A 57671-nucleotide genomic window follows, 5' to 3' on the forward strand; every position below is an offset into this window, starting at 1 on the left:
AGATCGAACATCCCTACGTTCGCCAAGCGATCGACGCCGCGTTGACCGGAGGCAAGCCCGCCGTCGCGGAGACCGTACCGATCGGCTGCCGAATCCGCTTCCAACGCGTCCGCCGCAAACGCTAACGCGCTGGAGTCGAGGCTTTAGCCGACGATGCGCATCAATCGCCCACGGTCAACACAACCTTGCCGGCCAGCGAGCCGTCGCCGGCGAGCGTTCCCGCTTCTTGAAGGCGATGCGATTGGGCAGCTTGCGACAGCGGCAATCGCTGCGAGATCTGACTCTTCAATTGCCCCGAGGCGAGCCATTGGTTGATGTCCTCGGCCGCCAGCTTCATCTCGTCCGCCGACGCCTTGAACATCACAAATCCATGCACCGTGCACTCTTTGACGTAAAAAGGGCCCACGGGAAACTCGGGACGCGCGTCGCGACCGGCCATCAAAACCATCCGGCCTCGCGGCGCAAGGGCTTCGACGGCGAAGTCGAAATCGGGTTCGCGGATCGTTTCCCAGAAGACGTCGACGCCATCGGGAGCCAGTTCGGCCAAACGCTCTTGCAAATTTTCGGTCTTGTAGTTGATGGCAAAGTCGGCTCCTAGCTCGCGGCAACGCTCGACCTTCTCATCGCTGCCGCCGGTCGTGATCACATTTGCACCAGCCGCTTTGGCCATCTGCACGACCATCGATCCAACGCCGCCGGTCCCGCCGCGAACAAAGATCGTCTCATCGGCTAACAGTCGCGCGCGGCCAAACAAACCCAGGTGGGCAGTGATCCCAACCAACGCACAGGCCGCGGCATCTTCGGCAGCGACGCCGTCGGGAGTTTCGTACAGCCAATCCTGATCGATCGCGCACAACTCAGCAAACGTCCCCTGCCGGCCCAGCAAACCTTGACTGCTGCCCCAAACGCGATCGCCGATCCGGAATCCGGTGACACCTTCGCCAACCGCCGCGATCGTACCGGCGATGTCGCATCCGATGATAAAGGGATCGGGCAGGTCCATCGCGATCATCCCGCTGCGGACATAGGTATCGATCGGGTTAACCGACACCGCTTCGGTGCGAACCAAAACCTGGCCTTGGCCGGGCTGCGGATCGGGAAGGTCGCCGTATTGGATAACGTCTGCGTCGCCCGTCGTCTTAATAAAAGCTGCTTTCATCGGTATCGCCTAAAGGTTTCTGTTTATTAAATGAAGTTTGATTTGATTGTCTGCTCGCGAGATGAAGACTCGCCCATTCCACAATCGATGGGATCGATTCGTTTCGCCGCAGCGAAGCCGACCGTCTTTCGAAATATTTAAAACTCGCCAAAGTCAAAATCGTTCAGCTCATCGAGCGCTTCGGACTCCGATTCCGAGAGCGGTTGGTTTAACACTTCGCTTGCCAGGTCCTGATCGACGCCCCAGTGCTGGCCCAGGTTTTCGGCGATCGATTGTTTTTCTTGCGGGCTGAATTCACCGAACGCACGCCGCAGGAAGACCAACGCCCGACGGAACTGTTCGTCGTCCAACGACTCCACATAATCGGCCAATTGCTGCCACAGCGGTTGCCGAGCCAGCAGCGCGTATCGATTCCGTCGCGAGAGGCCTTCGAACCAACCGGCGCCGAGATCAGCCGGCGCGCCGGGGGACAGTCGCCGCGAGACCTCGCGAGCCAACCGCGCGTTGTCGATCTGATCGCGCTCCAACAGCATTGCACATGCGTACCCGCTGAGCAACGGATTGCGATCGTCGCTATCGCTTAAACCATGCAACTCAGCGATCCACAGCGGTTCGTCGACCAGATCGTGAAATTCGAGCGCGACGCGGTTGAGGGCGTCGATCGACGCAATCAGATCGCGAGCGGCGTCGTTATCGCAATTGGCGACCGACATCAGCGCCAACGCTCCTTGCACAAACAACGTTTCGATCAATGGACGCAGCGGCGCCGCGTCGAACTGGCGGACGTCGCCATACTTTACCAGACTGGCCAATTCAGCCGCCGCGCCGGCGACGGCGGTGAAGTCGCTCGATTCGGCCGCCAACGCCTGCAACCGCCCGCGAGCCTGATCCATCGCCTCCATCATGCCGCAGCGACACGCGATCGCCACCGCCGAAGCGGCTTGCGCGACCGTTGTTGCTTCGTCCAACAGCGTCTTGAATTTGAAACCGGCTGCCAATTCGATCGTCTCGCCCAACAGCACCGATTCGACAAGCGTGATCTCCGATTCGGGAGTCCACTGCAAATCCCACTTCTCGCTCCACGTCGACGCCTGCTGCCGCGAGGCAACGGGGGACGCAAAGTTGATCCCCAGCAGATGCAGCCGATGCAGGAAGCTGGATCGATGCAGGTCCAAGAAGGCTGCCGCAGCGGTCTTCGCGCGGCGGTTCTCTCGCAGATCGATCGACAACACCTGCCGAACCGCCGTCCGGTATTTGACTAACTTCAGTGCGGTCAACTGCTGGTTAAAGTCGGCTTGGATCGATGTCTGTGAAACGCCTTCGGGAAGGCTGCCGATCGCCGTCCCGACATCGACTTGAGCCAGCGATTCGGCGACGCTCGACCGTTGGCCGTGCCCGATCAGCGTGACCGCTGCGTCGCGGAGATCGTTGAGCGTCGGTGCCATCCCCGCTTTTAATGCCGATAGCGAATTGGCCAACCGGACCGCTTCGATCACCTCAGCCGTCGAGCGGTGCGTTCCGGCATCGCGTTGGTACCGGACGACCATCGACAGGTAGCGGGCGGGCAGATGGGATAATTCCCGCGCCGACAACGCCTCCCACAACAACTCGAAGTACGCGGGAGCTTCGTTCCCCGCGCCGTAGCCCGATTGGCTCGACAGTCGGAAGTAAGAATAGGGCATCAGCGTCAGATTGCTCTCCAGCCGCGGCAGCTGTTCCAATTCCTGATCGCTCATCGGCGGAAACTCTGCCGACAACACCGGTGCGTGATAGGCACCGACGATCGCAACGATCTTGTCGGGCGCGACGCCACGATCGATCGCGGCTTGGATCTGCCGCCGCATGAACGCTTCGCGAACCAGATTCTCCGCCGCATCGGCCGCGGTGTCCGATTCGATCTCACGCAGATTGCGTCCGAACTCCATCGATGTCTTGCGATACGAATCGAGACATGTGTTGTGCTCGAAGTTCCGCTCCCAATAACTCTCGTAATGCTCTTCGCCCGCCAATGCTGCTAACTGTTGATACAACGAGCCACGCGAAACGATCGGTTCGATCGCCGGTTCGCCGACCGCCGGATCGTCGTCTGCGTCGGTTGCTGCCGGATCGGGCGAGGCGGCATCGGGCTGAGCATCTTTTTTCGAAGCGATGATCGCTTCGGCGATCCGTCGATGTTCGCGATCTTGCAACCCGAGGAAGATATCGCTGGGCAAGTCGATGAACTCGCAATCGGCTTTATTTTCCTTGGCCCACAGGATCGCCTGATACTCGGGGCTGTAGCGGGCCAGCGGGTAGACAAACGTTCGCACGGGGACCGAGTTGGAGAAGGCGAGGATCCCAATCGGCGGAACCGTTCCCTTGCGAACGACGTCGTCCAACAGACCCTCCGCGTCGCAGGGGCCTTCGATCAGCACGACCTGCGGCTGCACTTGATCGAGGAATTGCCGCAGCTGCCACGCCCCCATCGGCGACAGATGCCGCACGCCAAAAACGTGGCAAAGGGAAGCCGTATCGATCGCAGACATTTTGTCTGGTGCCTTCGAAAGGGGGATGAAAACGCGGTCCTGCCCGCCGCGATTGTTATACCACGGGCGGCCAACATTGGCACATTCACAGCGACCGAACGTCGTCGCGACCACTGCGGCCGGCGCGTGGCCGGGCTGCCGTCATAGTCAATTAAATTGTGCGATGTTAAAATGCCTCGCCCATCGAGTTCGCGATTCACCCAACGCACCGGCCCCACGTCCGCCAGGAAACATGATGCAAACCACTGTTAAGTCACCCGTAAATGATTCCACCGGCAACCTGTTGGACTTCGCCGACGGATTTGTGCGACGTCACATCGGCCCGTCGGACACTCACATCCAACAGATGCTGGAACTGCTGGGCTTCGATTCGCTGGATCAGTTCTCCGACGCGTTGGTTCCCGAGGACATTCGGTTGAGCCAACCTCTGGACATTCCGTCGGCTCGCGGCGAGCACGAGTTCTTGGGTGCGTTGCGGGTGATCGCCGAAAAGAACAAGGTCTACCGTTCGTGCATCGGTATGGGTTACACGGGGACCGTTACGCCGCCGGTGATCCTACGGAACGTGCTCGAGAATCCGGGTTGGTACACGCAGTACACTCCCTACCAAGCGGAGATCGCTCAGGGACGGCTCGAAGCGCTGCTGAACTTTCAAACGATGATCGCCGACTTAACCGGCTTGCCTTTGGCGGGAGCAAGCTTGTTGGACGAAGCGACCGCGGCAGCCGAAGCGATGTGCATGTGCGTGGCGATTGCTCGCGACAAGAAACGCGGCTTCTGGGCGTCGGACGACTGCCATCCGCAGACGCTGGAACTGCTGCAAACGCGAGCCGACGGATTGGGGATCGACCTGAAGGTCGGCCCGATCGAAGAGATCGACTTCAACCACGGCCAAGGAGGACTCGGCGGGTTGTTGGTTCAATATCCAACCACCGATGGTCGGATCGAAGACTATGCCGCGTTGACAGCGCGAGCGGCCGAAAACGGTTGCTTGGTCGTCGCGTCGGCCGATCTATTGGCCCTGACCGTGCTGACGCCACCGGGTGAATGGGGAGCGGATATCTGCGTCGGCAGCGCCCAGCGATTTGGCGTTCCGATGGGCTTGGGCGGACCACACGCCGCCTTCATTTCGACCCACGAAGCCCATGTCCGCAAGCTTCCCGGGCGGATCATCGGCGTCTCGAAGGATCGCCAAGGCAACCGCGCGTTGCGGATGGCGATCCAAACGCGAGAACAACACATCCGCCGCGACAAGGCGACCAGCAACATCTGCACGGCGCAAGCGCTGCTGGCGATCATCAGTTCGTTTTACGGAGTCTATCACGGGCCGCGCGGCTTAAAACAGATCGCCGACCGAACGCATGCCTTCACGTGTGCGTTGCTGAAGGGACTCGAGCGACTGGGGCACTCGCGAACCAGCGACACACCCTTTTTCGACACGATCCGGATCCGGTTGGGCAAAGGGCGTGCGAGCGCGACGCGTCAGGTTGTCGATGCAGCGCTGGAACGTCAGATCAATCTTCGCGAATACGCCGACGGCACGTTGGGCGTGACGTTGGACGAAACCGCCGACGCGGCGTTGGTCGCCGATCTGTTGGCCGCTTTCAACTTTGGCCACTACACCGGGTTCGATATCGACGATCTGCTGGCCGAAGCGGAAGCCGACGGCATGCTGTCGCATGGTGCACTGGTGCGGACCAGCGAATACATGACGCACCCGATCTTCAACGAACACCACAGCGAAACGCAAATGCTGCGTTACATCTACAAACTGATGCAACGCGATCTCTCGTTGGCACACAGCATGATCCCGCTCGGTTCGTGCACGATGAAGTTGAACGCGACAAGCGAGATGCTGCCGGTGACCTGGGCCGAATTTGGGCAACTGCATCCGTTTGCTCCCGACACGCAGTGGCGCGGCTACACACAGATGTTCCGCGAACTGGAAAGCTGGTTGTGCGAAGTGACCGGATTTTCGGCGGTCAGCCTGCAACCCAACGCCGGTGCTCAAGGCGAATACGCCGGGCTGTTGGTGATCCGGGCGTACCACGAACACAACGCCGTCGGCGAGAACAAGCGGAACGTCTGCCTGATCCCCACCTCGGCTCACGGCACCAACCCGGCGTCGGCGGTGATGGCGGGAATGCATGTTGTGCCGGTCGCTTGCGACGCCAACGGCAACATCGACATGAACGACCTGAAAGCGAAAGCTGCCGATCATGCCGAGACGCTGTCGGCACTGATGGTCACCTACCCATCGACGCACGGCGTTTTCGAATCGACGATCCGCGAAGTTTGCGACGTGATCCACCGTCACGGCGGACAGGTCTATATGGACGGTGCCAACATGAACGCACAAGTCGGACTGACCAGCCCGGCAACGTGTGGCGCCGATGTCTGCCACTTGAACCTGCACAAGACGTTCTGCATCCCGCACGGCGGTGGCGGCCCCGGAATGGGACCGATCGGCGTGGCAGAGCAATTGGTGCCGTTCCTGCCCGGCCACAGTGTCGCTCGTCCCGACACGGCGGGTGAGTTTGCGATCGGTGCCGTCTCGGCGGCTCCTTACGGCAGCCCCAGCATCCTGACGATCAGCTACGTCTACATCGCGTTGATGGGTGCCGAGGGACTGAAGCGAGCGACGCAGGTCGCGCTGCTAAACGCCAACTACATGGCCCGTCGACTTTCCGATAAATTCGACATCCTGTACACCGACAAAAACGGAAACGTCGCCCACGAGTTCATCGTCGATTGTCGCGAGTTCGACAAATCGGTGCACATCAGCATCGACGATATCGCCAAGCGTCTGATGGACTACGGATTCCATAGCCCGACGATGTCATTTCCCGTTCCGGGAACGTTGATGATCGAACCGACCGAAAGCGAACCGAAGGCGGAACTGGATCGGTTCTGCGAGGCGATGCTGGCGATCCGCGAAGAGATCGCAGCCATCGAGCGGGGCGAGAGCGATGCGGAGAACAATCCGCTGAAGAACGCACCGCACACGATGCAGATGATCGGCGGCGACCAATGGCCACATCCGTACGGTCGCGAACAAGCGGCGTGGCCCAAGGCGTGGCTGCGGGATGCGAAATTCTGGCCGACCGTGGGGCGAATCGATCACGCCTATGGCGACCGCAACCTGATCTGCTCCTGCCCGCCGATGGAAGAGTACCAATAGCGGTTGCGGTCCCCCTCCCCATCGGCTGTAGCGTGCGGTTGTGCAGCAAAAAGTTGGATTGTGAGGGGGACAAGTCATTCTGAATGACAATTTCTTGATTATCCTTGACAAACCCCAGCCGATTTTATTGGTCGGTGGGGGTTCTTGTGTGCAAGAATTACTAGCCACAGCGACCGCACGACGCGGTTGGTTGCGGCAAGCCGCTAACTTCGGTTAGGCGACTGACTTGCGCACCCACGCTCACCTCAAGGATCTCTGTCGGCCTTGCGTTGCGATCCGGCAAGGAGTTTTCATTATTATGGCTACCGTTGAACAATCGCCGCCGCCGGTCAAAGTCCGTCCGCCGCGAACTCTGCCGCTTAATCTGACTCCGTTCGAAGACTACATGATCTGGGACGATCGGCCCGAATATCCGATGACCTTCGTGGTTCAGATGGAATTCGCTGGAACGATCGACCGCGAGGCGATCGAAGCGGCATTGCCCGAAGCTCTGGAACGCCATCCGCTGCTGCAAGCCATCGTGCAACCAGCCAAAGGAAATCGCGACTGCTGGGTCAACGCGCCGCAGCCGGAGATCGCGATCGACTGGGCCGACCTGGCCAAACCGATCGATCTGCCAGCCGGGGAAGCGATCGATTTGCGGCAAGACGTGGGACTGCGGATCTGGATTCGCAGCGACGAGAACCAAGCGACCATCACGACTCAGTTCCATCACGCCACATGCGATGGCATCGGCGCGTATCAGTTCCTCGGCGACTGGCTGTGGTTCTATGCGTCGCACGTCGGCCAACCGATCGACGAACCGCTACCGCCACTGGATGTCAAAGCGCTGCGTCAGCGGAACCGGAACAGTTTTGATGTCGAAAACTATCGCCTGCCCGATGGCAAACTGGACACCGCCGAAACGAAAGCTCTCGGCTGGCAATGCATAACCGGCGTGCAAGCTCTCGCTAAACCGCGGGCGATGCAGCCGGAAGAGAATCCCCGTGCCCTATTCCCCGGATTGTGTGGGTTTGAGTTCGACAAAAAGGTCTACAAAGATCTCCGCCACGTTGCCGAGCGACGCGGGCAATCGACTAACGAATTGTTGATCGAACGATTGTTGGTCACGCTGCGCCAGTGGAACCAGATGCAAGGGGATCGAGGCCGCCGCGATCTGTGCATCATGATGCCGATGGATCTGCGCGAGATCGAGAGCCGGATGGCGACGGCTGCGAATCTAGTTACCTACGCTCTGATCCGACGCAAACAATCCGAGTGCACCGAATCCGAAGCGTTGATCGATTCGATTCGCCAAGAGATGGTGATGCTAAAGCGGAACCGGCTACGGACGCCGTTCATGAGCATGATCGCCCACATGCAGCGTTATCCGACCTGGCTGAAACGCTGGCTCAGTTCGCGGCGGTGCATGGCGACGGCGATCCTATCGAACACCGGCGACCCGACCAAACGCTTTAGCGTCGCGTTCCCACGCGTCAAAGGACTGCTGCAAGCGGGCAACCTGTCGATGACCGACATCGTTGGGGTGCCGCCGATGCGATCGGGCACGCGGCTGACGATTTCGATCTTCACCTACCGCCGCGTGCTGAAGATCTGCATGCGTTGCGATTCGCACCTCTATTCGACGGCGCAAACCGAAGCCTTGTCGAACGAATATCGAGCGTCGATCCAACGACTGCTGGACGCACCGGTGGAAGCTTAGCCGCCGCCAAACATCCCACGCGTCGGCAATTGCGATTTAGTTGCTAAAATGCAGCGGTAGCAATTCTCCGCCACGCGACCGCTTGAGCTCCATCGGGTGCCAAGCGATCTTTCCAATACGGGATGTAAGGATATGGATTCGATGCCCTCGCCGACAACGGCTACGGTTTCGCTGACCCCAGGCCGATTTGTAGGCAAAAGTTTTCGACACCATTGGCGTATCAGCGCCGCGGTCGCGCTAGGCGTTGCCGCTGCCACCGCTGTGGTCACGGGAGCTCTATTGGTCGGCGATTCGATGCGGGGCAGCTTGCGTGAACTGACGATCGAACGCCTCGGTTCGATCGACTATGTCCTCTATCCGGGCCAATTTTTCCGAGCCGCCGCCGTCGATCCGCTCCGCAGCGACAGCGACCAACCGTTGGTCGACCGCGCGGTCCCGGCGATCTTATTTTCGCAAGCTGTCGTGGAGACCGATCGGGCAGCCAGCGACGTCGTTCGCCGCGCCGGATCGATCCAAGTGATCGCAGCCGATGCGGAGTTCTGGGATCTCGATGTCGAAGGAGTCCGCCCCGACGTGATCCCTGCGGGGGACCAAGTGGTTCTGAACGCATCGGCCGCGGCGGAGTTGCAAGTCGACGTCGGCGATCTGGTGACGGTTCGACTGCCTGTGGAACAGGCGGTGCCGGCGGACAGTCCGCTGGGACGCCGCGAGAGTGAAAGCGAAGGCTTGCCGCGATTGGAAGTCGTCTCGATCGTTCCCGATCGCGGGCTGGGACGCTTCAGCCTGCAGCCCAGCCAACAGCAACCGCTGGCGGCGTTCCTGCCGTTGGAATTGGTGCAAGATTCGTTGGATCGCGAGGGAGAAGCAAACGTGGTCTTCATCGATGCCGCCGGGACGCAGGCGTTGCAACTGGAGTCGGCTCGCGCGCAAGCCGACCAGATCGCCGCGGCGATGGCGTTGGAACTGAGCGACTATGGATTGAAGATCGAAGAGATTCGGCAGATCTTCACCGACGCCGAGGGCAACGAAAAAGAGGTCTTCGATTATTACAGCCTGACCAGCGACCGATTGCTGCTGCCGACCGCGATCGCCGAAAGTGTCCGCGAGGAGTTGCCGGGAGCGACCGAGCCGGTGATGACTTACCTGGCCAACGCGATTGACCGGATCGACGATGCCGACCAGACCGCCGCATCGGTTCCCTATTCGATCATCACGGCGATCGATTCGAGCGACGCGATGCCGCTGGAATTTGGCGACTACGATCCCAACGATCTCAGTTTGCCGGTGCCCGTCGTGATCAACGACTGGACCGCGGAACAACTGAAGGCCGCGGTGGGAGACAAGATTCGGATCTTCTACTTCGACCCCGAGACCTCGTCGGGCAAAGAGGTCGAGCAATCGTTCGACGCGGTCGTCAGCGGGATCGTGCCGATCACCGAGCCGCAGACGAAATACCGCCGGGGACGGCCACCGAAGTTCGACGAAGCCCCCACGGTCTATAACGATCCCGGGCTGACACCGACCGTGCCGGGAGTGACCGATCAAGATTCGATCGACGATTGGGACCTGCCGTTCAAACTGGAACGGCCGCGATCGAAGGAGGACGATCTGTACTGGGACTACTATCGCTTGACCCCCAAGGCCTTCATTCCGCTCACCGCCGGGCAGCGATTGTTTGGCAGCCGGTTCGGCGATCTGACCAGTCTGAAGATTCGCAAGTCGGCGGTTGCCGACGTCGATGCGTTGCAAACTCTGGTCACCGAAGTCGCCGACAAGGATCGCAACCAGATCGGTTTCGCCGTGATGCCGACGCGGGCGCTGCAGTTGGCGGCGTCCAAGGGAACGACGCCATTCGACGCACTGTTCGTATCGCTCAGCTTCTTCGTGATCGTCGCGGCGTTGATGTTGGTCGCGCTGCTGTTTCGGTTGGGGATGGAACAACGGGCCAGCGAATACGGAACGCTGATGGCCGTTGGGCTGTCGGGCCGCCTGGTCGCCGGAATGGCGCTGCGCGAAGGAATCCTCGTCTCATTGATCGGTTCGGTGCTGGGGGTTGTCGGCGGGATCGGTTACGCGTGGCTGGTACTGTACGCGCTGCGGAACTGGTGGGTCGGGGCGGTGACCGTTCCGTTTCTGCGATTCCATTGGTCGCCGGTCAGCCTGATCGTTGGGATCGTGGCGGGGACGGCGATGGCGGCGGTCACGATTTGGTGGACCAGCCGACGGCTGCGCTCCAGCAAGGTATCAAGCTTGGTCGGCGGACATATCGACGAACTGCGGACCGAAAGCGGCCAGCGGCGGCGAAGTTGGGCGGGCCCCGTGGCGATCGGATGTTTTGTCGTGGCGATTCTGACCAGCCTCAGCGCCGTCTGGCTGGGCGGACAAGCTCAAGCCGGCGCCTTCGTCGGTGGCGGGATGTTGCTGTTGGCAGCGATCGTGCTGGCGGTTTTCCATCGATTGACAAACACCAAGCCGCGACATGTGGTAAACCACAGCTACAGCCTGTTCCGGATGGCGATGCAAAGCGCTCGACGCAATCCGTTGCGCAGCACGCTGTCGATCGGCCTGTTGGCGGTCGCTTGTTTCTTGATCGTATCGATGAGTGCGTTTCAGTTGTCGCCGACCGACGAAGGGGTCGGCGGGTTCGATCTGATCGGACAGACTGCGATGCCGTTGTATCGCGATCTCAGCGACCCGACGATCCGAGCGGATCAGATGGGGCGCGATGCCGAAGCGATCTCCGACGCCAAGATCTTTGGTTTCCGGTTGAAGCCGGGACAGGATGCCAGTTGCAACAATCTATACCAAGCATCGCAGCCTCAAGTGTTGGGGGTGCCTGACAACTTTACAAGTCGCTTCAGCGACCCCAAAGTGATGCCAAGATTCGGATTGGTGGGAACCGACAGCGACAATCCTTGGGAGCTACTGGAAACGAAAGCCAGCGGCACCGCGGAGGATCCAATCCCGATGATTCTGGACCAAAATACAGCGATGTGGGCGCTGCAGATGTATGGCGGTGTGGGGGAGGTGAAATCGTTCGAATACGTCGTCGGAAAGCCGCAATATTTTCAAGTTGTCGGCCTGATCACCGGCTCGGTTTTGCAGGGCTCGCTAATGATCGGCGAAGCGAATTTTGAGGACGCGTTTCCGGAGATCTCAGGGTATCAATATTACCTGATGAAGGCCGAGGGAATCGACGCCGATCGGCTGGCTGAAATCTTGGAAAACCGGCTGAGCGATTCGGGGATGGACGTCGTTCGCAGCCGCGATGTGTTGGCTCGCCTGTTGGCTGTGCAGAACACGTATCTTCGCACTTTCCAAGGGCTCGGCGCATTGGGACTGTTGCTGGGAACGTTCGGTTTAGCAACGGTGCAGTTGCGCAGCGTGCTGGAACGGCGTGGGGAACTGGCCGTGATGCGGGCGACAGGCTTCAGCCGGCAGCGACTGGCCGGGATGGTCGTCTTGGAGAACAGCGCGCTGTTGATCGCCGGGATTGGATGCGGTCTGTTGGCCAGTTTCGCAGCGGTGATTCCGTACATGCTGATCGGGCAGGCGAAGCTAGGAATTGTGGAGCCGATCGCGATGCTGGGGATCGTATTTGCAGTCGGCCTACTGGCCGCTTCGATTGCTGTCAGACAAGTGCTACGGATGCCGTTGTTGGAGTCGTTACGTGGCGCTTCGTAAGCCAGCTCAGGCCTGCTACGATTGCCCCTTCTAAACCGCGATCGATGCCACTCCCCAGCAACACAGCTCCAGGGGGGGCTTGCCAGCCCTACTACAATGGCTACGACGATCACCACAAACAATGGCGGTTCGATTTGCTTACTGCAGAGCGCGCGATAATCAGCGCTTCGGCATTAAGCAAACCTGAAATTTCTGCAACACTAGACGCAGTGCTTGGGCCGAAGAAAAGTTTTATAGTTCGCCCCCCGCTAAGTCGCCTCCCGCAAGGCCCCATGGTGCAACAAGAATCAAGCTCCACAAGACCGATCGTCGATTGCCTGTGCATGCCGCTCGAGCTCGCAGACCGGCTGCGAATAGAACTACAGCATCAGAACTGGGAAATGGTCAGCCACCAATCGCCCGAGACGTTGCTGTCGCAGCCATCGGAACAGCGGTACGGATGCGCGGTGATCTACAACTGGTCCGACGGTCGCGAATCGCTGGAATTGATCCATCGTCTGCGGGCATTAAAAGTTCCCACTCAGATCGTGTTGGTCGTCGTCGAAGCTGTCGCGACGATCATCGCTCGCGCAGCTCACGGCGGAGCGACCGATGTGCTGCAAGCCAATCAACCCGCGGCGGAGCTGCGAGATGCGATCGCCAACGCGATTGAAATCGATCGCGTCGAACGGCCGCGAGCGATCGAATCGCTGCAGCAGCGGGAGCGATTGGAATCGCTGTCCGAAGGCGAACGCGATGTGTTGCGATTGGTGCTGGAAGGCCTGCCGAACAAAGTCATCGCCGCCCGTTTGGACGTCAGCCAACGGACTGTCGAAGCCCGCCGCCACAAGCTGTTCTTAAAGACCGGCACGACATCGATCGCCGAACTAGTGCGGATGGTCGTCCAGCTGGGCGGCTGATCCGGGCTAGGACTGCAGCAGCTCGAACAACCGCCGATCGGCTAAAGAATCGATGCTCAAGAAGGCTTGATCGTAGCGATGCCCCGCAGTGTGTTCACCCGGAACGGCGACGGCACACGCCCCGGACCGAGCCGCCGAGATGCAGCCATTTTCACTATCCTCCAAGACCAGCATATTTTCCGGCTGGATCTGAAAGCGGTCGGCCGCAGCGAGATACATCTCCGGATGCGGCTTGCCCTGCGAGACGTCGTCGCCGGTCAGCAGGAACTGCAACCGCGGGATCAGGTCGAACGACGAAAGCATCTGCTGGGCGAAGCGGCGCTTGCTACTGGTCGCCACGGCAAATGGGATCGACTGCGTCTCTAAATGATCCAGCAGTTCGAACAGCCCCGGCAGCGCGACCAATCCATCGGCTAACAGAGCGGCGTACAGGTCGTCGCTCTCCTGCATCAGATCGGCTGGCAGGTCGGTCAACTGGAACTCGGCGATCAGCACACCGATCGCTTCGGGAGCGGGACGGCCCATCATTTTCTGCTGGATTTGCATGTTGAATTCAAATCCACGACGGCCCAGCAGTTCGGTACCGACTTGGTAGTACAATGGTTCGGTATCAAACATCAGCCCATCCATATCCAACGCGACAGCTTGGATCGGATGCGGCCAACTGGAACCGGCAGAAGTGGATCGATTTGACATGTCTTTGGGGTCTCGCAAAGGAGTTCGTTTAGCTCAGGAATCTCTATCGGGTGAATATATTGCCGAGGATGCGCCGCATTGGAAAGCCGAACCGTTCATCCCGATCACTGCCGCGGAACTCAAAAGCGTGCTGCTGGCACATCCGCGTGCGGCGGCTCAAGCCGATCATCTGCATCGCGTTTTCGAATCGCTGACATCGATCCTGAACCACGATTACCGCAATCTACACCAGCAGCTCGAAACGCACTATTCGGTTCTCGATCCCGATCGCGATCTGAAACTGTTGACCGAACCGACCGACGACCAGTGTGACGCATCGCTGCGGCACATGCGAGGTTACTTGCACGATCTCTTGCGAGCCGCCAACTTCACGCAACTGGATCAGCAACAAATCCGCGGGGCGATCCAAACCTCCAGCGACTGGGGCGTGCGGTTGCAGATCAATTTCGACATCTTCGAATCGATCGACGTCTATGCGCGAGGCGACATCGTCGGGATGCGGACGCGGCGGCTGTGGAAATCGTATTGGAAGATGTCCGAAATGGAGGTGCCGATCTACCAGCGGTTGGTCGCGGTTTTCAAACTCAAACCCGACGCCAAACTGGTCGGCGCCCATGCCGGTGGCCAATACCATCGCGATCGCTTGCATCTGTCGATGTTCAAGAACATCCCTCAAGCCGATGTCGACATGCTGCTGCCCGGTTCGAGCATCCGATTCAGCTGGTTGGATCGCACCAAGATCTTCGCGCCAACGTTGGGCGGGATCGGAGTCACGGTGTTTAAGATCCTCCGCGGTGCGGTGGTGATCGCGGCGACCGGATTGGCGGCGGTGATGGGAGTGGCGGTGCTGGCGATTGGCATCATCGGATACGCCGTCCGCAGCATCGTCTCCTACTTTCACACCAAAGACAAATACCTGTTGAACATGACTCGCAGCCTCTATTACCAGAAGCTCGACAGCAACGCCGGGGTCATCTATCGCCTGCTGCAGGAAGCTCGCCAACAGGATCTGCTGGAATCGATCGTCGTCTATTTCATCCTCGCGACCAGCGACGAACCGATGTCCGAAGCGGCGATGTGCAAACGGGTCGAACTACTGTTAAAGGATCTATTGGCGATCGAGATCCGCTTCGATCCCTATTCGGCGATGAAGCGATTGCACCGACTGGGGATCGTTCTCGATGGCGGTGGCGACACGGTCAGCGTGCTGAGCCCGGAGACCTCGGTCCGCCAGCTGGACCATTACTGGGACAACCTGATGAGCATCGATCGCGCCACGCCCAGCGAATCGGGGCAATAGCCGCGGCGGTGCTAGCAAACCGGTCCTCGATTTCGCCGCCGCGTTACAGTTTGCCTAGTCAAATGCCAGCAAATTGAAGCCGTGCGGGTGTGGAGACATGTGCTGCCGGGGCACCGCTGTGGCGGTTCCGCTTGGCCACTTTTTCGTGGTCGGTCGCAGAGCGTATGCCGATGGGATGGACAAGCAACGGACCGATGTTGGCGGAACCGGTTGTTGTCAAACCGCCCGAAGTGCGATTTTCATTTGCGATGATCGATTGGCCGACACATGATGTTGGCCCAACCCGACGAGACTTTTCGCGTGCCATCCAGTCCCAACTTAACGCATCCGAAACCATGGCAATTGGGCCGTCGTTTTGCGCTGACGACGGAGATGGTCGGCAAACGATTTATCGAAGTGCTGAAGGTCGTCGTGAACCTGTTGGCGCTTGTTTGGGCGGTGGCGTTTATCGCCGCAAGCCCGCGGTCGTGGACGCCATTGACGCGGATGGTCTTTGCTCGCCAGTTGCTGTTCACTGCGGTCGACGGGCTGTTGGTTGCGATTCGCATCTCCGCGGCGGTCGGCGTGTTGGTGATCGTACAATCCGCGATGTGGTTGGACGCGGTGGGGGCAACAACCGACGGCATCTCGCCGGTGTTGTGGAAGGCGGTGATCCATGAGATCGCGCCACTGATCGCCAGCCTGGTTGTGGTCGGTCGCAGCGGAATCGCGATCTCGACCGAACTGGCGACGATGCTGGTCAGCGGCGAATTGGAAGTGCTTGAATCGCAGGGCGTCGATCCGATGACAACCATGATCATGCCGCGCGTGTTAAGCATGACGCTGAGTGTTTTCTGCTTGGCAATCGTGGTCGCGACGACGATGCTGGTGATGGGTTATATGGTCGGTTGGTTGATGGGAGTGATCCACACTCCATGGTCGATGTTTCTGGAGTCGTTGCTGCGTGAATCGAATCTCCTGGACTTTGCATTTTTTGTCCCCAAAACAATTATCGCAGGTGCTTTTGCCGGCGCCATTTGCTGTGCCGATGGGCTGACCGTTCGCGGCACGATGTCCGATGTATCGCGAGTCGCCAGCCGCAGCGGGATCCATGCGATGACGGCGGTGTTTGGCATCTCTGCGATCTTGTCGATACTAATTTACAACCGCATCTTGGTCTTCCAAATCCTCTAGCTTGTGTCGATGAGCAGTCTCGAAAAAAACGATCCCGCTCCGGCGGAAGCTGATCCTCGCCGCGAGATCTTGGTCTTGGAGGATCTTTCGTTTCGCGATCTGACACGCCAATCGGTGACGCTCCGCGACGCCAATTTAAAAATTTTTGAAAACGACCTCGTCACCTTAACCTTACCGCCATCGATGGAATCGCGAGCTTTCACGTCGATGCTGTTAGGCCTGCGGATGCCACAACAGGGCCGCGTATTGTTTGATGGAAACGAATGGACCGGCGAAGATTATGCGTTACACGATCGAATGCGAAGCCAAATCGGACGTGTCTTCGACGGAAAGGCGTGGGTTGAGAACATGAACATCTATGAAAACGTCGTCTTGCCGCACCAGCACCACAACCACCGAACGGTCAAAGAACTCGATCGCGAGATCCAATATTGGTCGCGACGCTTTGAGATCGAATCGATGAAGGACCAACGTCCCGCCTTTGTCGGCAAGACGTTCCTACGAATCTGCGAATGGATCCGCGCACTGATCGGATCGCCGCGTCTGTTGTTGTTGGAACATCCGATGCGTTCGGTTCCCAGGGCGAGGTTCCCAGCTCTGTTGCAAGCTGTCGTATCGGCGACCGAAGCTGGCGCCGCTGCGCTGTGGATCGCGCCGAGCAGCGATCTGCAACGCGACAAATTCCCAACATCGGCACGCCACTATCAAATCCACGATTTCCATCTGACCCCGGTAGGATAAGGACAACACCATGAACGATCCCTATCGGTTGCGCTACACGAACCAAGTGGTTGGCACCTTTCTATTGGTGATCCTGCTATTTTCGTTAGTCGTGTCGTTTTTGATGATTCGAACCAAAGACTACTTCGCAGAGAAAGATCACTTCTGGATCGACGTGCCACAACACGCGGTCGATGGATTGCAAAAGGGATCCGAAGTGGTGATCTTGGGCGAACGCGCCGGCGAGGTCGAAGGCATCCGGTACATCGACCAGACCAGCAACGTGCGAGTTAGCCTGGCGATTCGCCGCGAGTACAGCAAAAGGGTGTTCACATCGTCGACCGTCGCACTCGAACGACGCTACGGTGGTGTCGGTGCGCCGCTATTGGTAATCCGCCGCGGCATGCCAGCCGATGGTGTGCTGAAACAGTTGCCGCCGGACAGCGAGATCGTCAACTTCGAAGGCGAAGAAGATCGTATGGATCAATTGACAAGAGAAGTCCAATCGGTGAGCGATTCGATCAAACAGATTGAATTAAAAATGGTTCCGACGATGGACACGATCGGCAAAGCGGCGAAGACCATCGATACGGGAACCGAGGAGGACGCGCGGCCGGCGTTCCGTAGCATAGGTGAAGCGTCAGCGGCCTTCCAAAAGACCAACGAAAAATTGCGTCCCGAAGCGTCGCAAACAATGCTGGAAATTCGGCAAGCGACACAAAATTTGGATCAACGGATCACGCAACTCACCGAGAAGATCGAACTGCTGGTCGAGGCCGACATGCGGGATACGCTGCGAGGCGTCCGCGACACCAGCGACGATGTAAGCGATGCCGCCGGAAGCGTAAAAACGACGGCCACCGACGTCAACGCTGACGTCGCAAATACGCTGGTCGAAATCCGCGAAGCGGCTGACGAAATGACCCGCTTGGCCAACGAAGCTCGCGATGTGGTCCGCGTTGTTCGCAAGGAGAGCGAAGAACTGCCCGGGACAGTCGAACAGTTTAATGCGACGGTCGGCAATGCGGATGACATGGTGGGCGAGATTCGCAGCCATTGGCTGCTCCGCCGCTACACCGATCAATCGCCAACCACTCGGCAGCTCTCGCCGTCGGGAATTCGAGCGGGAGGTGCACCGTGATTGCAGCGCAACCGCAAACATCCAGACGGCCTAACGCCGCCGTCGTCGGAATCCTGATCTGTGGACTCGGTTTCCTGATCGGATGCCGCAGTGGCGGTGCGCCGCAGCGGAAGATCGATCCTCAATTGAAGAACCATGCCGAAGCGGCGACCGAAGCTTTTGCCGAGGGGCAGTTGGAAGATGCGGTCAAACAGTACCGCAAAGTGATCCGCCGCGCCTGGGCGATGGACGATCCGCTAGAATCGGGCAACAACGCGTACAACATGGCCGCGGCGATGACCAGCATGTCGCGTGTGGCGGAAGCTCGCGATTGGTTGGTCGATGCCCGCGTGGAACTGTACCGAGCGGGCAAACCCGATGGCAACACCTGGCTGTTGGAGGCCAAGCTCGCGCAAAACCAATGCCGGTTCGACGAAGCCGCTCGCTTGATCCAACGCGCCTCCTGTTCCGAACCTCCCTGCGAAGGCGATTCGGGCGATTGCTTGTGTGGACCACACGATCCGTGCGAAGGAAGCTGTGCTGCAAAAATCCCTTGCGTCGGCGAGAAGCTGGAACAGCGGAAACAACTGGCCGATTGCCAGCAGACGTTTCAAATCCAGATCCACCTAGCCCAAGCTCGCTGGTACGCCGAACAATACGACCTGCCCAATGCGCGATGCCATTATCAGACCGCCTGCGAACTGGCTGCGGAGATCTGCGACTTTGAACTGCAGGCGGAACTGCAAAGCGTTGCGGCGATGATCCATCTGGCCTGCGGGCAATTCTTGCAAGCGGGTTGGCATCTCGATCTCGAGGCGAAAAACCTACGACTGGCTGGCAATTATCGCGAGATCCCGCGAGCCTTGGAATTGGCATCGGCCGCTTATGCGCAAGCCGCTCGGCCAGCGTTGGCCGCCGATCGATTGTGCCGTGTCGCTCGGATCTGGTACGGCCGTGGAAACATCAACCGATCGTGGAAGTATGTAAAAGACGCAATCCCGATGGCGGAGATGTCCGGCTCGGCAAGCACCCAGATCCGACTGGCTCTGCTCGTACATGAATTGCGGCAGGAGATCGATGACAAATCAGACAACGACGCTGCACCCCGCAGCGATTTGGATCCCACGCCCGAACTGGCAGCACACGATTCGTCACAGGCAACCGATTCCGCCGACGCGGCGGTCCACCCCGCCGATCCAATTCAGGAAGCGGAATTGCTGATGCTGGAAGGTCCCAAAAAACAAGCCTCCGCGGTGATCGAGCGGCTGGCCAACCAACGCCTACTTCACAGCGACATCTAGAACGGGATCAAGCCGCCAAGCGTTGCAGGATCGCAGCCTGTAACTGCTCGTAAAATTCCGGCTCCCGCAACCGACTCCGCTCCGTTTCGGGCAACCGCCGCATCGCCTCACCCCTGGCTACCAACGGCGGCAGCTTAATGGTCCAATATCCCGGCCGCGACTTGGCGCATAGCGATCGGCAGTCGTTTCGGTTTTCGCGAGCTCGCCCCCATCGCGCGGCGACAATCCCGCGTATCGGACCTTCGTCTGTAGGTCGGCGGTCCGACAACATGGTGTTTACGCTAGGCCTTCGGCACACCTTCCTTGGTTGGTCACGCGAGCCGGCATTGGTACAATTTCTCGTAGTTCAGGCATCACTCGCTTCGTCCGGGGCGGTGTCGCCGCCCCTTCCGTAAGGTGTCAGAGATCAAAACACTGTTGAGACCGTTCATTTCCTTGCTGCTTATTTGCGTTGGCGTTGGACTGGCCCACAATACATGGGGCCTCGCGTCCAAGCTCATCCTCTGGGCAACGCGGAATCCGGCCACTATTGCCTTCACTACGTTCGCCCGCGAACGCTTTCCTGAGAACCTATTCCGTTTTGAGCAGGACTGCTTGGCCCACCTTCCGCTCGCGCCATATTTTTTCGTCGCCGGGGTGATCGCCGGAATCTCACTGGTAATGCGATTCAACGTCTTGGGTATATTCGTCACGCTGTCCTACGCAACTTGGTTTAGCGCACAGATCTTTCAGATGGCATCCGCATTTGATCTTCACTGGTCCGACTTTCTTCCGCATCTCGTCTGGAGTCTGGCTCTCACGCCAATCTATTTATTTGCGGCGCTGTTAGGGCGTGCTGCCCGCATTCGCGTTCGGCCGCACTGGAGAATTCGCGACTTTTTAATTTCGACTGCGATCCTTGCGGCCTTGATGGCATCCATCGTCGCACGTATCGAACTCGCGATTTCCGTCGCAGTTTTGGCGTTTGCTTGCTTCGTCACTTGGGTTACCTGGACAGCCTTTCCGTCTGAACCTGAATCTAATCCGTTAACGCAGCCTACTGGCACCTAACATGGTGTTTGCGTTAGGCCTTCGGCACACCTTCTTTGGTTGGTCACGTGGGCTGGCATTGGTACAATTTCTGGTAGTTCAGGCATCTCTCGCTTCGCTTAGGGCGGTGGCGTAAAACCCTTCCGTTGTCGGACAAATGCAGAAGACACTCGATCGCGTAGCAAAACACCTCGCCGATGCAGGCATCGCTCTAAACGTCGAGCTTAATCCACCCGCCACCACTGGTGACGTCGATACGGCCCAGAGTAATTGTCAATTGTTGTGTTTTGAGAAATTGAATTAGGCCGCGATCTCATCCTGCATGATTCCGTCTATGAAGGAACGCACTTCGATGACGGGAGTGATCTTCTCGTGGCAGTTCAGGCGTCTCCATTTCTTGGATGCTGATTGGGCGAGCTTGAACATCATCGCCAAGCTTGCTCGCCGGGTTCCACTTCCTTTGGTCTTTCGATGGCGAAGCCGGATCGTCGCGAACGTGGACTCGATCGGGTTGGTCGTTCGGAGGTGACTCCAGTGCTCCGCCGGGAAGTCGTAGAATGCCAGCAGCACGTCACGGTCCTTCTTTAAGCACGCGCATGCAGGAGCGTATTTCGCACGGTATTTTTCAAGGAAGTGATCGAACGCTTTGTTCGCGTCGTCCTCGTTTCCGCTTGCCAGATTTCGTGCAGGTCACCCTTCGTTTTGGGCTGAACGCTTCTGGGCATCTCGTTCAAAACGTTGGCCGTCTTATGGACCCAGCAGCGCTGTTCGCGGGTCTCGGGAAACACTTTCCGAATCGCCGCCCAGAAGCCTAACGCACCGTCACCGATGGCGATCTTCGGAGCCATCTTCAGGCCTCGTTGCTTGAGATCGATGAGCAGTTCACTCCAGCTTTGTTCGCTTTCACGGTAGCCATCGAGGACGGCGATCAGTTCCTTTTTCCCATCGGGCGTTGCTCCCATTAGCACCAGCAAGCACTGCTTTTTGTTGGCATCGTCTTCCAGGCGGACCTTCGCGTGAATGCCATCAGCCCAGACGTAAACGTATTGCTTGTCGGATAAATCACGCTTGCTCCAATCGTCGTACTCGCTACACCACTGTTCCTTTAGCCGACAGACGACGTTGGGACCCAGCCCTGCGGCACGCGCACCCACAAGCGACTGAAGGGCTTCCGCGAAATCACCGGTCGAGATCCCTTTGAGGTACAGCCAAGGAATCAATTCTTCGATGGCCTTGGTCTTTCGCAGGTAGCTTGGCAACACGCTGGGCGAAAACGTGCCCCGTCGGTTGCGATCGGGGGCACTGTCACGAACTCGCCCCTGGGTGATGGGAATGGAACCCGCACCGGTGAGGATGTCCCGCTCCGGCAGGCTGCCGTTCTTGACGACGAGTCGTCTGCGTCGCTCGTCGGTTCGACTGGAATGCATGCCGATGAACGCTTCGACTTCAGCGTCGATCGCAGATTGCAGCATTCGCCTGGCTCCTTCGCGGACAATTTCGTCGAGTGGACTTCGCTGGTCGAACTGAGCCCGAAACGAAACCACTTAGGGATCGATCTGGTTGTCCACTGGCCCGTCGGTTCGATCTGTTTTAGTCTGATTCATGGCGTATTCCTTTGCCCACATCGGGCCGTTGGAGGGTGATAGTTCCAACAGGATGCGCCACCTTTTTCATTCACTCAAGAACACAACTTTCGACAATACCTCTACGGCCCAATCGCGGATCGGGCTTGCTCTCCCACCCGCGTACGTTGATTTCGTCACGCAATTCGCCAATGGTTTGTCTCTCTCATGGACAACCGATGACGGCCCTTTCGGTTCGTTTGAGCTTGAGCCTGTTGCTAACTCTGTTGGTGGCGTTTTGGAGATGCGTGATTGGCGATTCTACGATGATGACGCGGCTCGCGATTACGGCTTCCCATATACAGACGATCCCGACTTGGCACTTGTCACCAACAAGTTAATGCACAACTGGATTCCGCTCCACGCCGAAGGCAACGGCGACAACTTGTCACTCGATCTGAATCCCGAGGGCTTCGGCAACGTCGTGTTCGACCATCACAGTTGGCTCGACGGCGGTACCGGTGCCAACGGCTTCCTAATGGCAAGCGATTTCACGAGCTTCTTTGAGGCGTGGGCAACGGTTTGCTTCGCGCAACCGAAGAGCCTTTGGTGGAAATCCGTAATAACCGATGACGGTGTTGATTGGGCGTCTGACCAATTTGACGATCGTTTCCGATTGACGCCGTAAGTGTCCGACAACATGTTTTTTACGTTAGGCCTTCGGCACACCTTCTTTGGTTGGGCACGCGGGACTGGTGTTAGTACAATCTTTCGCAATTCAAACTCCACCGCTTCGTTAACGGCGGTGCGGCAGACACGTTCCACTGGGCACCCGAAATCTCATCGATGCTTACAGTTTCTGAAAAAGTCGCGTGGATGATGGATACTCTGCGCGTTCTTTCGTCCCTCTCGGAACTTCCGGATGACGAGGTTGATTACCAAGTCTACGAGAATCTCGATGCAGATGTCCGCGCCGCATTGTGCGTGGACAATCTCCGCGAAATCGCACAGGCAGAACTACTTTCTCCGAAGGTTGTCGCTGAGATCGAATTCATTCGCGACGCAACAGTTTTATTGATCGACCGTCGTATTCCTGGCGCTGACTTGACCGAACACGATGAATGGCGGCACGTGATTTCGCGGGCCAAAACCGCTTTGGATTCAATCTCAAAGTAGTTAATGCCTGAGCGCCGCCCAACAATGTGCGGCCGATGAGTTGCGTCATCCATGCCGCATACGCCTTCCGGCTTCATTCCACGCGGGTTCTCACTGTATAATCTTCTGGATGGCCAACGTCTTTCGCATCGCCCGGGGCGGCGTCGGTCACACACCCCGTCAGGCAACCTACCGAAACCTAATGTCCGAGCTTCCACGAGATCGCATCATTGGTTCACGCTTGATCGAGATTGGCCACTCTGCGTTTAGCGAGCCCGAGTTTGTCCAGCAAGGCATCGGCCCTGCGACGTTTCGTTCGCACTACTTGCGACTCGACACCGGTATCGTTCTCGACCTATTTGTAGCCGAGTTGACGATTTCAGATGTGGACACTTTCCCGATGCCCGGCGAAACATCTGGACTTCGTCCGTCCGCCGTGCTTGGGCGCCGCATCTCTGCAATCTGGTCTGATGACACGTCTTCGCCGCTAGTGGCATTCGACGACGGCACGTATCTCCGCGATGCCAACGACGGTTTCTACGGTAACCCGCTCCACGCCGGTCATATCGCTGACGATTACACTCCGCAGGAACGCGCCGAGTTTATCGACTATTGGGCACTGGAATCGTAGTCCACCGGTCGCCTAACATAGTTTTACGCTAGGCCTTCGGCACACCTTCTTTGGTTGGTCACAGGGGCTGGCATTGGTACAATTCCTGGTAGTTCCGACATCGCTCGCTTCGTTCAGAGAGGTGTCGCAACCCACTTCCGTTGTCTGACCTACCGGAATTGCTGATGACCGACCTTGACGGCGACGCAATCATCGCAAAGTACTGCAACGCACTTGGCGGGCGTGCCCGCTACGACGCCGACCTGTCGGCGACCGTGCTTGCCGATCTCTCCTGCGCGATCGTGATGGTCAACGCATTTTGGTCTGGCCCGTCCATGCAAACGCTCGTCCGTATCGCAAATGTGATCGCGGACGTAGATGTTGACTGCCGCATCGAACTGATTGTCTGTGATACTGACCATATTCCTGACTTGTCGCTTGAACCATGGGGTCTCAACACACTCGGTGGCTACGGCGAGATCGCGTGGGTTCACAATGGCCAGATCGTTGCACGTCGTGACCCAGGTCGCGACCCGGATTTGACCACGACCACTTGCAGCCTTCTCGCTAGCTGCGAGGCGTAAACTCGCTTTACCGGTCGTACAACATGTTTTTTACGCTAGGCACTGTTTAACAAACTGATCTGGTCAAACAGAAACGCATTCGGCAACCTCCCGGAGTACCTACCAAAGTGCTCCAAGGAGGAAGCCAAATGCCACGCCATCGTCTCACAGATCGGGAGTTCAATGCAATCCGTCATCTGCTGCCCAAGCAGCGCCCCGGTAAGCCGGGACGACGGTGGAGCAACCATCGCACGGTAATAGATGGGATACTCTGGATCACGAAGACTGGAAGCCCCTGGCGAGATCTACCTGAGCAACTGGGGAAATGGCAAACGGTCTACGCCAGATTTCGACGATGGACCAAGGAAGGGCTCTGGGCCAGAATTTATCAAACACTACTGAAGCGACTGGACGCACTGGAGAAGATTGACCGGTCGCTTTGGTGCGTTGACGGTAGCGTCATTCGGGCTCACCGCAGCGCTTCGGGTATGATTCCGCAGAGCGAAAAGAACGATGAATTAGTGGCTCTGGGACGTTCTCGAGGCGGATACTCGACGAAAATTCATGTGCTATGCGATGGCGAGGGAACGTTGCTCGGAATCACGGCGACTGGCGGTCAACGCCACGAGTCGACGGAACTTGAGAATCTCATCGCAAGCTGTGAACTAAGTCTTCATCGCTACGACAGTCGTCCTGAAGTGATCGCAGGAGACAAGGGATACAGCAGTAACGCGATTCGCCAGTTCATCCGCGACCGCCAGATCAAACCGGTCATCGGATCGAAGGCTAACGAATCACGGGATGCGAATTTTGATCGCGAAGCTTACCGCCGCCGCAATATCATCGAACGACTGATCGGCTGGCTAAAAGAATCTCGCCGAGTGGCGACGCGATACGATAAACTTGCCTGTTCGTACCTTGCTTTCGTTCAACTCGCCGCCATGCGGCGAGTGCTCAAACTGCTTTAATAAACAGTGCCTAGGCCTTCGTTTGTAGTCCGAGCGGCGTGGGCGTATCATTAGCTGGTCGTGATTCACACTCCACCGCTTCGCCGAGATCCGTGTCGCAACACCCTACCGTTATGCGACTTAGCCGCAACCCAATGGACAATGCTGCCTACTCTAAGTTGCTTGCCCCGATCACCGAGGAGCATCGCGCGATGCCTTACTCGTTTTGGCTGCCATTCCTGTCTGGCGAACCGATCGTCCGCGAGATTGTCGCGCCGGACGGCACCCCTTGTTGCGTTGAAATCAATGCATTCTGGGACGACAAGCCGAATGGTGACATCCGCGTGATCCTGTCGATCGACGATGGTGGGCGCGACGCGCTGATGCCGTATGGCCACGACTTCATCCTTTCGCCCGATGGCAGCTTTGTTGGCGAGTAATCAGTCGCACAACACCTTTCCTGCGCAAAGTCGCGACCGTTGTGATTGGAGCGTATTTCGGTGCGCAATCGTCAACCGCGTCGGTCACGTCCCCGCTGCTGCAGCCCCGCGATCACCGTCGCCGTTTGGCAACACTCGCAAGCCTTGATAAGATCACCCGCAGTTCAATGTCACCCTCTTCGATGATGATCGGCGACGTAAAGTCCTTCCTTTGGACGTCTCCAACAATCCCCCCAATCCAGAGATCGCAATGGAAATTCGTGTTCACTAAATTTGGTAACGACGATCGAAGCAACTTGATCGGATCAATCTGGATGGTCATCTCCATGGCCGCATTTGCTGTCGAGGACACGCTTGTCAAAGCCGCCGCAGCGGTGCTTCCGGTCGGCCAAATACTGATTATCTTCGGCTTCGGCGGAGCGTTGTTGTTTGCATGTATCGCCAAGCTAAACAGAGACCAACTGTTCACTTCGGATGCATTCTCTCCAGCGATGCGTTTCCGGATGCTGTTCGAGACTGCTGGGCGCCTGTTTTACGTGCTCGCGATTTCACTGACTCCCCTGTCGGCGACTACGGTGATCCTGCAAGCAACTCCGCTAGTTGTGATTCTGGGAGCCGCGATCGTCTTTAACGAGAAGGTGGGGGTCCGCAGATGGATCGCTGTTTTCGTGGGTTTGATCGGCGTTGTGATCGTGGTTGGTCCCGGCAGCGATAGCTTTTCGATGCTCTCCGTTTTGGCGGTCATCGGGCTGCTTGGCTTTGCAGGGCGGGACTTGGCCAGCCGAGCTGCACCGATCACGGTAAGCACAGCGATTCTCGGACTGTACGGTTTCCTATCAGTCCTGGTCGCCGGCGTTCTGATCTCCGCATGGAGGCGGGCTAGCTTCGTCTGGCCCAATCTCGACGCCTCCCTCTACTTGGCTGGTTCGGTTCTGGTAGGAGTGGCCGCCTACGCCTCGTTAATGAAAGCGATGCGAACCGGCGAGGTCTCCGCGGTAACTCCGTTTAGATACACGCGTCTGCTCTTCGGAGTCGGCCTTGGCGTCTTGCTATTTGGCGAACGATTGAGTGTTCAAATGCTGATTGGATCGGGACTGGTTATCGTGTCGGGCTTGTGCATCTTATGGAAGAAGAAACCTGCGGTAGCGGCAAGTCAGTGCTAATCGCCGAGCATTCCATCTAAGATGTTCGCTTCAGCGATTGGCTCGTTCTGCTCTCAGTCGTCGCACACAAACTCTAAATTCGACGAGGCGTCCAACATGTTTTTCTACGCATGTTCGCGGCTGTCGTCTTCTGCGAGCCTGTCCGCTGGCAACGGTCAATCGCTTCGGTCGCGCTCCATCCGCGTCAGACCTGCGATCGCCAGGGCTATTCACTCTTCCAAACAGGAGCGTCTTTGGAAATGGTAACCCGACGCGTAAGCGAGAAATTCACCCGGCGTCTTGTTTACGTGTTGGGTTATCAAGATGGCCCCCCAACAGTCATTTGCCCTGCTGCGATCGTTTCGCTGTTTGGCAACCCACGCAGGGATTGGTAGAATCTATCGCAATTCAATGCCGGTCTCGTCGGTTGCGAACGGCGACGCAAAAACCTTCCGTTGGGCGGAACCGCTCGAAAGGCTATCCGATATGTCACTTCAAGAACTCGAAAACACGATCGCAAAGTTGCCTCCAGATGAACTCGCGAAATTTCGCGAATGGTTTCTAGACTTTGATTCCGCACAGTTTGACAAACGCATCGAAACTGACGCACGCGACGGGCGTTTGGATTCGCTTGCTGACGCGGCCCTTCGTGACCACACGACTGGCAAATCAACGCCGCTGTGACTCATTCTGCAAGCCCATCATTTTGGGAGTGCTACAAGCGGCTTCCAGCCCCCATCCGAACGCTGGCCGACAAGAACTTTGCTCTCTTCAAGGCTGACCCGAATCATCCGTCCATTCATTTCAAGAAGGTCGGCCGTTACCGCTCTGCTCGTGTTGGGCGAGACTTCCGTGCGCTCGCCGTCGAGGCCGACGACGGTCTTCTTTGGTTTTGGATCGGCAATCACGCCGAGTACGATCGCTTGATTAGCGCGTAGGTGCCGTCCAACATGTTTTTCGACGCTAGGCTAGGGCTATTCAGTGTTTCAATTTGAAGTATCAGCCGCCACAAACACTTATTAGCCCTGGCGTGTCCACCTTCGCTCTTTGGCAACGGACGATGACGCTGGTACAATTCCACTTACACAGCGTCAACCGCTTCGTTCACGGCGGTGCCGCGAACACCTCCCGTTAGGCGACCTAGCCATGTCCCAATACCAAGACATTCTCGCAAACGCGACGCAATTGCCGATTAACGACCGCCTTCGACTGATCGACGACTTAGCCTCGTCGGTTCCCGACGACCATCCACCGCGGCTTTCACCCGAGTGGCTCGCAGAGATCGACCGTCGTAGCAATGAGATTGACTCTGGCACTGCCGAAACCGAGAACTGGTCAACGATTCGCGCTCGATTGTTCGGCAAACACGGTGTCGGTGATGCAGGTTGATTTCCACCCTGCTGCGACAATTGAACTTTCCGAGTCCGCCGAATGGTACGCCGAACGAAGTTCGAGAGCTGCACGCAATTTCCTGGTCGCTGTTGACATAGCTATTACGTCAATCATGGACGCCCCCAAACGGTTCATCAACATCGACGATCGGCACCAATCCTGCAGTGTCATCAAGTTTCCGTTTCAAATAGTTTTTCGGGTCGACGACGATCGTATCGTCATCATTGCCGTTGCCCACGCAAAACGCCGCCCTGGATATTGGCGTGACCGATAGCGTTCCGATCCGCCCAACAGAGCTTTTACGCAAGGTCGCGTCTAGCATCGCAGAAGAGTTTTTTGGTGGGCAATGTCGATCGCTTCGGTCACGCTCCCAATGCCACAAACCCGCGACCGCCTTCGCTGTTTTGCGCCGGCCTTTTGTGGCAGCAGATCCTTTCACTGTCCAATGCCATTCTCTTCGTATTGTGCAACCAGACCATCCCGTGAAATCGCCACTCGACAACCCTGTTCTCATCGCCACGATCACTCTGTTACCATCCGCTGAGTCCGGCAATGCAAATCCCGTGTTTTCTGGGTGGCGCCCACTTCTTCGTTACGCTGGTGACGCCCCCGACATCTATCATGGCACTGAAATTAGGTTTGATGCCGTATCGAAAATCGCCCCCGAGGAATCGGCACGTTGCATTGTGCGGTTGCTTCACCCCGAACATCACGGCGATAGTGCTCAGCCTGACCAACGCTTCGTATTGATGGACGGGCTTTCAGTTCGAGCCACCGGGATCGTCACAGACGTCTACGGATTCGAGGATCGTTCCCCAGCGTAATATCGCACAACGTGTAATTTCTGTTAGTCGCTGCTTGATCACTTTTGCTGTTTAGCAACGCGGCCTAGCATTGGTACAATTCCACAAACCGAAAGCCACTCGCCGTCGTCCGATTCGTCCGTTACGACGCCGCACACCTCTTCCTTGAATCGACACCGGTGAGACCTGAATTCTCTGACCTCGCGATCCAATGCTGGCGACACGACGGGCGGCGGCTCGGCCACTCGAAGCTTTGCATCTGCATGCAGGCCGAACGCTCCGCGATCGCCTCTCTCATCAACGCCGTCGACGAACTCGCAACGGTCGGCCCCGAAAACCAACGGAAGCTCACGACATTGGGCTCCGCTCGACCACAACCTTGCACTTCGATCCGACTGTTTTACCGCAACGCAACGCCCGAATCCTCCGAACTCTACGTTGGCTGCGACGGTGACTGCCTGACGGTCGAATTCACCGAACACGGCCTGAAACCGCTCGCCGATGCGTTGCAGACTTGGGCGGAGGGTGGAGAGGACTTCTGCATCTATCCCCGTGGCGAACGAATCAAGCCCGCCGCTCGCGATTCCGAATCGGGTGAAATTTGGTTCTGGACACCACAAACCGATCCTACTTAGCGTCATCGTCGTGGCTGGGCTTGCTCTGACTGCCGTGATCCGTTTTCTATAGCCTACCGGCCACATAACCTACTTTGGGCCAAACCAAATGCATCCATTGCTTCAGCAGATCCACGACGAAATCTACTCATGGACTTACGAATCGCCTGCGGGGTTAATGCAATCCGCGGCGAGTCTGCTGCGACCTGTCCTCGATTCCGCAGGCCCTCGCAACGATCTTGCTGATTTCTCAACGCTCTATCGTCTGCTGGATGGATTTGCCGACCAAACCCTCGATCACATCTTCCATACGCTGCACCAATGGAACGCTGCCGCCGGTTCCGACGAACTAAACGATCCGGAATCCGATGACGACATGTTGAGCTTTCAAGTTGGCGTTGTCTGGGTGATGTCCCGCAGTCTAATGCTCTTCTTCAACCCCGAAGAAAAGTTGGAGACGTTCGCTGAGTGGCAGGAGTTCACTTTTGGAAACATCCAAAAAATGCTCGGCATGTACCTCCGTTCGTGAGACAACCAACGCAGAACGTCCACAAGTTCGCGTCGCGCCGAAATACTGCCGCACAACAACGCAAACACAAAGATCTTGGTCTCCCTACAGGAACGCTGGCGTTCCAAGTGCAGAGGGCTGTCGTGCTTGTACAATGATTGCGTCCTCTCGGCTTGGTATTTCATTCGCGACCGACTTGAGTTTAATGATGAAGTTGCAATCGACACTCGTTCTCGCTGCGGTATTGCTCACATGCTTTCTCGGCAAATCAACAAACGCAGATTGCGGGGCGATAAGTTCGGAAGAGACGCCCCCGATCGCCACTCAAAAATCGGTCGTCGATCAAGACCAGCAACCCCAAGCAACCGAACAGAGTGCCGCCGGCAACGAGGGCCTCTCAGAGTCCGGCAAAGCTCCCGAGTGTGCCGTCTTTGACAAGCTGAAAGCTTTTCCCAACGCGGAGGGCTTTGGTGCGGAGACCGCTGGCGGTCGTGGCGGAAGGGTGATCGTGGTCGATAACCTCAACGATTCCGGCCCCGGCTCACTTCGCGAAGCGGTCGAATCGAACGGGCCACGCTTCGTCGTCTTTTCAGTTGCCGGAACGATTGAACTGGAGACATCGTTGCGGATTTCGAATCCACAGATCACGATCGCCGGGCATTCGGCACCGGGCGGAGGCATCGCACTGAAGAACAGCAGTTCCAATGCAGGCCCATCCATTGTTGTGAAGGCCAGCGATGTGATCATTCGTTATCTGCGTGTTCGCCCCGGCTTGGCGGCACCAAGCACATCGGTCGACGCGATCTCTATCTTAGGTGGTAAAAACATTGTCATCGCAAACAACTCGTTCAGCTGGGCAGTCGACGAAAATGTGAATCTTTGGTTCGACGCCACCGATGTCACCATCCAGCACAACATCATCTCGGAAGGGATTTGGGACGGGAACCACACCCAACGCGGCCTGCACAGCAAAGGCCTGCTGAGCGGTCAAAAGAACGTGCGTGTCTCGGTGCACCACAACCTCTTCGCTCACAACGATGACCGCAATCCGCTACTGACAGGACTTGGGAAAAACGAAGTCGTCAACAACATCATCTACAACTACTATCAAGCGGGGATAATTTTTTCGATCGGCCGCGGGTTTAAAGCAAACATGATCGGCAACGTTTTCCTCCCCGGCAAACAGCATCGCGCACACCGCTACCCGATCGTCGTTGGCGGCCAGTTGGTCGACAACGCAATCTACGTGAAAGACAACTTGAGCCCACGTCGCTCCAAGGGAACCGAAGACGACTGGTTGAATGTCGGGTTCAACGGAATCATCGGCGACGAAGAGTACAACGGTAGCTTGCTCGACCAAGCGGTTCGGTCGAAGACTCCCTTCCCAATGAGCACTTTGCCGGTGATTCCCGAACCGGCAGCAACGCTGGTCGAACGCTTGCTGCCGACCGTTGGCGCGACACTCCCGAAACGCGATGCCGTCGACATTCGAATCGTCGACGACGTCCGAAAGGGAACGGGAGTGATGATCAATGATCCAGCGGAAGTTGGCGGCTGGCCTACGCTTGAACCGGGAACGGTTGCCGATCGAGATCGCGACGGGATGCCCGATGCATGGGAGCTGCAGCACGGCCTAAATCCCAACGACCCCGCCGACGCGATGCAGGACATGAATGGCGATGGTTATGTGAACCTGGAACAATACCTCGAGTGTTTGCCGCTGCAGAAGCCGTCTCCATAAACCAGTTCGACAGAAGAGGCTGCTCGCCTGCAAGTCTCGCCGCAGTATCGGCAACCGCTTACTGCACCCGATAGTTCAGCGTGTAATAGGCTTCGGGATGCAGCAGCGGGTTGCCGGCGGCACTACGCACGCCGTCGCTGTGCAGTTCGTGCACGTGCCCCTCCTGCAAACCATCGATCTTCAGATGGACCGTCTTGCCATCGTCAGCCACGGTCGCCGAGACGATCTTTGGCGTCGTGTGGTCGACTTCTGGACTGCCGTAAGAACTTTGGTAGATGTAGGTGTAGGATTCCATTTTATAAGAGTCGACGTTGCCCGCGGTTTCGGGATCGACAGCTTCGGTGAACTGCAGATCGAAGCCGTCTTTAGCCGCTCGCATCTCCAAGATTTCAAACGGCATCTTGCCGGTCCAGTTCAGTCGCTGCAGCGAGCCCGGATCGCGGCCGGCCGATCCCCAGCCGCGATTGGTGCCGCCGACAAACATCGATCCGTCGGAGGTGATCTCGGTGGCGACGTTCCCCGAACCAAAGCCCTTGCGAAACGGAAAGCAGACGCCTTGGTAATGCCCCTGAACCTTCTCCAGATAGACTCGCATCACCGTGCTGGCCGATTGGTCGCTGACAAACATCTGCCCGGCAAACGGACCAAACTTGCCGCCGCTGGTATCACAGGTCACGCCGCTCGCCGATTTGCCCATCTTGTTGTATGGGAACATCACCACCGGCACTTCGAACTCGGGAATCTTCCGCGCCTGATCCAACGAGCGCGTGTTGCTCTCGGGTTCTTGCGGCCGTTTCCCCAGCACCTCTTCCGCCTGTTCATACCACTCGAATCCGCCGGGATGGCCGACGAACTTTCCAGGAATCAATTGCTTTAAATGACACGTTCCGTTCCAAGGGCCTTGGTTGTCGGTGTAGAAGATATCGCCAGCGAGGTTGCTCCCCATCCCGCCGGGCGATCGGATCCCGCTGGTCGTCGGAACCGTCTTGCCGTCGGGCGTCACGCGAACGCACCAGCCCCGGTAGAGAGCCTTGCTACTGAACGAACCGGTCAGGCACAGCGTCACCCAGATATCGCCATTGGCATCGAACTTGGATCCAAACGCATACTCGTGGTAATCGCCGGTGATGCCCCAGCCATCGGCGACGACTTCAAATTCGTCGGCTCGGCCATCGCCATCGGTATCGCGCAATCGGCTGACATCGGGACGCTGAGTCACATACAGCCAACCCTCTTTTTCGGTCAGCCCCAACGGTTCGTGCAGCCCATGGGCGAAGCGATGGAAGTTCTTTGCGGGGACTTCATCGGCCAACGGATCATCGATCATCCAGATCTCGCCGCGACGGGTTGCCGCGGCCAGTCGGCCGTCGGACATCAACTGAACCGCTCCCACCTCCAACAGCTCCCCTTCGGGAATCTGCAGATCGGTCAGCTTATAAAAGTCCTCTTCGGTTGGCGGCTGAGCCACCGCGGTGGCGGTAACGCACAGTCCGATCAACAGGCCGGAAAAGAGAGTCGTCGCGATTGGGAATCGATTCATAAGAGCCACCGCTGTGCAGCAGGAAAGTTATCGTTTTGAAATAAAGTTGTTGGCGTCGGAATCGGCGAACACTTGTCACCAACGGATCTGTTCTTCGATCGTCGCTGTACCGTTTTCCAGCGAAACCGGCATCCGCAACTCTTGCCCATCGCCCACCGAGATCATCTGCGTGGGACCGTCGATGCGGATCGAATAGTTGCCGTCGATGCGATACCAGCCATCGTCGGCCGCTTCGATTTTCTTGCCGGCTGCCAAACGAAGCGTCAGTCCCGCGGTGTCGGCGGGGCCGGTCAGTTGCAACTGGCGGCGTAACGAGACAGATCCGGAATCATCGACCTGGGGCAGGGGCGTGTCTTCGACAGTCACCTCGCCGGCGCGATAGCGGAATGTCGGTCGACCGCTGGGATCCAAGCGATACCCCAGGAATCGATATCCCTGCGCTCGTAGATCTTCCGTCGGCCAAGGAGCATCGATCGCGTCGAGTCGGGCCAGCGGAGCGACTTTCTCCAGCGACCGGATTGCGTCTCCCAACGGCTCCTGATTCCCTGGACCACGTCCGACCCAGTGCTTGCTGGCGTCGATGAAGGCTCCCTTCCAAGCCAACGCCAGCGACATCGTGCCGGCGTCCCAGGCGATGTGAACGCGTTGAGGATATCCGACGGCGATCCCGCGCGGCGTCAGCCCTTCGATAAAGTTGCGATAGATGATCGGCCGCTGTTCGGGAACCAATTCGATCAGTTCCTTCTCGACGCCGATCGGCGGGCGGGCTTTTGCACCGTCGGCCAGATAGGTCCACAAGGCACCGATCTGGGCGCTCGGATGGCCGTCATAAAGATCGGGCACCACCGACTTGCCGTCGGGGAAACTGGCAGGCATCCGCGTTCCAGGGCGATAGGTTTGCGGCGACATCAGATAACGATGGAACCAATCCTCTCGCAACCGCGAGGTCATCCGTTGCATGTCGATTGCGCCGATTCCCGGAGCTCCCTGGCCACCAAATGTGTGACACTTAACACAGGAGAGTCCTTTGTTGCCGGCCAGCATGCGGCCGGCCGAAAGCTGTTCATCCCGCGGCTGATCGATCGCCGCGATATCGGCTTCTTTTTTCAGATCCAACGCCACCAGTGCGTCGACGAAACCGGGCATGTTGTGCGTTCCAAAGCCTGGCATGTTGGCCAGCATGTAGGGCCGCTCGTCCGCTCCCTTGTTCAGGATCTGCGTGATGTAGTCGGACTTCAATTTGTCCCCCACGCCGGTCAGCGGCGGCGGCAGACGCCCCTCGTCTCCCATCTCCTGCATCGTCGTCTTAAAGACTGCATCGCGAGTCGCTTCGGGACCACCGATTTTGTCGCGGCTGTGACAGGCGTAACAGTTCATCGTGGCCATCGTCTGATGGACCAATCCCGCAGCGTCGACCTTCGGCGGCCCCGTCCGCAGTTCATCGATCGCGCGGCCGATCGCTTGTCGCTGAGCGACGTTCAGATCAAAGTTGGGCAGGCCGGCCGCAGGCGATTCGGCCAAGCAACCGACAGACGTATCGAGCGTCTTCATCGCCGGACCGACCAGCGATTTTGTCGCGTCGGCCGGCAGTGACTTCATTTGATGACAAGCCGCACAGCCGACGCTTGTGAACAGCGCGCGGCCCTGATCGACCAACGCGGGATCGGGTTGGAAGGTCGACTTGAACAGCGGTTCGGCCATCTGCCCCGACGGATCGAGCGACAGGATCGAATCGATCATCGTTCGATTTAACCCGCCCCCTTCAATCTCCAGCGACAGCGATTCCTCGCCAGCGAATTCAAAATATTCGACTCGCAGTTCGTGAACGCCTTGCTCCAGCAAGACCTCTGCGGTTCGCGTGCCGTGCGGATGGATGCCGTCGTAGACCACGACCTGCTTGCCGTCGACAAGCACACGACTGCCATCGTCCGATCCCAGGTGGAACTTGTATTTCGCTCGCTTCGGAGCGATGAAGTAGCTGTCAAATCGAGCGGCAAAGCGATCCTTGCGGCCGCTAGCTTGGATGTCCAGGCCAAACGTTTCGACTTCTTTTTCCGGCGTCAACGTTTCGAAATCGGGGAGCGTCTTCCAGCTCCCTTCGTAAAAGGTCGCCTTGGTGTTTACCGCCGCTTCTCCCAAGATCACATCTCGCAACAGATAGGTCGCCAGATCTTCCGCCTCTCCATCTTGGAAGCCGAAGCTGGGCATCCGACCGCTGGGCCGCGTCGCATGTGGATGTTTCAAGAAACCGACCAAAGAGTCGAATGTGTACTTCTGGTCCAGTTTGCCCAACGGGATCGTTGTTGCATCGGAGACGACCGTGCCGTCTTGCGGTGCGTGGCAGGCGGTGCAGCCGATCATGTGGAACAGTTCTTTGCCACGGCGAGCGGCGACGGGATCTCCCACGCGATCGACGACGATGCCGGTCGAACCGAGGTAACTGGCGAGCGCTCGAACCGTTGCGTCGCGCTGCTGTGGATCGAGTCCCGCCAGTAGATCGGGCATCGTCGTTCCCGGCTTCTCCCCGTGCGGGTCGCCGATGAACGCGAGCAGATGGTCGGGGCGAATCCGGCTGCCGACACTGTCGAGGATCGGAGCCTGTTTGGCGGCGACGGTGGGCTTGGATTGTGCATGGCATGTGGCACAGCCGAGTTCGCTGATCAGCAAGTGCCCGCCCAACGCAGTCGCCGCGTCGCCGGTCGCAGCAAAGCGTTCGAAGCCGGGGATGCGGGGACGGCGAGCTTCTTTGTCGGCATCGCGAGGCTGAACCCAGATGTTGCGGAAGCGAACCGGATTGCCGTGGTTCTGCAGGTACAGCGGTCCCGGTTGGGGCCCTTCGTCGTTGGGAGCCGCTCGCGTCTTGTGCGGCAGGTCCACGTTCTGTTGCACGATCACGCCGTTTAATCGCACGGTCAGCTTGGCATCAGCCGTCTTCTTGCCATCATCATCGTAGCGAGCGGCGGTGAAGTCGGCGTCATAGGTCTGCCATGCGAGTGGCGGGAAGCACATGTTCAGATCGGGATCGCGGATCGTGTAGATTCCGCCGGTCTCGTTCATCGCGCCGGCGAGTCCAAAGGAATCGAGGATCTGCGTTTCGTAACGGCCTTGATAATAGACGCCGCTGTTGCCGCGAGCTTGCCCGCGGGCGGCGGGCATAAAGGGCGTGCGGAATTCCAGATGCAAACGAAAATCGTCGAAACGATCTTTGCTGGTTACTCCTTCGATCAACAGCCCATCATCGGTCATCCGACCCGATTGCCAATGAGCGTCCAGCGTTTCGGTGGTGCCATCGAACATCACGATCGCGCCGGGCGGAGGCTGTTGCCCCAACGTGGGACTCTTGCGATCGACGCGTTGCATTTGATTGGCGTCGACCAGATCGAGAACCCCATCGGCGTCCAGGGGAACGCGTTGTGGTGGCGTCTTGTCCCAACCGTCGCCGGGCAGACCGGCCCCATAGATGACCGCTTCGAATTCTCCATCCCCGAGCGCAATCACCTGCATCGCTCGCTTGGGCCCTACATATTCGCCTTGGATTGCAAAGTCGGGATCTTCGGCGGCCGCTTCGGGGGTGGCGTAGGTCGTCGGCTGAGACCAAGCGACCGAACAGATCAAAGCGGTCAACAGGCTGCAGAGTGCAATTCGCATGGCATCAAAATCATCGGGAAGAGGAAAGAGCAGACCTTTGCAGCCCAAGTATAGTTGGGCACATCGGCGGCGTGTGTTTAGCACAACCACTTTGCATCCCGGCTGATCAAAAAACGCCCTCGATCGAGGCCTGCTTACTCGCCGCCCAACACGCGCCGCGCAAAGGACTCACAATCCCTGAGCACACTGCGCGGAAGCGAATCATGCCGCGATCCAGACGTTACGCTCTACCAGTCAGCCAGCCCGAAGTCTTGAGAGCCAAAAACTGGCGAAACCTGGCACCATCATTCGGGTTCAACTGGTTCGGCAGGCGAGTGCTCGCGGCGCTTGGCTTGTGCAACAGAGGCAAACTCACATAGGATTCGATCGATGCAACGATCCCACTGGCTGGCGTTGACCGCCGCACTCAACATCACCCTTGCGACCGTCGGTTGGGGGCAATCCGAGACTCCAGCGCCACTCGCCCCGCGGTCGGCACTCTTCGAACGCGTGCAACGTGACGATCGCAACCGCGACGGCAAAGTAACTCGCGAAGAGTTCCAAGGCCCGCCGCGGCTGTTCGACCGACTGGATCGCGATGGAGACGGCGAACTCACGAGCAAAGATTTTGTGATGCCAACGCGAAGAGACCGCCCCGCGATGAAGACACCCGACGACGTGCAGATCCGCCGCGACGTGACCTTTGGCCAAGGTGGCGGTCGCGATCTGAAGATGCACCTAGTGCTACCCAAACAACCCGCCGATAAACCGCTGCCATGTTACGTGTGGATCCATGGCGGCGGGTGGATGAGTGGCAGCAAAGACGGCGGCGTGCATCAATTGCCCTCGATCGTCCGCGACGGATTTGTCGGTGCGACGATCGAATATCGGTTGTCGGGCGAGGCGATCTTTCCTGCCCAGATCGAAGATTGCAAATGTGCGATCCGCTACCTGCGGGCTCATGCGAAGGAGTACAACATCGACGTCGATCGCATCGCCGTTGGCGGCAGCTCGGCCGGTGGTCACTTGGCTGCGATGCTCGGCACGTCGGCTGGCGTCGCGGAACTCGAAGGCAACGGCGGCTGGGCCGACCAGCGAAGCGACGTGCAAGCGGTTGTCGACCTCTACGGCCCGACCGACTTGATTCAGTTCGTCCAGACGCCTGGCTACGAATCGCACGCTCGACCAAGCTCTCCCGAAACGCGGCTGCTGGGAGGCGAGGTGCTCAAGAATCTCGATGCGGCGAAAAAAGCGAACCCGATCACTTACGTCGGGGCCAACGACCCTCCGTTTCTAATCTTGCACGGCAGCAACGACCGAACCGTTCCGCCGAATCAGAGCGAAGCAATTTACAAAGCGTTGCAAGCCGCTGGTGTCGAAAGCCAGTTGCATCTGATCGAAGGGGCAGGGCACGGCGGCCCGGAGTTTGGCAAGCCGGAGATCCGCGCGATGCAGCGCGAGTTCCTGTTGCGGACCGTCGGCGATAAAGCGACTCCGTAAACCGTAGTTTTGCGCGGAGCAAGCCGATCGCCGCGGCTTCAGTCGGTGCGATGCTCGACTTGCATCGGATCGCCCGCATAGATCGCGCGGCCGCCGTCGACGTTCAAACAGGTGCCGGTGACGAAGTCGTTTTCGATAAGGAACTCGACGGCATGCGCGACATGTTCGGCGGTGCCTACACGTTTCAGGAGCGTCGAGTCGCGGTTGGCCGCTTCGACTTCGTCCGACACCTCGCTCCCCAACAGGACCGGGCCCGGAAGGATCGCGTTGACGCGGACAAATCGATTCCGCTGGGCCAGCTCGAGAGCTAAGCTGCGAGTCATCGCGGGGATAGCCCCTTTGCTGGGGAAGTAGGCGGCGTAGTCGACGTAGGGGCGGACCACCGCCCAATCACCGATGTTGACGATCGCACCGCCGCGACTTTGGCGGACCATCCGCAGCCCAGCGGCCTGCGCGGCGATAAACGTCCCCAGCGTGTTCACCTCCAGATTCTTGCGGACATCGTCGGCGGTGACATCCTCCAACCGCTTCGGGCTCCAGATCGCCGCGCTGTTGACCAGCACATCGATCCGCGCGAACCGGTCATCGATCTCCTGGAACATCCGCGCGACATCGTCCGCGTCGTCCATCGCTCCCTGCACGATCAGGACCTCCGTCCCCTCGGCGGTCATCTCCGCAGCGGTCTTCCGGGCGTGATCGATGCTGGTGTTGCAGTGCAAGACGATGGAAAAGCCACGCCGAGCCAGCCGCCAGGCGATCGCATTGCCCACCCGCGGCGAACCGCTGCCGGTCACAAGTGCCACCGGTCGTTGGACATCGAATAGTTCTTGGATCGATTTCATCGCATTGCTCCCCGAGTCGACAAACTTACGTTCCCGTTGTAGACAACGGATCGCAATTGGCAACCCGCGGCAGATCGTGGCGACGCGGGACAGCCCCGGATCTTCTACAGATACTTCGCCAACGCTCCACCGCGCGCGGCGATCGCATCGACTCGCTTGACGATCTCGGGATCTTCGATCAACGGCGGCGCGTGGTGCGGTTTGACGCGTGCGTCGATCACCAGCGATCCCTCGCAGCCCCAGTGCTTGTCGGCGACAAACGCTCCGATTCCATAGCTATCCGCCGCGGGATTGCTGCGAGTGAACGTCGTCCAGACAAAATTGTTGATCGTTCGCGCGCTGAAGTCGCTATCGTCGGCAACGATCACCAACGGGAAGCGATTGATCGGCGAGTGGACGTCCATGCGATCGGTCAACAGCGCATCCAACCGCGGCCCCGACGCCGACGCGGCCGGACCTTGGATGATCAGGATTCCTGGAGCCGCAACTTTCGGCTGGCCAAACCCTTCGGGCAGATGCAGGTCGCCCTCGATCGATGTCGGCAGCTGGCGAACGACGGGGCCAACCGCTGCGATCACAACTTTCGATCCGCGATTGAGTCCCGATCCAGAGTAGTCCAACGTGTCGATGGTCGTTTGTGTTTGGAAGTGCAGATCGCGACGCCAATCGACTCGCTGCAACATATGCTGCAAAAAGCCCGAGACGTCGTGGATGTCGAGTTCCGTGTTGTCGTAGTGGTTTGCGATCCAGAGGTATTTAGCAAGCGACAGCTGACCGTTACCGAGAACAGCGTTGGCCTGCGTCAGCAATTCCTGCGGCTCGCTCGCTCCACTCATCGGCATGTACCGCTCGCTACCGATCGCCAGCAGCAGCGGATGGACGCCCGAAGCATCGACCGCGTGAACCGCCTTGATCCCCGGCAAGACCGTCGGGATCACGGGGCCGGTCAGATCGTGGATCAGTTCGCCGAAGGTCGTATCCTCTTGCGGAGGCCGGCCGACGACGGTCAGCGGCCAGACGGCGTCGTTGCGATGATAGACACGCTCCACATTAAGGACCGGGAAATCGTGCCGCAAGCTGTAATAGCCCAGGTGATCGCCAAACGGACCCTCCGGCTTTTGACGCGTCGGATCGATCGTGCCGACGATGGCAAAGTCGGCGTCGGCGTAGATCGGCGCATGCCCCGGGCCGGTGACCATCGGAATCCGGTGCCCCGCCAAAGCGCCGGCAAAGGTTAGTTCGGACAGCCCCTCGGGCAACGGCATCACGGCGGAAAGGGTCATCGAAGGAGCACCACCCACGGTGACGACGACGCGAAACGGGCGACCGTTCTCCAGCGCTGCGCGATGATGGACTCCGATCCCACGATGGATCTGGTAGTGCATCCCGACTTCGGTCTGAGGATCGTAATCGTTCCCCGACAACTGAACCCGGTACATCCCCAGGTTTGTCTCTTGCAGGCTGGCCCCTTCGGCCGGTTGGCTGAGCACCTGTGGCAGCGTGACAAACGCACCGCCATCATCGGGCCACGATTTCAGCTGCGGCAGTTCGGGCAGAGCGATCGAATTCTGCATCACCGCACCGCTTCGGCAACGGCGCGGCAACATCGTCAGTGCGGCCAACGGGACGCTGGGGTAACGCCAAAACTGCTTCGCCGCCAACGAGGGATCGATCTTCAATTCGATCAATTTGCGAACGCGGTCGATCGTGTGGCGAAACAGATAACGAGCCTGGTCCAGCGATCCGAACAGGTTGCTGACCATCGGAAACCGGCAACCGGTCACGCTGGTAAACAGTACCGCCGGCCCGCCGCTGAGGTAGACGCGACGCTGGATCTCCGCCAGTTCGAGGTTGGCGTCGACCGGATGCTCGTAACGGATCAAACGCCCGCCAGCGGCGAGGTCGTCGACTGCTTGTCGGGTGCTGCGATGTTTCATTTGCCTGGAGGGGGAAGGCTGGAGAGAGGGGCAGGCGAGGTTCCAGAGCGTGCCCCGGGACTGGATTCCGCGCAGAGAGCGCGTTGAAAAAACTAAACCGCGTGCCGGGTCAATCGTTCACGGATCGGAGCGGGTATTTCGATCGAGGCGAGTTGATGGCGGGCGTCGATTCGGCAGCAGACGGCGACGATTTCGCCAACAGCAACGACGCGATCGGCGATCCGAAACTCATGCCGATAGCGAACGCTTTTGCTGCCCAGATGAACGACAGCGACCGAGATATCGATGATGTCTTCGAACCGCACCGCTCCCTTGTAATCGCAGGTCGCCGAGACGCGCGGCCAACCGATCGTCGTTTCGCCATCGGGCTGCATCACGCTCAACCCAACGGAACGCAGCATCTCGTGCTCGGCCTGTTCCATGTAGGTAAAAAAGGCCGAGAAGTGCATGATGCCGGCGGCGTCGGTGTCGCGAAACTCGATGCGGCGTCGGGTCTGGTAGGGGCTGCTCATCGTCGATCCTGCCGGTGGGTCGGTTCACGGTTGCGGGTGGTCGGCGCACGAAAAAAGAGCCGTATCGAATGCATACGACTCTTCGTTGTCTTGTCTTTCGCGGGGGCGCCCGATGATCGGGAGCTTATTCGCCTACGAATGGCAACAGGGCCATGAAGCGAGCGCGTTTGACAGCTTGCGTTACAGCGTGTTGGCTGGTCGCCGAACATCCGCTCTTGCGGCGTCCAACAATCTTTCCGTGACGATTGACCAACCGACGCAGAAGTTCCACATCCTTGTAATCGACGTACATCGGACGTGGCCGAGTGCCATCGACGAACAGTGGATCTTGCTTCTTCTGACGGGAGCGGACACGCGATCGCTTGCGTGCTCGGCTCCGGGTACTCATTGGTCGTGCAGCCATGGAAAATGTTAAATTTTGTTGGATTGTGGAGATTTGAAATTCGGACTGCCGCGCGCAGCAAACCACATACAGACGGACGATTATGACAAGCTGTGTGAATTCTGCAAGTGCAAATCACGTCGGCATGCGGCTCTAATATAGCCACATCACCCCCAAATCGCGCGGGGCAGCGGTGGTTTCCCCCGCCAATCGTCCTGTGACGGCGCAAACCGACAACTATAATTGTCGTCTCCCCCACCCCCAAACCTTACAACTCCCCTGAAAAAACAGCCATGAAGCGAGTTTTGACCCCACTGGCCTGCGCCGTCCTGCTCGCCTGCCAAGTCGCCTCGGCCGCCGATCGCCCCAACATCATGGTCTTGATCAGCGATGATGTTTCCTGGCCCCACGCGTCGGCTTATGGATCCAAAATGGTCTCCACGCCAGCGTTTGACGCGATCGCCAAGCAGGGCGTGCTGTTCAACAACGCGATCTGCCCCAGCCCCGGTTGCAGTCCCTCGCGAGCCGCGTTTTTGACAGGCCGCCAGACCTGGATGATCGAACACGCGGGAACCCATGCCAGTTACTTCAGCCCCGAATACGAGACGTTTCCGATCCGATTAGCCGACGCCGGCTACTTCGTCGGCCACACCGGAAAAGGCTGGGCGCCGGGCGACTGGAAAACGCTCGGCGGCAAGCGCGATCCGTGTGGCCCCAAATTTCAAGCCAAGCCGGCCAAGGGTGAATCGCGTTACGCCGCCGGTTTTCGCAGCTTTCTCGAACAGCGACCCGATGGCCAACCGTTCTGTTTCTGGTTCGGCAGCACCGACGCTCACCGACCTTACAAGTTCGGTTCGGGCCTCGCGAAAGGGATGAAGTTGGAAGAAGCGGAGGTGCCCGGATACCTGCCCGATTCCCCAGAGATCCGCAGCGATCTGCTCGACTACGCGTTTGAAGCCGAACGCTTCGACGACGATTGCGCGACGATGATGCAGATGATCCGCGACGCGGGGGAATTTGAGAACACGATCTTCATCGTCACCAGCGACAACGGCATGCCGTTTCCACGCGCCAAAGCCAACTGTTACGAGCACGGCATCCATGTTCCGCTGGCGATCTCATGGCCGGGGCATTTCCCGGCGGGGCGGACCAGCGACGACCTCGTGGGATTCGTCGACATCGCCGCGACGATCTACGAAGCGAGTGGCGTCGTGCCGCCACCGGCCAAGCCGCTCTCGGGCAAAAGCATGCTAGCGATGCTGCAGTCCCAAAAATCGGGGATCATCGAACCGCAGCGGACCGAGGTCTTCAGCGCTCGCGAGCGCCATTCCTCGTCGCGTTTCAATTCGCTCGGCTACCCACAGCGAGCGATCCGCACGCATCAGTACCTCTATATCCGCAACTTCCGCCCCGAGCGGCTGCCGGCCGGACCGGCTCAGAAATATGACAGCGTCACCTACGATGCCGCCGGCAAACCTGTCGATGCCCAACTGGGGGACGCCCATGGCGGATATCACGACATCGATGCCTGTCCCTCTTTGGACTTTTTGATCGAAAAACGGGACGATCCGAAGTTTGGAAAGTTCCTGGGTCTGTCGGTCGACCTGCGACCGAGGGAGGAGCTGTTCGACATCCAGAGGGATCCCGATTGCTTGCACAACCTAGCGACCGACCCCGAGTTCGAGAGCGTCCGCAAGGATCTTCACAAACGTCTGACGCAGCATCTCGAAACGACTGGCGACGCGCGACAGATCGACGGCGGCGATATCTGGGAAATGTATCCCCGCGTCAGCCCGCTGCGTTGGTTCCCCGAGCCGCAGTGGGCCAAGGAGCATCTGGACCGCGTGCCGATCCAAGGCTGGGTGGAAGAACGCCGCCCGCGCTGATCCCCGCAGGGGGGGGCAGGCAGAGGTAACACGGCGTCTTCTCGTTTAACCGCAATACCGTTCAACGAAGGCGCGTCGGACCGTCGCAAGAATTAGCGGCGGGATGTAGTGGACGAGGTTACGAGACCCAGCGATTTGGTCTGATGCATGCAGAAGGACTCGTAGCCTCCTGTCGATTACCCACAAGTCATTGGTCTGGTCCGAAGGCTTGCCAGCAGAGGGCGAAGTCGAGCATTCGCCGCGTGCCTCGCCAGATCACTTCGGCTCCCGGCGGACCGTCGCCTTCGCGGTGATTGTAGCCGCCAAGGGTCGCAAGGACCGGGATGAATTGTGACAGCTCAGGAGCTTGCTTTGGGGGAGCCGTCTTTTCCACCACTTTCCAGACCGACTTCCATTCCGCTTCGCTGAAGACGACATCACAGGGAAGCTCTGGACACTCGCGGCCTAAGAAGGTCACAAACATGATCCGCCATGCGATCACTTTGTAAAACATCAACGCGCGGATCAGTCGGTCTCTCGCTTCGAGTTGAATCTCTTCGACCCGGCAGCCAGTTTTGAAAACTCGAAAGAATACTTCGATTGGCCAACGAGCCACATACAAATCCACAATCCGCAGCGTCTGGGCAATCGTGTCGACCGGCAGAGAACTCAGTAACAGCCAGTCGACTTCGGTTCCGTCGCCTGGGCCATCGATCTCGCGCACCCAAACGACACTGATCTCGACCGGCGGCATCGAAGACTGCTTGTTGTGTGGCGCACGAAGAGTCATCCGCTTCGCTCGAATTTCTAACTTCGCAGTGCGTGCTTCACGGCCGGGGTGTTGTTTGTTTCCTGATCCTTTGGTTCGCTTGGGCGTTTGGGGAAGCTGGACTTCGCGGTAAGCGACCGGCTGGGCGGATGCGATTTCGGCACGCATTTTCCTATAAGCCGCAGGCCCGCCATCGGGGTCTTTCTCCGGCAACGAGCGTTTTCGCTGCGAGCGAATGACGAACTGAGCCGGTGTTTCATGCTGATCGGCTTCGACGAAAATGTCGTAGATGTCTCCTTCGCGATCGGCCAGCGAAACGATCTGAGTTTCAGGACATTTCCCGGCGATCTCGCAGGCCTTGCGATAACCATCGAGCCATCGTTGCCCTTCGCCGGTGTGTAGGGGTTGGCCTTCTCGCTTCTTGCTGGTGCCGAGCGTTTCTTTGTCGCGATCGTAGAACTTAACACCGACCACCCCGAGACAAAGTTTCTCTGGAGTGAAGGCGATGTGGGAATGATCGTAAAGTCCACGGCGGCCTAAGCGATCGAGATTACGGACGCCTTCGGGCGGATGCGCGGTGTAGTCCAGTTCGGTGGTATCTTGTGCGATACAAACGGTGTCTTGGGCTTTGATTCGTTGGAGTGTCTTTTCAGCGTGAGCCCCGAGAATGGCTTCGGGATCGACGTTGGGGTTATCGAATAGACGGTAGGCGGCTTTGGTTTCGTCCCAGCCACTGCAAGCTTCGTTGATACTGGCCGAAGGGTTGGCCGCCAGCGAGGCGAGCAACGCTTCGGCTCGATCGTTGAGACGTTTGTCTCCAAGTTGAATATCTTGAAATTCGTATGCGATACTGGTCGGTTGCATGCTTTCACCTTAAGATTTCATTGTGCAAAATGAAATACTACAAGCGCAAATACCGTGCCAAAACGAGCTGTTTTTGCGACGACTTGTGGGTAATCAGCAGCTCGTAGCCTCGTCCACTACGCTTCGTTGAACGGCATTGCGTTTAACCGCGTGGGCAACGCCCCGCGCGTCGATTGGCCAGGTGCGAGGTGGCCTGTTTTTTGGGGGCCTGTTTTTTTGGGGCCCCTCAAACGGTCAGAAAAGCCGCAGAGGCGGCGATCGCATAAAGCCTGCGGCGCAAGCCGCCGGACAACAAGACACAACAAGACAAAGCCCCGGCAGGGGCGACAGCATTCCGACCTGTCGCCCCTACCGTGGCTTTGGGTCTTAGGCGACAACCACAATACCTGCGGCTCGCGCCGCAGGCTTTATGCGGCCGCCGCAACTGCGGCTTCGTGCATGCATTCACTCCACGGCTCTCGTTTCCTGCGGCTCGCGCCGCAGGCTTTATGCGGCCGCCGCTTCCGCGGCTTCGTGCATGCATTCACTCCACGGCTTTCGTTTCCTGAGGCTCGCGCCGCAGGCTTTATGCGGCCGCCGCTACTGCGGCTTCGTGCGTGCATTCACTCCTCGGCTCGCGTTTTCTGCGGCTCGCGCCGCAGGCTTTATGCGGCCGCCGCTTCCGCGGCTTCGTGCATGCATTCACTCCACGGCTTTCGTTTCCTGAGGCTCGCGCCGCAGGCTTTATGCGGCCGCCGCATCCGCGGCTTCGTGCATGCATTCACTTCACGGCTTTCGGTTCCTGAGGCTCGCGCCACAGGCTTTATGCGATCGCCACTACCGCGGCTTCGTGCATGCATTCACTTCACGGCTCGCGTTGTCCTGCGGCTCGTGCCACAGGCTTTATGCGGCCGCCGCATCCGCGGCTTCGTGCACGCATTCACTCCACGGCTCGCGTTTCCTGTGGCTCGCGCCCTGTCAGTTATACGCAAGTCGCAGAGAACGGCGAAAGCAAGGGGCGAAAGGGACAGGCACATTCCTGGCACGCCTGGCGCGGGCCGAAGGTCCAGCAATTTGCATAGCCCAGCCTGCAGGGCTGGGTATCAGCCGACGGCGCCCGGTTTCATTTCACAACAGGCGAAGGGGCAACGTCCCGGGGTGGGGGGGGACAATCGACCGGGCCTACAGCCCAACCATGTCAATCATGTCAATCATCGCCGCTAGAACCCAGGCCGATGGCCTGGGCTATGCAAACGGTCGAGCCTGCGGCCCTGACTCGGATGAATACGATGTGGAACGGTCTGCGACGAACGAAAGACTTCCCACTGGCCTGGCAAGCGTTCGGTCGCGATAACTCACCATGACTTACGTATAACTGACAGGGCTCGCGCCGCAGGCTTTATGCGATCGCCGCATCCGCGGCTAAGCCCCGTTCGCGCGGTCGGCTGAAGCCTTTACTCCAGCGCGGCACGCGGGGGAATGCGGCGAAATGCAACGCGACCTGCTCAGTACCCGAAGCCGGCTCGCAATACGAAGGTATCGTTGTTGTCGATATCGTCGGGTGAGTAGCGGTAGTCGAGCTCGCGGTCGAAGACAAAACCGGCTTCGAAAAATCCGATCCGGCGGCCCGATTTAATCAGGTCGCTGCGGCCCCATTCGAGCCCTATCATCACGCGGATGTCGTTAATGTCGATCGAATCCTCGGCGCCGTCGGCTCGAGTCACGGTCCAGCTGCCGCCGCCATATTCGGCTGACAGGTACCACCAAATATCCTGCGTCCCCACGGTCGTCAGATAATGCGACAGCTTGGGAAGCGGAAAGAAGATATCCCAGCGGGAATGAGGCGTCGGCTGCCAGAGGAAACCGCCGGCTGGGATAATTTTGACCTCGTTTCGATCGATGTAATAAACCCCCAGCTTGAGCGTCGTTGCGGGCGTGATCCTCAGCTTCGCCAGCGCCTGGCCCATGATCCGAAAACTTTTGTCGTTAAACGTTTCGAAATCGGTGAATACCCCGGTGCGAAGCCCTAGCTCGGTTCCAAACATCAAGTTCGGATCGCTCTGCCAGCCGACGTCGATAAACGCACTGTAAGCCTTCGACGGCAGATCGGCACCGGTGGAACTATTGGGTCCCTGCCATTGGTGCAGCGAAAACGAAGGCAAAATGTACAGAGGTTGAAAGCTGCCCAGAAAATTCGGCCAGTTGAGGGCGAGCGAAAAATCGCTGTCCAGAATATCCAACGATTCGGGAGAGTTATTGCCGCTGACCCAGGCTTGCCGAAACCGCGGGCCCTGCAGGAACTGAAACGATCCTTGCCCCGCGTCGAACATCGATCCCGATGGATTCCAGCCCTGCATGTTGGGGGCGGGAACATTCCAATTCAGCCCGCCTGGAAACAGTACCGGCGGAGCGGTGCCAGGATAAACCGACGACGGATAGGCTCCTCCCGCCTGGCCCAGCGGAGCGCTTGCTCCCTGAGTTGGGTAAGGGGATGGATAGGGCGACGGAGCGGGGGCGGCCCCGTAAGGCGAAGCCGGTTGAGCTCCGTAGGGCGTTGGCGTCGTTGGGTACCCGATCGGACCGGCGGTTGGCGCGGGGTTGTACGCGCCGCCAAAAAATCCCGACATCGGGTTGTTGTTCGGTTGAGCTTGATAGGGATCGAACTGAGGCGGCCCCAGCGAAGCGGCTGGCGGTGCGATCGGTTGCGTATTGGGGGGCAGCGTCGGCGCGACGGTTTGCGGATACGGCGGACTCTGCAACGCGTTGGCGGAGGTCGAGGGAACCGGAACAAGATTTGTGCTGGGAACGCCAGCCGAACCACCAAAGTTGGGGTTGGTGCGCAGCAGACTATCTTGGGCGAATCCCCAATTTATTGACAGAATCGCTAAAATCGCGACTCCCAACATCCGATAAGTTCCGATACGGGACAATCCCATCTCCCTCGCTTCACGATCGCGCAACACATGCTGCAGCCATCGCGGGTGGTAACTTTCGGGAGGACTGCCCGTCAAGGGCAATCAGGCGGGCAGCGTCCCCATCGCGCGCATCATCATCTGCATGTCCTGCCAGACCGCCCCCTTCATCTTTGCATTGCGAAGCAAATACGATGGGTGGTAGGTGACGACGACCTTGCTGCCGTGGTAGTTGTGAAAACGGCCTCGCATCCTGCCGATCGAGGGAGCCGATTGAAGCAGCGATTGAGCGGCAAACAGCCCCAAACAGACGATATATTCGGGCTGAATAATCTCCAGCTGGGCCTCGAAGAAGGGGCGGCAATTTTTCAGCTCGTCCGGCAACGGATTGCGATTCCCCGGCGGCCGGCATTTGAGCGTGTTCATAATATAGACTTCATCGCGCGATAATTTTGTCGCTTCGATGATCTTCGTCAGCAGTTGCCCCGCTCGGCCGACAAACGGAATCCCCTCGCGATCCTCGTCCGCTCCCGGCGCTTCGCCAAAGAAAACGACGCGGGCCTGAGCGTGCCCGGCTCCAAAGACCGTCTGCTTCCGCGTGCAAGCCAATTCGTGGCACAGCGTGCACTGTGCGACCTGCTGCCCCCAATGGTCCAGCGACGCCTGGCGATCGGCGATCGGCAGCGAGGCGGTCCGATAAATCGTCGGCCCCGGTGCAGCGGCAGCTGGTTGCGGTCGCGCCGCAGGAGCCGGTGTCTGAGGGGCCGCAGTGGGAGGTGTCGCCGCAGGCTGCGGAGGCGCAGCCGCGGGCGGGGCGGCAGCCGGTAGAGCGGCAACTGGCGCAGCTGGGGCCGCCGCAGGCGGTGCTGCCGCGGGAGTTGCTGCCGCAGCGGGTTGGGCAAGCCCCTCGGGGGTGGCACTCGCTGCGGCGGAAGGCTCGGCGGCGACGGGTGCTGGCTGCGCAACGCTAGCCCACAGCGTGGTGGTCCATTGTTCGGCGCGCCCCGGATCGGCGGCGGGCAGATACTCCACCCCCACCCGCTGCAAATGCGTCAGCAGCTGCCCGACACCCACGCGAATCTCGTGGGGATCGGGGAGGTTCAAGTTTGCAGAGGGGACTTCGTTCATTCGTCGACTCGTCGCGTGCTATCGAGCGTTCCCACGATCTCACCAACCGTGGCGGCTCCCAATTCCTGCAGGGCGGCTGGCAATTCGTCGATCAACCTCGTCGAGACCTGCGGATCGTAATAATTCGCAGTGCCGATCTGGACCGCAGTCGCTCCGGTCACCAAAAACTCCATCACATCATCGATCGTGGCGATCCCACCGATGCCGATGATCGGGACGTCGGTCACCGAGCGGACCTGTTGCACGCAGCGGAGCGCGACCGGTTTGATCGCCGGACCGCTCAGCCCCCCCATCACGTTCCCCAGCATCGGACGGCGGCGACGCCAATCGACAGCCATTCCCAGCACGGTGTTGATCAAACAAACGCCATCAGCTCCGCCCTCTGCCGCGGCGCAAGCCACATCGGCGATCCGCGTCACGTTTGGGGTCAACTTGGCCAAGATCGGCACATCGCAGCCGGCTCGCGTCGCGGCGACCAAGCGATGGCAGGCGTCCGGATCGGTCCCAAAATCGACGCCGCCAGAAACGTTGGGGCACGAAACGTTTAACTCCACCGCCGCGATCTGCCCGGTCTGGCCGACGCGATGCGCCAGTTGGACAAACTCCTCTTCGGTCCGGCCTGCGATACTGACGATGATCGACGTCCCGATCGAAGCCAGGTAGGGGAGATGATGCTCCATAAAAGCATCGATCCCATCGTTGTCCAAACCGATCGAATTCAGCAGACCGGCGGAGGTTTCGACGGTCCGCCAGGGTGCGTTTCCGACCCGCGGCTGGGCGGTAATCGTTTTTGGCAGAATGCCTCCCAACCGCGAGCAATCGACGAGACGAGCCATCTCGCGGGCGTATCCAAACGTTCCCGAGGCGACCATGATCGGATTGGATAGGGCCAATCGGCCTATCTGAACGGAAAGATCAGTCAATGCAGTGAGGTCCCATATTCGAAGGTTGGATTTCAGCAGGGCAAAGCATAACACATTGCCCCCGGGATCGTCGCGGAGGGCAGTCGGTAGGCCAGGGCAAATCACGGCTAGGACTGGGGGAATACTGGGGAACCCGACGCATAAGCGAGGAATTCACACGGCACCTCGCTTACGCGTCGGGCTACCCAATTCCTGAGACGCTGCCGTTTGAAACAGCGGTTCACCCTGGACTGGCAGGCTGGAAACCGGCGGAGATCGGGCGATTTTTGGGGGTGTACCCCGCAGCAGCGATGCGAAGCTTGCAGAGCGCCCAATCGGCGGCTCCGCGGAGCGCATTTCGCTTGCAATTTTGCTTCGCCTGACGACAGTGGTACGGAATTCGATTTCCGCAGCGCCACGGCCTGCAATTTAGCAAACCGAGGGCGCTGAGCAAATCGAAGGGATCGCGGCGAAATTCACCAGGTTTTGTCCGCACGAACCGATTGGGCGGCTTGAGGACTAGCAGGGGTTCGCTAGCATCAAGGGTGCTCCTCGATCGGCCGATGAAGGGGTTGTGCATGATCGAACGAACGCATGCCGGTCGGCTTTTGCCCCGCGAAAGTGCGTTCGTCCGATGCGACGATCGCAACGCGAAAACCAAACATCGTTGAAATACCCGCGGATATCCGCTGTGCGAAACACTGAAGAACTCTTTGTTTGACCGAAGGTGTCGATCGCGGCACCTATCCTTCGCAAGATCACTCCAACCGAAACGACAGGCGTTTTCATGACCAACCCACGTGTAAAGCAGCTCTTCGAGGCCGCTCCGGCGATCCTGCCGTCGCTGCTGCAATGCGATTTTGGCAACCTGGAACGCGAGGTCCGGCGGCTCGAAGACGACGGTTGCCAAGGACTGCACCTGGATGTCATGGATGGCGTCTTTGTCCCCAATATCTCCTACGGAATGCCGATCGTCGACGCCATTCGCAAGTTGACCGATCTGCCGCTGGATGTCCATTTGATGATCCAGGATCCAGGGAAATATGCACAAGCGTTCAGTGACGCCGGTGCCGACCTACTGACATTCCATGTCGAAGCGGTTGACGAAATCGCGCCGGTGATAGACAACGTGCGTTCCTTGAACATGGGGACTGGTCTGGTTTTGAATCCGGGAACCGCGATCGACGCGGTCACCCCCTTTCTCGATCAGATCGACGTAGTCCTGGTGATGAGCGTGGACGCCGGTTTTGGCGGACAAGCTTTTAACCCCGTTGCAATCGACAAACTGAAAGCGTTGCGAGCCATCAAGCCGGACCTGATCCTCGAGATCGACGGTGGCGTGAATCTCGAAACGATTGGCAGCTGTCGCGAGGCCGGAGCGGATCTGTTTGTAGTTGGTTCGGCGATCTTTCGCAGTTCGGATTACGCGGCCGCGTTGGACCGCCTGAGAGCGGAAGTGCAACGCCATGATCCTCACTCGAGTTAGCAGGATAGTATGTTAAGCATTCTACTGGTTCGTCCTGGTGCTACCGATTTCGACGATCAACGTCGAATCAAAGGTTCGTTGGATATGCCATTAAGCGAGTGTGGACGCCAGCAGGTGCGGCGCACCGCGCAGGACGTTGCGACGTTCCAACTGCAGGCGGTCTATTCGGCGCCCTGTGAATCGGCACTAACCACGTCGGCAGAATTGATTGCTGGACGCGATATCCGCGTTAAAGCGATCCCTAATTTCCGTAACATCGACCACGGTCTATGGCACGGAAAATTGGTCGACGACGTCCGTCGACAACAGCCGCGACTGTACCGCCAGGGGGAGGAATATCCGAACCTGATCTGCCCTCCCGAGGGCGAGACGGTCGAAGAGGCCAAACAACGCGTCTTCAAGGCGCTGCGTAAAGTCATCAAGAAGCATCGCGATGGCGCGATCGCACTTGTGATCCCCGATCCACTAGCGAGCGTCGTCCACTGCATCCTCAGTGGCGAAGGCCCCAAGAGTTTGTGGTTGTCGGAAGTCGACACCGGCAACTGGGAACTGATCGAACTGGAGAGTCTAGAGCTTCGCGAACCCGCGTTGGTCTAAGCTTCGCCCGGCCCAATCCAACTGGCAGCCCGTCTCACGCGCTGCCGTTGGTTTTGCACTGGATCCATTTCTCGACCTGCTCGGTCATCGAGCGGGTTCGTTGGACGAGGTCGTCCAGATGCGCAACCGCTTCTTCGGTCTTCCCCTCCCGCGCCAATCGCTCGATCTCGGCGGAGAGTTCGACAACGTCCTCGAACTGAACAACCCGCGCGGATCCTTTTAGAGTGTGAGCGCCGCGGGTCAAGACGCGTTGATCTCCGTTCGCCGCCGACGTCTGCAGCGTGCGAATCAACTCGGGCGCTTCGACGACCAAGGCCTTCGCGATCACCAGCGCATCCTGCTCGCTATATTCGCTGCACAAGTGCTCCAACCCCGCGTGCGACGCATCGGCTTCGATCACCGTATCGACTTGTGCTGCCGACTGCTCGCGGCCACCCACCGCCGACACATCATCGGAATGGACCGCCACCGATGATGGCATCGCAGGCTGCGTGTGGCTCCAGATCCGCGAATCGCTGGTATCTCCCTTGCCGCCGTTGGTCCCCAGCACCCGCGTCACCTCCAACACCAAACTCTCCTGCGTCACCGGCTTGGAGATATAGCCATCCATGCCGGCGTCGAAACAACGCTGGCGATCCCCTTTCATCGCCGCAGCCGTCATTGCGATGATCGGAAGATGGCGTTTGCTGCCCGCCTCGGTTGCCCGAATCGCAACCGTCGCTTTGATCCCGTCCATCACTGGCATCTGGACATCCATCAAGACCACGTCGTAAGCCTGCTGCGTCACCTGCTGGACCGCTTCGCCGCCATGAGTCGCGACGTCGACGTCGCACTTCAAACGCCGCAGCAGTCCCAACGCGACCTGGCGATTGACCAGGCTGTCCTCGACCAACAGTACCCGCAAGCGTTTTCCCGCAGCCGTCGTCAGCTTCACCTGCGTCGAATCATCGACCGGTTGCGGCGCGATCCCCAGCAACCGATGCAACAACAGTTCCCGCAGCCGGCGATGCCCGACCGGTTTACTGAGATGATCGATCCCCTCCTGCGCCCACCAATCGATTTGCGTCGGCGTATACGCGCCGTGCATCATCACCACCGGAAGTTTCGCACATCCGGGCTGCTGGCGAATTTTGGTCACACACTGGCGAGCCGGCATGTCTTCCAGCGTGTTATCCAACAGAACGATCGACACCGCGTGGTCCGCCAACATTCCGATCGCTTGCTGGCCATCGTGAGCGCGACGCGTCGACAGCCCCCACGATTCCAGCATCTCGCAAACCGCCGCCAGGCTGCGCGGATGGTCGTCGACCACCAGCACACAAAAGTCTGTATCCTGCAACGGATCGGCGACGCTCGGCTGCTGCAGATATCGCATCGGCATCGTGACGCGAAACCGCGATCCCTGCCCGACTTGGCTCTTCAGTTCGATCTTTCCATCCATCGCCTCGACCAACTGCGACGAGATCGACAGCCCCAACCCGGTCCCACCAAACTCACGCGTCGTCGAACTGTCGGCCTGACGGAACGCTTCGAAGATATGTTCCTGATTGGTCGCCGCGATCCCCACGCCCGTGTCGTTGACATCGATCCGCAGCTCCACCTTGGCAAACTCGATCTCTCGCGCGGTGATCTCGATAAAGACATGCCCGCGATTGGTGAACTTGATCGCATTGCCGATCAGATTGAACAGAATCTGACGCAGCCGCCCCGGATCGCTAACCATCCGCACGGGAACATCCGGAGCGATCCGGCAGATCAATTCCAGATCCTTATCGAACCCACGCGCCGCCAGCGTGGCGACGGTGGAATCGACGCATTCGCGGAAATCGAAAGGGACTTTTTCAAGCGACAGCATCCCCGCTTCGATCTTCGAAAAATCGAGGATGTCGTTCAGCAGTTGCAGCAACCACTGCGCACACTGCTGCATCGCCATCAACTGACTCTGCTGTTCCGCGTTCAGGTCGCCCGATTCCAACAGCTGTGCCATCCCCAGGATGCCATTCATCGGCGTGCGAATCTCGTGGCTCATATTCGCCAAGAACTGGCTCTTCGATCGGTTCGCCTTTTCCGCCAGATCGCGGGCGTCGACCAACTGCAACTGGACCTCCTTCCGCGTGTCGATCTCCTTTTGCAGCTCGCCGGTCCGCAGCAGCACCCGATCCTCCAGATCGTGTTCGGTCCTCGTCACCGCATCGGCCAGCTTGTTGAACGCATCGCCCAACGCCGCGATTTCGTCGTCCGAATCGACCTCCGCTCGCAGCTCGCGATGCCCCGATGCAAACTGGCTGACGACTCGCGTCAACCGATCCAACGGAGCGGTGAAGCGACGCGCCAACCACTGAGTCGCCGTCCAGACCACGACCAACAGGATCGCTTGCCAGACAAACATCAACTTGGCCAACCGGTAGACCGGCGCATAGGCTTCGGCGACGTTGATCTTGACGACCATCCCCCAGTCGCGAACGCCAGGCTGCAGATTGATCGGCTGGAACGTCGCCAGCACCAGGTCGTCGGCTAGCTGCGTTTGAACCGCTTCGACACTCGACTGGCCATCGATCGCTCGCTTCATCACCGTCGCCTGAGCGATCGTCGCGGGGCGAGGGACCGCGGAGGGAAAGAAGTACTTCAGCTGGTCGCCGTGGAGCGACGCGACCATGATATCTCCCGTGACTCCCAGACCGTTGTGGTCGCGAATCAATTGCCGCAGCGCCGTCATCTCGCTAACGACAAACAACACGCCGACGACGCGATCCGACGCGTTGGTCACCGGAGCGGTCAGATGGGAGAGCAGCGTCTGGTCACGCTCCACCGGAGCCGCGACAAACGGCCCCTCCAGACCATGCAGGAAGCTTTCGCTCTTGGAAAAATCCTTGCCCAGCTGACCGGGATCGGTGCTGGCGATCACCTTGCCTCCGGTATCGGTCAGCCAAGCATCGACGATATCGGCAAACTGCTCTTTCGATTCGGCCAGCAACTCTTCGACCGCCACCGCATGTTTGGCGGGATCGCGAGGTCGATTCAGCGTCTCCGCCTTCAATCGATAACGATCGGCGTAATGCTGAATGCGAACCCGCTGTTGAGCGACGTAGTCCGAGAAGATGTGATGCCGCGTCGAAGCGACGATTCGCAAACGCTCGTGCACCTGCTGGCGGACGATCTCGCGGCTCAAGAAGAACCCGACCAGCGACATCACCAGCGTCACACCAACAAGAAGAACCGTCACAAACAGACAGACCTTGCGAGCGATCGAACCGGGACGCTGCTTCGATGCGGTTGCAAGCTTGGTCATGTAACTTTTTCTAGCCCACTCGGTGAATTGCCTTCCTGAGCACCTGGCATTGCCACCACCCCAGGTCCTCGACCACGCTTCAGCCCACGACTCGCCGACTCACAACCGCCAACCAAAGCCTTCGCACCAGGTGCGGAAGAGGCGACAAGGTGGTCGACGAAATGCGAGTTGCCCACGACAGAGCTGGCATAAACGCGTGGTAACAAGAGGTACCGATTCCGGAACCCATCTGGCCTGATTCTAACAGTTGGGAAGTCGGGCCGTCTAGCAAACGTATACAGCGCTCCCGCCCGCCAAGTGTTTGTGCTGAAGCAAATCAGCCGCCACGCGTTAGCGTCCGCTTCCCTTGGACAACGCCGCGCGAGCGTCTGCCGGCGGATACTTCAATGGAAACAAGGCTTTGCCCGAGACAGCTCCCCCGGTGGAGCGGCGTTTCTGGAATGCGGTCGCCAGCGGCCACCCCGGTCGCGCGATCGCGACACGTTTTGGACCGCTGCCTAGGGCCCTCGATTCGCCGCAATCCCTTGGAATATCACATGCCACAACGCAACCGCTCGCGTTATACTGTTCTCATTCAACGACCTCAGGAACCCCACCATGCGACTCAAGCTTACCTGCCTCTTTCTTGCCCTTACTATCTGCTGCGGTTTCGCCGACAATTCGACTGCGGATGAGAACGCAAGCCTTCAGCCCGAAGATCGAATCGCACTGATCGGCGGGACCTGGGTCGAACGGATGCAGCAAAACGGCTACTTTGAAACCGCGTTGCAAACCCTGGCACCTCAGAAAAAGCTGGTCGTCCGCAATCTTGGCTGGTCGGGTGACAACGCCCGCGCCGAAGCTCGTGCAGTCTTTGGCAGCCCCCAGGAGGGCTACGCTCGTCTGCAGCGAGACCTCGCCGCCGCCAATCCAACGGTCGTCGTCGTCGGCTACGGATTTGCTGAAGCGATCAATGGCATGGAAGCTGCCGAACGCTTCCCCGCCGACCTGGCTCGGCTGCTGGACGACCAAGCCGCCGCGGGCGTGCGAGTCGTGTTGCTGCAACCGTTTCACATGCCCGGCGTGCTGACCCCCGATTACGACGCCGCCGATCAAAGCGTTCGCCAAACGATCGCCCAGGCGGCTCAAGAGCGCAAGCTGCCGCTGATCGATCTGGCCCCCTGGGTCTCCGACGCCGACTTCGACAACGGCCTGCATCTGACCGAACAGGGCTATCAACAGCTGGGCGATCGGCTCGCTCGCGAACTGCTGCACCAAGCCGCAGCCCCCGCGATCGACTACACCGCGGCCAAAACGAAGGCTCTCCGCGACAAAGTGATCGAAAAGAACCAGCTGTTCTTCCATCGCTACCGTCCGCAAAACGAGACCTATCTGTTCCTGTTCCGCAAACACGAACAAGGGAACAACGCCGTCGATATCCCTCGTTTCGATCCATTGATCGAAGCCCTCGACGGCGAGATCCAACAAGCCGCCGGGGAATAGCCGCTTGCTGGCGGTTGCTCCTCGCGCCACGCCTCCCCGCGCCGCGACCGATCGGCCTACAATGAATCGTCCGCACGGGGCGGATCCCACCA

44 protein-coding genes and 1 pseudogene (1 of these 45 cut by a window edge) are annotated in these 57671 nt (G+C 58.9%); 29 read left to right on the top strand and 16 right to left on the bottom strand.

Translation table 11 applies throughout. The annotated features are described in order from the left end of the window. Nucleotides 1-125 carry the 3' portion of a thioredoxin family protein gene (locus tag CA51_RS23390; protein ID WP_145123553.1) on the top strand. 487 nt of this gene lie to the left of the window's left edge, so the window shows 125 of its 612 coding nt (coding positions 488-612); its start codon lies beyond the left edge, outside the window; it ends in the stop codon at nt 123-125. 35 nt (nt 126-160) lie between these two features. Here CA51_RS23390 and CA51_RS23395 read toward each other — a convergent pair whose 3' ends face one another. After that, nucleotides 161-1159: an NADPH:quinone reductase gene (locus CA51_RS23395; protein WP_145123554.1), complete on the bottom strand. Its 999-nt coding sequence runs from the start codon at nt 1157-1159 to the stop codon at nt 161-163. 137 nt (nt 1160-1296) lie between these two features. Then, a complete protein-coding gene (locus tag CA51_RS23400) occupies nt 1297-3684 on the bottom strand; it encodes a DUF5682 family protein (RefSeq protein ID WP_145123555.1) in 2388 nt (795 codons plus the stop codon). 235 nt (nt 3685-3919) lie between these two features. On the opposite strand from CA51_RS23400, the gene gcvP reads away from it, so the two are divergent. The 4 genes from gcvP (at nt 3920) to CA51_RS23420 (ending at nt 13150) form a co-directional block, all read left to right on the top strand. Next, entirely contained in the window at nt 3920-6865 is a 2946-nt protein-coding gene (gene gcvP / locus CA51_RS23405; protein ID WP_231745856.1) for an aminomethyl-transferring glycine dehydrogenase, read from the top strand. A 298-nt stretch (nt 6866-7163) separates the two neighbouring features. Beyond that, nucleotides 7164-8567, top strand: a complete 1404-nt coding sequence (locus tag CA51_RS23410) for a chromosome condensation protein (protein ID WP_231745857.1) — start codon at nt 7164-7166, stop codon at nt 8565-8567. 141 nt (nt 8568-8708) lie between these two features. Then, complete coding sequence (locus tag CA51_RS23415; protein WP_145123557.1) at nt 8709-12251, top strand: FtsX-like permease family protein; 3543 nt, start codon at nt 8709-8711, stop codon at nt 12249-12251. 323 nt (nt 12252-12574) lie between these two features. After that, on the top strand, nt 12575-13150 hold the full coding sequence (locus CA51_RS23420; RefSeq protein ID WP_197451423.1) for a response regulator transcription factor: 576 nt from the start codon (nt 12575-12577) through the stop codon (nt 13148-13150). A 6-nt stretch (nt 13151-13156) separates the two neighbouring features. On the opposite strand, the gene CA51_RS23425 is transcribed toward CA51_RS23420, so the two are convergent. Then, nucleotides 13157-13846, bottom strand: a complete 690-nt coding sequence (locus CA51_RS23425) for an HAD family hydrolase (protein WP_145123559.1) — start codon at nt 13844-13846, stop codon at nt 13157-13159. Here CA51_RS23425 and CA51_RS23430 point away from each other — a divergent pair. The 6 genes from CA51_RS23430 to CA51_RS23455 all read left to right on the top strand — a co-directional run bounded on the left by CA51_RS23430 (nt 13845) and on the right by CA51_RS23455 (nt 20510). Next, the gene (locus tag CA51_RS23430) at nt 13845-15146 is read left to right on the top strand and encodes a TMEM143 family protein (RefSeq protein ID WP_145123560.1); all 1302 of its coding nucleotides are present in this window, start codon (nt 13845-13847) and stop codon (nt 15144-15146) included. The genes CA51_RS23425 and CA51_RS23430 overlap by 2 nt on opposite strands. A gap of 267 nt (nt 15147-15413) precedes the next feature. Continuing rightward, nucleotides 15414-16319, top strand: coding sequence for an ABC transporter permease (locus CA51_RS23435; protein WP_145123561.1), 906 nt, complete (start codon nt 15414-15416; stop codon nt 16317-16319). Nucleotides 16320-16328: 9 nt separating this feature from the next. Further along, complete coding sequence (locus CA51_RS23440; protein ID WP_145123562.1) at nt 16329-17060, top strand: ATP-binding cassette domain-containing protein; 732 nt, start codon at nt 16329-16331, stop codon at nt 17058-17060. A 10-nt stretch (nt 17061-17070) separates the two neighbouring features. After that, the gene (locus tag CA51_RS23445) at nt 17071-18180 is read left to right on the top strand and encodes an MlaD family protein (protein ID WP_145123563.1); all 1110 of its coding nucleotides are present in this window, start codon (nt 17071-17073) and stop codon (nt 18178-18180) included. Next, complete coding sequence (locus tag CA51_RS23450) at nt 18177-19460, top strand: hypothetical protein (protein WP_145123564.1); 1284 nt, start codon at nt 18177-18179, stop codon at nt 19458-19460. The genes CA51_RS23445 and CA51_RS23450 overlap by 4 nt, the downstream gene beginning before the upstream one ends. Before the next feature lie 396 nt (nt 19461-19856). Beyond that, on the top strand, nt 19857-20510 hold the full coding sequence (locus CA51_RS23455) for a hypothetical protein (protein ID WP_145123565.1): 654 nt from the start codon (nt 19857-19859) through the stop codon (nt 20508-20510). Nucleotides 20511-20789: 279 nt separating this feature from the next. On the opposite strand, the pseudogene CA51_RS23460 reads toward CA51_RS23455, so the two are convergent. Further along, nucleotides 20790-22033 (bottom strand): annotated as a pseudogene (locus CA51_RS23460) (IS256 family transposase). Nucleotides 22034-22091: 58 nt separating this feature from the next. Here CA51_RS23460 and CA51_RS23465 point away from each other — a divergent pair. The 8 genes from CA51_RS23465 to CA51_RS23500 all read left to right on the top strand — a co-directional run bounded on the left by CA51_RS23465 (nt 22092) and on the right by CA51_RS23500 (nt 27592). Beyond that, the gene (locus tag CA51_RS23465) at nt 22092-22739 is read left to right on the top strand and encodes an SMI1/KNR4 family protein (protein ID WP_145123566.1); all 648 of its coding nucleotides are present in this window, start codon (nt 22092-22094) and stop codon (nt 22737-22739) included. Nucleotides 22740-22897: 158 nt separating this feature from the next. After that, complete coding sequence (locus CA51_RS23470; protein WP_145123567.1) at nt 22898-23227, top strand: hypothetical protein; 330 nt, start codon at nt 22898-22900, stop codon at nt 23225-23227. A gap of 109 nt (nt 23228-23336) precedes the next feature. Continuing rightward, the gene (locus CA51_RS23475) at nt 23337-23837 is read left to right on the top strand and encodes a hypothetical protein (RefSeq protein ID WP_145123568.1); all 501 of its coding nucleotides are present in this window, start codon (nt 23337-23339) and stop codon (nt 23835-23837) included. A gap of 164 nt (nt 23838-24001) precedes the next feature. Continuing rightward, nucleotides 24002-24400 carry a hypothetical protein gene (locus CA51_RS23480; RefSeq protein WP_145123569.1) on the top strand — a complete coding sequence of 133 codons (399 nt, stop codon included), beginning with the start codon at nt 24002-24004 and terminating at the stop codon, nt 24398-24400. Between the two features lie 128 nt (nt 24401-24528). After that, nucleotides 24529-25347, top strand: coding sequence for an IS5 family transposase (locus tag CA51_RS23485; protein ID WP_145123000.1), 819 nt, complete (start codon nt 24529-24531; stop codon nt 25345-25347). A 134-nt stretch (nt 25348-25481) separates the two neighbouring features. Then, nucleotides 25482-25766 carry a hypothetical protein gene (locus CA51_RS23490; RefSeq protein WP_145285820.1) on the top strand — a complete coding sequence of 95 codons (285 nt, stop codon included), beginning with the start codon at nt 25482-25484 and terminating at the stop codon, nt 25764-25766. 260 nt (nt 25767-26026) lie between these two features. Beyond that, a complete protein-coding gene (locus CA51_RS23495; protein ID WP_261343041.1) occupies nt 26027-26929 on the top strand; it encodes a DMT family transporter in 903 nt (300 codons plus the stop codon). A gap of 390 nt (nt 26930-27319) precedes the next feature. After that, complete coding sequence (locus CA51_RS23500) at nt 27320-27592, top strand: hypothetical protein (RefSeq protein ID WP_231745859.1); 273 nt, start codon at nt 27320-27322, stop codon at nt 27590-27592. A gap of 17 nt (nt 27593-27609) precedes the next feature. On the opposite strand, the gene CA51_RS25990 is transcribed toward CA51_RS23500, so the two are convergent. Next, the gene (locus tag CA51_RS25990) at nt 27610-27816 is read right to left on the bottom strand and encodes a hypothetical protein (protein WP_197451424.1); all 207 of its coding nucleotides are present in this window, start codon (nt 27814-27816) and stop codon (nt 27610-27612) included. 238 nt (nt 27817-28054) lie between these two features. On the opposite strand from CA51_RS25990, the gene CA51_RS26570 reads away from it, so the two are divergent. The 5 genes from CA51_RS26570 to CA51_RS23530 all read left to right on the top strand — a co-directional run bounded on the left by CA51_RS26570 (nt 28055) and on the right by CA51_RS23530 (nt 31966). Next, nucleotides 28055-28297, top strand: a complete 243-nt coding sequence (locus tag CA51_RS26570) for an addiction module protein (RefSeq protein WP_145123573.1) — start codon at nt 28055-28057, stop codon at nt 28295-28297. After that, nucleotides 28287-28574, top strand: coding sequence for a type II toxin-antitoxin system RelE/ParE family toxin (locus CA51_RS26575; protein ID WP_420821486.1), 288 nt, complete (start codon nt 28287-28289; stop codon nt 28572-28574). The genes CA51_RS26570 and CA51_RS26575 overlap by 11 nt, the downstream gene beginning before the upstream one ends. A gap of 708 nt (nt 28575-29282) precedes the next feature. After that, on the top strand, nt 29283-29738 hold the full coding sequence (locus CA51_RS23520; RefSeq protein WP_145123575.1) for a hypothetical protein: 456 nt from the start codon (nt 29283-29285) through the stop codon (nt 29736-29738). 88 nt (nt 29739-29826) lie between these two features. Beyond that, a complete protein-coding gene (locus CA51_RS23525) occupies nt 29827-30246 on the top strand; it encodes a hypothetical protein (RefSeq protein WP_145123576.1) in 420 nt (139 codons plus the stop codon). Nucleotides 30247-30433: 187 nt separating this feature from the next. After that, nucleotides 30434-31966 (top strand): pectate lyase family protein, encoded by a 1533-nt coding sequence (locus tag CA51_RS23530; protein ID WP_145123577.1) that lies wholly within the window; start codon nt 30434-30436, stop codon nt 31964-31966. 58 nt (nt 31967-32024) lie between these two features. Here the strand turns inward: CA51_RS23530 and CA51_RS23535 are convergent, their stop codons facing one another. Beyond that, entirely contained in the window at nt 32025-33506 is a 1482-nt protein-coding gene (locus CA51_RS23535; RefSeq protein WP_145123578.1) for a DUF7133 domain-containing protein, read from the bottom strand. Nucleotides 33507-33581: 75 nt separating this feature from the next. Next, complete coding sequence (locus CA51_RS23540) at nt 33582-37154, bottom strand: 3-keto-alpha-glucoside-1,2-lyase-like domain-containing protein (protein WP_145123579.1); 3573 nt, start codon at nt 37152-37154, stop codon at nt 33582-33584. Between the two features lie 369 nt (nt 37155-37523). Here CA51_RS23540 and CA51_RS23545 point away from each other — a divergent pair, with 369 nt between their 5' ends. Beyond that, nucleotides 37524-38633 (top strand): alpha/beta hydrolase fold domain-containing protein, encoded by a 1110-nt coding sequence (locus tag CA51_RS23545; RefSeq protein ID WP_145123580.1) that lies wholly within the window; start codon nt 37524-37526, stop codon nt 38631-38633. A gap of 38 nt (nt 38634-38671) precedes the next feature. Here the strand turns inward: CA51_RS23545 and CA51_RS23550 are convergent, their stop codons facing one another. The 4 genes from CA51_RS23550 to rpsR form a co-directional block, all read right to left on the bottom strand. Continuing rightward, complete coding sequence (locus CA51_RS23550) at nt 38672-39475, bottom strand: SDR family NAD(P)-dependent oxidoreductase (RefSeq protein ID WP_145123581.1); 804 nt, start codon at nt 39473-39475, stop codon at nt 38672-38674. A 104-nt stretch (nt 39476-39579) separates the two neighbouring features. After that, on the bottom strand, nt 39580-41412 hold the full coding sequence (locus CA51_RS23555; protein ID WP_145123582.1) for a UbiD family decarboxylase: 1833 nt from the start codon (nt 41410-41412) through the stop codon (nt 39580-39582). A 92-nt stretch (nt 41413-41504) separates the two neighbouring features. Continuing rightward, entirely contained in the window at nt 41505-41924 is a 420-nt protein-coding gene (locus tag CA51_RS23560) for an acyl-CoA thioesterase (RefSeq protein ID WP_145123583.1), read from the bottom strand. Between the two features lie 124 nt (nt 41925-42048). After that, a complete protein-coding gene (gene rpsR, locus CA51_RS26300; protein ID WP_145100815.1) occupies nt 42049-42312 on the bottom strand; it encodes a 30S ribosomal protein S18 in 264 nt (87 codons plus the stop codon). 287 nt (nt 42313-42599) lie between these two features. On the opposite strand from rpsR, the gene CA51_RS23570 reads away from it, so the two are divergent. Continuing rightward, on the top strand, nt 42600-44192 hold the full coding sequence (locus tag CA51_RS23570; protein ID WP_145123584.1) for a sulfatase family protein: 1593 nt from the start codon (nt 42600-42602) through the stop codon (nt 44190-44192). A 187-nt stretch (nt 44193-44379) separates the two neighbouring features. Here the strand turns inward: CA51_RS23570 and CA51_RS23575 are convergent, their stop codons facing one another. From CA51_RS23575 to CA51_RS23590, 4 genes are all read right to left on the bottom strand, one after another. Then, the gene (locus CA51_RS23575) at nt 44380-45804 is read right to left on the bottom strand and encodes an IS4 family transposase (protein ID WP_145123585.1); all 1425 of its coding nucleotides are present in this window, start codon (nt 45802-45804) and stop codon (nt 44380-44382) included. A 1484-nt stretch (nt 45805-47288) separates the two neighbouring features. After that, nucleotides 47289-48713, bottom strand: a complete 1425-nt coding sequence (locus CA51_RS23580) for a hypothetical protein (RefSeq protein ID WP_145123586.1) — start codon at nt 48711-48713, stop codon at nt 47289-47291. Between the two features lie 87 nt (nt 48714-48800). Further along, complete coding sequence (locus CA51_RS23585; protein ID WP_145123587.1) at nt 48801-49823, bottom strand: uracil-DNA glycosylase; 1023 nt, start codon at nt 49821-49823, stop codon at nt 48801-48803. Then, nucleotides 49820-50746: a dihydroorotate dehydrogenase gene (locus CA51_RS23590; protein ID WP_145123588.1), complete on the bottom strand. Its 927-nt coding sequence runs from the start codon at nt 50744-50746 to the stop codon at nt 49820-49822. The genes CA51_RS23585 and CA51_RS23590 overlap by 4 nt, the downstream gene beginning before the upstream one ends. A 766-nt stretch (nt 50747-51512) precedes the next feature. On the opposite strand from CA51_RS23590, the gene rpe reads away from it, so the two are divergent. Both rpe and CA51_RS23600 read left to right on the top strand, forming a co-directional pair. Continuing rightward, nucleotides 51513-52211, top strand: coding sequence for a ribulose-phosphate 3-epimerase (gene rpe / locus CA51_RS23595; RefSeq protein WP_145123589.1), 699 nt, complete (start codon nt 51513-51515; stop codon nt 52209-52211). A 9-nt stretch (nt 52212-52220) separates the two neighbouring features. After that, the gene (locus CA51_RS23600) at nt 52221-52808 is read left to right on the top strand and encodes a histidine phosphatase family protein (RefSeq protein ID WP_145123590.1); all 588 of its coding nucleotides are present in this window, start codon (nt 52221-52223) and stop codon (nt 52806-52808) included. 34 nt (nt 52809-52842) lie between these two features. On the opposite strand, the gene CA51_RS23605 is transcribed toward CA51_RS23600, so the two are convergent. Next, nucleotides 52843-56097: a response regulator gene (locus CA51_RS23605; RefSeq protein WP_145123591.1), complete on the bottom strand. Its 3255-nt coding sequence runs from the start codon at nt 56095-56097 to the stop codon at nt 52843-52845. Nucleotides 56098-56694: 597 nt separating this feature from the next. Here CA51_RS23605 and CA51_RS23610 point away from each other — a divergent pair. Next, nucleotides 56695-57579, top strand: coding sequence for a GDSL-type esterase/lipase family protein (locus tag CA51_RS23610; protein WP_145123592.1), 885 nt, complete (start codon nt 56695-56697; stop codon nt 57577-57579). The last annotated feature ends 92 nt before the right edge of the window (nt 57580-57671 follow it).

Origin of the sequence: Rosistilla oblonga, assembly GCF_007751715.1 — a bacterium.
GTDB classification, from domain to species: domain Bacteria; phylum Planctomycetota; class Planctomycetia; order Pirellulales; family Pirellulaceae; genus Rosistilla; species Rosistilla oblonga.

What these genes read in the sequence shown, in the direction of transcription:
- gcvP (WP_231745856.1), top strand. Translation starts at nt 3,920, where the DNA reads ATGCAAACCACTGTTAAGTCACCCGTAAATGATTCCACCGGCAACCTG.
- CA51_RS23500 (WP_231745859.1), top strand. Translation starts at nt 27,320, where the DNA reads ATGCCGGTCTCGTCGGTTGCGAACGGCGACGCAAAAACCTTCCGTTGG.
- CA51_RS23600 (WP_145123590.1), top strand. Translation starts at nt 52,221, where the DNA reads ATGTTAAGCATTCTACTGGTTCGTCCTGGTGCTACCGATTTCGACGAT.
- CA51_RS23605 (WP_145123591.1), bottom strand. Translation starts at nt 56,097, where the DNA reads ATGACCAAGCTTGCAACCGCATCGAAGCAGCGTCCCGGTTCGATCGCT.
- CA51_RS23400 (WP_145123555.1), bottom strand. Translation starts at nt 3,684, where the DNA reads ATGTCTGCGATCGATACGGCTTCCCTTTGCCACGTTTTTGGCGTGCGG.
- CA51_RS23555 (WP_145123582.1), bottom strand. Translation starts at nt 41,412, where the DNA reads ATGAAACATCGCAGCACCCGACAAGCAGTCGACGACCTCGCCGCTGGC.
- CA51_RS23570 (WP_145123584.1), top strand. Translation starts at nt 42,600, where the DNA reads ATGAAGCGAGTTTTGACCCCACTGGCCTGCGCCGTCCTGCTCGCCTGC.
- CA51_RS26575 (WP_420821486.1), top strand. Translation starts at nt 28,287, where the DNA reads ATGCAGGTTGATTTCCACCCTGCTGCGACAATTGAACTTTCCGAGTCC.
- rpsR (WP_145100815.1), bottom strand. Translation starts at nt 42,312, where the DNA reads ATGAGTACCCGGAGCCGAGCACGCAAGCGATCGCGTGTCCGCTCCCGT.
- CA51_RS23550 (WP_145123581.1), bottom strand. Translation starts at nt 39,475, where the DNA reads ATGAAATCGATCCAAGAACTATTCGATGTCCAACGACCGGTGGCACTT.
- CA51_RS23535 (WP_145123578.1), bottom strand. Translation starts at nt 33,506, where the DNA reads ATGAATCGATTCCCAATCGCGACGACTCTCTTTTCCGGCCTGTTGATC.
- CA51_RS23585 (WP_145123587.1), bottom strand. Translation starts at nt 49,823, where the DNA reads ATGAACGAAGTCCCCTCTGCAAACTTGAACCTCCCCGATCCCCACGAG.
- CA51_RS23415 (WP_145123557.1), top strand. Translation starts at nt 8,709, where the DNA reads ATGCCCTCGCCGACAACGGCTACGGTTTCGCTGACCCCAGGCCGATTT.
- CA51_RS23560 (WP_145123583.1), bottom strand. Translation starts at nt 41,924, where the DNA reads ATGAGCAGCCCCTACCAGACCCGACGCCGCATCGAGTTTCGCGACACC.
- CA51_RS23410 (WP_231745857.1), top strand. Translation starts at nt 7,164, where the DNA reads ATGGCTACCGTTGAACAATCGCCGCCGCCGGTCAAAGTCCGTCCGCCG.
- CA51_RS23525 (WP_145123576.1), top strand. Translation starts at nt 29,827, where the DNA reads ATGCATCCATTGCTTCAGCAGATCCACGACGAAATCTACTCATGGACT.
- CA51_RS23485 (WP_145123000.1), top strand. Translation starts at nt 24,529, where the DNA reads ATGCCACGCCATCGTCTCACAGATCGGGAGTTCAATGCAATCCGTCAT.
- CA51_RS23540 (WP_145123579.1), bottom strand. Translation starts at nt 37,154, where the DNA reads ATGCGAATTGCACTCTGCAGCCTGTTGACCGCTTTGATCTGTTCGGTC.
- CA51_RS23420 (WP_197451423.1), top strand. Translation starts at nt 12,575, where the DNA reads ATGCCGCTCGAGCTCGCAGACCGGCTGCGAATAGAACTACAGCATCAG.
- CA51_RS23480 (WP_145123569.1), top strand. Translation starts at nt 24,002, where the DNA reads ATGACCGACCTTGACGGCGACGCAATCATCGCAAAGTACTGCAACGCA.
- CA51_RS23445 (WP_145123563.1), top strand. Translation starts at nt 17,071, where the DNA reads ATGAACGATCCCTATCGGTTGCGCTACACGAACCAAGTGGTTGGCACC.
- CA51_RS23490 (WP_145285820.1), top strand. Translation starts at nt 25,482, where the DNA reads ATGGACAATGCTGCCTACTCTAAGTTGCTTGCCCCGATCACCGAGGAG.
- CA51_RS26570 (WP_145123573.1), top strand. Translation starts at nt 28,055, where the DNA reads ATGTCCCAATACCAAGACATTCTCGCAAACGCGACGCAATTGCCGATT.
- CA51_RS23575 (WP_145123585.1), bottom strand. Translation starts at nt 45,804, where the DNA reads ATGCAACCGACCAGTATCGCATACGAATTTCAAGATATTCAACTTGGA.
- CA51_RS23530 (WP_145123577.1), top strand. Translation starts at nt 30,434, where the DNA reads ATGAAGTTGCAATCGACACTCGTTCTCGCTGCGGTATTGCTCACATGC.
- CA51_RS23465 (WP_145123566.1), top strand. Translation starts at nt 22,092, where the DNA reads ATGGCGTATTCCTTTGCCCACATCGGGCCGTTGGAGGGTGATAGTTCC.
- rpe (WP_145123589.1), top strand. Translation starts at nt 51,513, where the DNA reads ATGACCAACCCACGTGTAAAGCAGCTCTTCGAGGCCGCTCCGGCGATC.
- CA51_RS23470 (WP_145123567.1), top strand. Translation starts at nt 22,898, where the DNA reads ATGCTTACAGTTTCTGAAAAAGTCGCGTGGATGATGGATACTCTGCGC.
- CA51_RS23425 (WP_145123559.1), bottom strand. Translation starts at nt 13,846, where the DNA reads ATGTCAAATCGATCCACTTCTGCCGGTTCCAGTTGGCCGCATCCGATC.
- CA51_RS23610 (WP_145123592.1), top strand. Translation starts at nt 56,695, where the DNA reads ATGCGACTCAAGCTTACCTGCCTCTTTCTTGCCCTTACTATCTGCTGC.
- CA51_RS23440 (WP_145123562.1), top strand. Translation starts at nt 16,329, where the DNA reads ATGAGCAGTCTCGAAAAAAACGATCCCGCTCCGGCGGAAGCTGATCCT.
- CA51_RS23395 (WP_145123554.1), bottom strand. Translation starts at nt 1,159, where the DNA reads ATGAAAGCAGCTTTTATTAAGACGACGGGCGACGCAGACGTTATCCAA.
- CA51_RS23430 (WP_145123560.1), top strand. Translation starts at nt 13,845, where the DNA reads ATGTCTTTGGGGTCTCGCAAAGGAGTTCGTTTAGCTCAGGAATCTCTA.
- CA51_RS23545 (WP_145123580.1), top strand. Translation starts at nt 37,524, where the DNA reads ATGCAACGATCCCACTGGCTGGCGTTGACCGCCGCACTCAACATCACC.
- CA51_RS23475 (WP_145123568.1), top strand. Translation starts at nt 23,337, where the DNA reads ATGGCCAACGTCTTTCGCATCGCCCGGGGCGGCGTCGGTCACACACCC.
- CA51_RS23435 (WP_145123561.1), top strand. Translation starts at nt 15,414, where the DNA reads ATGATGTTGGCCCAACCCGACGAGACTTTTCGCGTGCCATCCAGTCCC.